54 protein-coding genes (3 of these 54 cut by a window edge) are annotated in these 55,145 nt (G+C 74.0%); 32 read left to right on the plus strand and 22 right to left on the minus strand.

The features are described from left to right. Positions 1 to 13, plus strand: the end of a protein-coding gene (locus tag P2H44_RS05515) for a replicative DNA helicase (protein WP_275762448.1). The gene continues 1,544 nt to the left of window position 1, outside the view; the window shows 13 of its 1,557 coding nt (coding positions 1,545-1,557); the start codon falls outside the window, past its left edge; its stop codon occupies positions 11 to 13. Further along, positions 1 to 1,193 carry the 3' portion of an alanine racemase gene (gene alr / locus P2H44_RS05520; protein WP_275762449.1) on the plus strand. It extends 1 nt beyond the left edge of the window, so the window shows 1,193 of its 1,194 coding nt (coding positions 2-1,194); the start codon is cut by the window's left edge — 2 of its three bases fall inside, at positions 1 to 2; the stop codon is at positions 1,191 to 1,193. The genes P2H44_RS05515 and alr overlap by 14 nt, the downstream gene beginning before the upstream one ends. A gap of 103 nt (positions 1,194 to 1,296) precedes the next feature. Beyond that, on the plus strand, positions 1,297 to 2,322 hold the full coding sequence (locus P2H44_RS05525) for a hypothetical protein (protein WP_275762450.1): 1,026 nt from the start codon (positions 1,297 to 1,299) through the stop codon (positions 2,320 to 2,322). Between the two features lie 175 nt (positions 2,323 to 2,497). Beyond that, positions 2,498 to 3,760, plus strand: coding sequence for a hypothetical protein (locus P2H44_RS05530; RefSeq protein WP_275762451.1), 1,263 nt, complete (start codon positions 2,498 to 2,500; stop codon positions 3,758 to 3,760). Further along, the gene (locus P2H44_RS05535; RefSeq protein ID WP_275762452.1) at positions 3,757 to 4,551 is read left to right on the plus strand and encodes an MlaE family ABC transporter permease; all 795 of its coding nucleotides are present in this window, start codon (positions 3,757 to 3,759) and stop codon (positions 4,549 to 4,551) included. The genes P2H44_RS05530 and P2H44_RS05535 overlap by 4 nt, the downstream gene beginning before the upstream one ends. Positions 4,552 to 4,562: 11 nt before the next feature. Beyond that, complete coding sequence (locus P2H44_RS05540) at positions 4,563 to 5,309, plus strand: ABC transporter ATP-binding protein (RefSeq protein ID WP_275762887.1); 747 nt, start codon at positions 4,563 to 4,565, stop codon at positions 5,307 to 5,309. 121 nt (positions 5,310 to 5,430) lie between these two features. After that, entirely contained in the window at positions 5,431 to 7,374 is a 1,944-nt protein-coding gene (locus P2H44_RS05545; protein WP_275762453.1) for an acyltransferase family protein, read from the plus strand. Between the two features lie 88 nt (positions 7,375 to 7,462). Here P2H44_RS05545 and P2H44_RS05550 read toward each other — a convergent pair whose 3' ends face one another. From P2H44_RS05550 to P2H44_RS05595, 10 genes are all read right to left on the minus strand, one after another. Next, positions 7,463 to 8,137, minus strand: coding sequence for an SDR family NAD(P)-dependent oxidoreductase (locus P2H44_RS05550; protein ID WP_275762454.1), 675 nt, complete (start codon positions 8,135 to 8,137; stop codon positions 7,463 to 7,465). A 4-nt stretch (positions 8,138 to 8,141) separates the two neighbouring features. Then, the gene (gene purF, locus P2H44_RS05555; protein ID WP_275762455.1) at positions 8,142 to 9,626 is read right to left on the minus strand and encodes an amidophosphoribosyltransferase; all 1,485 of its coding nucleotides are present in this window, start codon (positions 9,624 to 9,626) and stop codon (positions 8,142 to 8,144) included. 174 nt (positions 9,627 to 9,800) lie between these two features. Then, positions 9,801 to 10,385, minus strand: a complete 585-nt coding sequence (locus P2H44_RS05560) for a CvpA family protein (RefSeq protein ID WP_275762456.1) — start codon at positions 10,383 to 10,385, stop codon at positions 9,801 to 9,803. Next, positions 10,382 to 11,812: a DNA repair protein RadA gene (gene radA / locus P2H44_RS05565; RefSeq protein WP_275762457.1), complete on the minus strand. Its 1,431-nt coding sequence runs from the start codon at positions 11,810 to 11,812 to the stop codon at positions 10,382 to 10,384. The genes P2H44_RS05560 and radA overlap by 4 nt, the downstream gene beginning before the upstream one ends. A gap of 18 nt (positions 11,813 to 11,830) precedes the next feature. Beyond that, on the minus strand, positions 11,831 to 12,148 hold the full coding sequence (locus tag P2H44_RS05570; RefSeq protein WP_275762458.1) for a hypothetical protein: 318 nt from the start codon (positions 12,146 to 12,148) through the stop codon (positions 11,831 to 11,833). After that, complete coding sequence (locus P2H44_RS05575) at positions 12,145 to 12,612, minus strand: paraquat-inducible protein A (protein WP_275762459.1); 468 nt, start codon at positions 12,610 to 12,612, stop codon at positions 12,145 to 12,147. Before P2H44_RS05575 ends, P2H44_RS05570 begins: the two co-directional genes overlap by 4 nt. A gap of 115 nt (positions 12,613 to 12,727) precedes the next feature. Next, the gene (locus P2H44_RS05580; RefSeq protein WP_275762460.1) at positions 12,728 to 13,129 is read right to left on the minus strand and encodes a (R)-mandelonitrile lyase; all 402 of its coding nucleotides are present in this window, start codon (positions 13,127 to 13,129) and stop codon (positions 12,728 to 12,730) included. 472 nt (positions 13,130 to 13,601) lie between these two features. Continuing rightward, entirely contained in the window at positions 13,602 to 15,020 is a 1,419-nt protein-coding gene (der, locus tag P2H44_RS05585) for a ribosome biogenesis GTPase Der (RefSeq protein ID WP_275762461.1), read from the minus strand. 68 nt (positions 15,021 to 15,088) lie between these two features. Beyond that, positions 15,089 to 16,384, minus strand: coding sequence for an outer membrane protein assembly factor BamB family protein (locus P2H44_RS05590; RefSeq protein ID WP_275762462.1), 1,296 nt, complete (start codon positions 16,382 to 16,384; stop codon positions 15,089 to 15,091). Further along, a complete protein-coding gene (locus P2H44_RS05595; RefSeq protein ID WP_275762463.1) occupies positions 16,381 to 17,034 on the minus strand; it encodes a tetratricopeptide repeat protein in 654 nt (217 codons plus the stop codon). The genes P2H44_RS05590 and P2H44_RS05595 overlap by 4 nt, the downstream gene beginning before the upstream one ends. A gap of 333 nt (positions 17,035 to 17,367) precedes the next feature. Between P2H44_RS05595 and P2H44_RS05600 the strand changes: the two genes are divergently transcribed. Both P2H44_RS05600 and P2H44_RS05605 read left to right on the plus strand, forming a co-directional pair. After that, positions 17,368 to 18,468: an efflux RND transporter periplasmic adaptor subunit gene (locus P2H44_RS05600; RefSeq protein ID WP_275762464.1), complete on the plus strand. Its 1,101-nt coding sequence runs from the start codon at positions 17,368 to 17,370 to the stop codon at positions 18,466 to 18,468. A gap of 64 nt (positions 18,469 to 18,532) precedes the next feature. Then, positions 18,533 to 22,018, plus strand: a complete 3,486-nt coding sequence (locus P2H44_RS05605) for an efflux RND transporter permease subunit (RefSeq protein WP_275762465.1) — start codon at positions 18,533 to 18,535, stop codon at positions 22,016 to 22,018. A gap of 145 nt (positions 22,019 to 22,163) precedes the next feature. Here the strand turns inward: P2H44_RS05605 and P2H44_RS05610 are convergent, their stop codons facing one another. The 5 genes from P2H44_RS05610 to mdoH form a co-directional block, all read right to left on the minus strand. Further along, complete coding sequence (locus P2H44_RS05610) at positions 22,164 to 23,222, minus strand: endonuclease/exonuclease/phosphatase family protein (protein WP_275762466.1); 1,059 nt, start codon at positions 23,220 to 23,222, stop codon at positions 22,164 to 22,166. 273 nt (positions 23,223 to 23,495) lie between these two features. Then, a complete protein-coding gene (locus P2H44_RS05615) occupies positions 23,496 to 24,350 on the minus strand; it encodes a D-amino-acid transaminase (RefSeq protein ID WP_275762467.1) in 855 nt (284 codons plus the stop codon). A gap of 122 nt (positions 24,351 to 24,472) precedes the next feature. Continuing rightward, a complete protein-coding gene (dgcA, locus tag P2H44_RS05620; RefSeq protein ID WP_275762468.1) occupies positions 24,473 to 25,450 on the minus strand; it encodes an N-acetyl-D-Glu racemase DgcA in 978 nt (325 codons plus the stop codon). Between the two features lie 4 nt (positions 25,451 to 25,454). Next, on the minus strand, positions 25,455 to 26,453 hold the full coding sequence (gene dgcN / locus P2H44_RS05625) for an N-acetyltransferase DgcN (RefSeq protein ID WP_275762469.1): 999 nt from the start codon (positions 26,451 to 26,453) through the stop codon (positions 25,455 to 25,457). A 198-nt stretch (positions 26,454 to 26,651) separates the two neighbouring features. Continuing rightward, complete coding sequence (gene mdoH / locus P2H44_RS05630) at positions 26,652 to 28,463, minus strand: glucans biosynthesis glucosyltransferase MdoH (protein ID WP_275762470.1); 1,812 nt, start codon at positions 28,461 to 28,463, stop codon at positions 26,652 to 26,654. 74 nt (positions 28,464 to 28,537) lie between these two features. Here mdoH and P2H44_RS05635 point away from each other — a divergent pair, with 74 nt between their 5' ends. The 5 genes from P2H44_RS05635 (at position 28,538) to P2H44_RS05655 (ending at position 32,142) form a co-directional block, all read left to right on the plus strand. Next, on the plus strand, positions 28,538 to 29,563 hold the full coding sequence (locus P2H44_RS05635) for a zinc-dependent alcohol dehydrogenase (protein WP_275762471.1): 1,026 nt from the start codon (positions 28,538 to 28,540) through the stop codon (positions 29,561 to 29,563). A gap of 53 nt (positions 29,564 to 29,616) precedes the next feature. Beyond that, positions 29,617 to 29,793 (plus strand): hypothetical protein, encoded by a 177-nt coding sequence (locus P2H44_RS05640; RefSeq protein WP_275762472.1) that lies wholly within the window; start codon positions 29,617 to 29,619, stop codon positions 29,791 to 29,793. Between the two features lie 128 nt (positions 29,794 to 29,921). Beyond that, complete coding sequence (locus tag P2H44_RS05645; protein WP_275762473.1) at positions 29,922 to 30,314, plus strand: 6-pyruvoyl trahydropterin synthase family protein; 393 nt, start codon at positions 29,922 to 29,924, stop codon at positions 30,312 to 30,314. Continuing rightward, positions 30,311 to 31,384 (plus strand): glycosyltransferase, encoded by a 1,074-nt coding sequence (locus P2H44_RS05650; RefSeq protein ID WP_275762474.1) that lies wholly within the window; start codon positions 30,311 to 30,313, stop codon positions 31,382 to 31,384. The genes P2H44_RS05645 and P2H44_RS05650 overlap by 4 nt, the downstream gene beginning before the upstream one ends. After that, complete coding sequence (locus P2H44_RS05655) at positions 31,381 to 32,142, plus strand: methyltransferase domain-containing protein (protein WP_275762475.1); 762 nt, start codon at positions 31,381 to 31,383, stop codon at positions 32,140 to 32,142. Before P2H44_RS05650 ends, P2H44_RS05655 begins: the two co-directional genes overlap by 4 nt. Positions 32,143 to 32,290: 148 nt before the next feature. On the opposite strand, the gene P2H44_RS05660 is transcribed toward P2H44_RS05655, so the two are convergent. From P2H44_RS05660 to P2H44_RS05675, 4 genes are all read right to left on the minus strand, one after another. Next, on the minus strand, positions 32,291 to 32,896 hold the full coding sequence (locus P2H44_RS05660) for a cytochrome b (protein WP_275762476.1): 606 nt from the start codon (positions 32,894 to 32,896) through the stop codon (positions 32,291 to 32,293). Then, positions 32,896 to 33,594, minus strand: coding sequence for a RibD family protein (locus tag P2H44_RS05665; protein WP_275762477.1), 699 nt, complete (start codon positions 33,592 to 33,594; stop codon positions 32,896 to 32,898). Before P2H44_RS05665 ends, P2H44_RS05660 begins: the two co-directional genes overlap by 1 nt. A gap of 154 nt (positions 33,595 to 33,748) precedes the next feature. After that, positions 33,749 to 35,371, minus strand: coding sequence for an OpgC family protein (locus P2H44_RS05670; protein WP_275762478.1), 1,623 nt, complete (start codon positions 35,369 to 35,371; stop codon positions 33,749 to 33,751). 23 nt (positions 35,372 to 35,394) lie between these two features. Next, the gene (locus tag P2H44_RS05675) at positions 35,395 to 36,771 is read right to left on the minus strand and encodes a tetratricopeptide repeat protein (protein WP_275762479.1); all 1,377 of its coding nucleotides are present in this window, start codon (positions 36,769 to 36,771) and stop codon (positions 35,395 to 35,397) included. A 234-nt stretch (positions 36,772 to 37,005) separates the two neighbouring features. Here P2H44_RS05675 and P2H44_RS05680 point away from each other — a divergent pair, with 234 nt between their 5' ends. Next, the gene (locus P2H44_RS05680; RefSeq protein ID WP_275762480.1) at positions 37,006 to 38,277 is read left to right on the plus strand and encodes a YeeE/YedE family protein; all 1,272 of its coding nucleotides are present in this window, start codon (positions 37,006 to 37,008) and stop codon (positions 38,275 to 38,277) included. Between the two features lie 109 nt (positions 38,278 to 38,386). Beyond that, positions 38,387 to 38,863 (plus strand): DUF302 domain-containing protein, encoded by a 477-nt coding sequence (locus P2H44_RS05685; RefSeq protein WP_275762481.1) that lies wholly within the window; start codon positions 38,387 to 38,389, stop codon positions 38,861 to 38,863. A 117-nt stretch (positions 38,864 to 38,980) separates the two neighbouring features. On the opposite strand, the gene P2H44_RS05690 is transcribed toward P2H44_RS05685, so the two are convergent. Continuing rightward, entirely contained in the window at positions 38,981 to 39,940 is a 960-nt protein-coding gene (locus tag P2H44_RS05690) for a precorrin-2 dehydrogenase/sirohydrochlorin ferrochelatase family protein (RefSeq protein WP_275762483.1), read from the minus strand. Positions 39,941 to 40,401: 461 nt separating this feature from the next. Here P2H44_RS05690 and P2H44_RS05695 point away from each other — a divergent pair, with 461 nt between their 5' ends. Then, entirely contained in the window at positions 40,402 to 40,878 is a 477-nt protein-coding gene (locus P2H44_RS05695; RefSeq protein ID WP_275762484.1) for a GNAT family N-acetyltransferase, read from the plus strand. Positions 40,879 to 41,128: 250 nt separating this feature from the next. Here P2H44_RS05695 and phnF read toward each other — a convergent pair whose 3' ends face one another. After that, positions 41,129 to 41,932 (minus strand): phosphonate metabolism transcriptional regulator PhnF, encoded by an 804-nt coding sequence (gene phnF, locus P2H44_RS05700; protein ID WP_275762486.1) that lies wholly within the window; start codon positions 41,930 to 41,932, stop codon positions 41,129 to 41,131. A 104-nt stretch (positions 41,933 to 42,036) separates the two neighbouring features. Between phnF and phnG the strand changes: the two genes are divergently transcribed. The 14 genes from phnG to P2H44_RS05770 all read left to right on the plus strand — a co-directional run bounded on the left by phnG (position 42,037) and on the right by P2H44_RS05770 (position 53,232). Beyond that, positions 42,037 to 42,528 (plus strand): phosphonate C-P lyase system protein PhnG, encoded by a 492-nt coding sequence (gene phnG, locus P2H44_RS05705; RefSeq protein ID WP_275762487.1) that lies wholly within the window; start codon positions 42,037 to 42,039, stop codon positions 42,526 to 42,528. Next, a complete protein-coding gene (phnH, locus tag P2H44_RS05710; protein WP_275762488.1) occupies positions 42,528 to 43,127 on the plus strand; it encodes a phosphonate C-P lyase system protein PhnH in 600 nt (199 codons plus the stop codon). Before phnG ends, phnH begins: the two co-directional genes overlap by 1 nt. A 3-nt stretch (positions 43,128 to 43,130) precedes the next feature. Next, positions 43,131 to 44,255, plus strand: coding sequence for a carbon-phosphorus lyase complex subunit (locus P2H44_RS05715; RefSeq protein ID WP_275762489.1), 1,125 nt, complete (start codon positions 43,131 to 43,133; stop codon positions 44,253 to 44,255). Then, positions 44,252 to 45,199, plus strand: a complete 948-nt coding sequence (locus tag P2H44_RS05720) for an alpha-D-ribose 1-methylphosphonate 5-phosphate C-P-lyase PhnJ (protein WP_275762490.1) — start codon at positions 44,252 to 44,254, stop codon at positions 45,197 to 45,199. Before P2H44_RS05715 ends, P2H44_RS05720 begins: the two co-directional genes overlap by 4 nt. Then, positions 45,196 to 45,540, plus strand: a complete 345-nt coding sequence (locus P2H44_RS05725; RefSeq protein WP_275762491.1) for an NIPSNAP family protein — start codon at positions 45,196 to 45,198, stop codon at positions 45,538 to 45,540. The genes P2H44_RS05720 and P2H44_RS05725 overlap by 4 nt, the downstream gene beginning before the upstream one ends. Positions 45,541 to 45,542: 2 nt before the next feature. Next, positions 45,543 to 46,319, plus strand: a complete 777-nt coding sequence (gene phnK / locus P2H44_RS05730; RefSeq protein WP_462976262.1) for a phosphonate C-P lyase system protein PhnK — start codon at positions 45,543 to 45,545, stop codon at positions 46,317 to 46,319. A gap of 235 nt (positions 46,320 to 46,554) precedes the next feature. After that, positions 46,555 to 47,280, plus strand: a complete 726-nt coding sequence (gene phnL, locus P2H44_RS05735) for a phosphonate C-P lyase system protein PhnL (protein WP_275762493.1) — start codon at positions 46,555 to 46,557, stop codon at positions 47,278 to 47,280. After that, positions 47,280 to 47,891, plus strand: coding sequence for a phosphonate metabolism protein/1,5-bisphosphokinase (PRPP-forming) PhnN (phnN, locus tag P2H44_RS05740; RefSeq protein ID WP_275762494.1), 612 nt, complete (start codon positions 47,280 to 47,282; stop codon positions 47,889 to 47,891). The genes phnL and phnN overlap by 1 nt, the downstream gene beginning before the upstream one ends. Beyond that, positions 47,888 to 49,084: an alpha-D-ribose 1-methylphosphonate 5-triphosphate diphosphatase gene (locus tag P2H44_RS05745; RefSeq protein WP_275762495.1), complete on the plus strand. Its 1,197-nt coding sequence runs from the start codon at positions 47,888 to 47,890 to the stop codon at positions 49,082 to 49,084. The genes phnN and P2H44_RS05745 overlap by 4 nt, the downstream gene beginning before the upstream one ends. A 336-nt stretch (positions 49,085 to 49,420) precedes the next feature. Continuing rightward, entirely contained in the window at positions 49,421 to 50,554 is a 1,134-nt protein-coding gene (locus P2H44_RS05750) for an alpha-hydroxy acid oxidase (protein ID WP_275762496.1), read from the plus strand. After that, positions 50,551 to 51,204, plus strand: a complete 654-nt coding sequence (locus P2H44_RS05755) for a glutathione S-transferase family protein (RefSeq protein ID WP_275762497.1) — start codon at positions 50,551 to 50,553, stop codon at positions 51,202 to 51,204. Before P2H44_RS05750 ends, P2H44_RS05755 begins: the two co-directional genes overlap by 4 nt. 44 nt (positions 51,205 to 51,248) lie before the next feature. Beyond that, the gene (locus tag P2H44_RS05760) at positions 51,249 to 52,013 is read left to right on the plus strand and encodes a 2-keto-4-pentenoate hydratase (protein WP_275762498.1); all 765 of its coding nucleotides are present in this window, start codon (positions 51,249 to 51,251) and stop codon (positions 52,011 to 52,013) included. 69 nt (positions 52,014 to 52,082) lie between these two features. Next, on the plus strand, positions 52,083 to 52,445 hold the full coding sequence (locus tag P2H44_RS05765; RefSeq protein ID WP_275762499.1) for a DMT family protein: 363 nt from the start codon (positions 52,083 to 52,085) through the stop codon (positions 52,443 to 52,445). Between the two features lie 16 nt (positions 52,446 to 52,461). Next, positions 52,462 to 53,232, plus strand: coding sequence for a gamma-glutamylcyclotransferase (locus tag P2H44_RS05770; protein WP_275762500.1), 771 nt, complete (start codon positions 52,462 to 52,464; stop codon positions 53,230 to 53,232). Between the two features lie 131 nt (positions 53,233 to 53,363). On the opposite strand, the gene P2H44_RS05775 is transcribed toward P2H44_RS05770, so the two are convergent. Next, positions 53,364 to 54,062, minus strand: coding sequence for a type 1 glutamine amidotransferase (locus tag P2H44_RS05775; protein ID WP_275762501.1), 699 nt, complete (start codon positions 54,060 to 54,062; stop codon positions 53,364 to 53,366). Positions 54,063 to 54,198: 136 nt separating this feature from the next. On the opposite strand from P2H44_RS05775, the gene P2H44_RS05780 reads away from it, so the two are divergent. Then, positions 54,199 to 55,145: the 5' portion of a glutamine synthetase family protein gene (locus P2H44_RS05780; protein ID WP_275762502.1), read on the plus strand. It continues 445 nt past the right edge of the window; 947 of the gene's 1,392 nt are visible here — the first part of the coding sequence; the start codon lies at positions 54,199 to 54,201; its stop codon lies beyond the right edge, outside the window.

Genomic DNA, 55,145 nt, shown 5'->3' on the forward strand with positions numbered 1-55,145 from the left:
TGACGGCTTCTGATTCCATGGCGGCGGGGACCCTCGGGTCCGCGCCCTCCCCCGCTCTCGACGCCTCCGGCGCCTCCTCCTTCCAGCCGCCCGCGACGCCCGCCGCCTCGAAGCCCGTGCTGACGCTGGACCTGGGCGCGCTGGCGGCGAACTGGCGGGCGCTGGACGCGCTCTCGGGCAAGGCGGAGGCCGCCGCGGTGGTCAAGGCCGACGCCTACGGGCTGGGCGTGGCCCCCGCCGCGAAGGCCCTGGCGGCCGCCGGCGCGAAGACCTTCTTCGTCGCCCACGCGACCGAGGGCGCGGAGCTGCGCGAAGCGCTGGGTCCGGGCGTGCCCATCCACGTCTTCAACGGCTTCATGCCCGACGACCTCGACGCCTTCCGCGGCGCCGACCTGATCCCGGTCCTGAACTCGCCCTTCCAGATCGAGGCGTTCCGCGCGGCGCTGCCGCAGCTTTCGCCCTCCGCCGCGCCGAAGGTCGGCCTGCACATCGAATCGGGCATCAACCGGCTGGGCTTCACGCCCGCCGAGATCGACGCCCTGCGCGCCGACCCGCCCCGCGATCTCGACGTCTCGCTGGTGATGTCGCATCTCGCCTGCGCGGACGAGCCCGAGCATTCGATGAACGCCCGCCAGCGCGGCGCCTTCACCGGGCGCGCGCAGCTCCTGCACGGCCTCGCCCCCAACGCCCGCCTGTCGCTGGGCGCCACCGGCGGCGTGCTGCTGGGGCCGGAGTTCCACTTCGACCTCACCCGGCCCGGCGTCGGCCTCTACGGTGGCGAGCCGTTCATGGACGCGCGGACCGTCGTCCACCTCCACGCCCCCCTCCTGCAGGTGCGCGAGATCGCGGCGGGCGAGACGGTGGGCTACGGCGGGACCTGGACCGCGCGCCGCCCCTCGCGCATCGGCGTGCTGGGGCTGGGCTACGCGGACGGGTTCTTCCGCCTCTCCAAGGGCCTGAACCTCTACGTCGACGGCCGCGCCGTCCCGCTGATCGGGCGGGTGAGCATGGACATGATCACCGTCGACCTCACCGACCTGCCCGAGCCTGCGCCCGGCGCGATGGTCGAGGTGCTGGGCCCCAACCAGTCGGTCGACGCCCTCGCCAAGGGGATCGGCACCACCGGCTACGAGGTCCTGACCTCTCTTGGCCCGCGCTACGCCCGCCGCTATGTCGGGGGCGCCGAGGCCTGAGCGCGGATCGCCGCGCCGACCGCGCCCCGGCCCCAGCGGCCGCGGGCGCCTCGCCGCGCCCCACCGCGCCGCCGACCGAACCACACGAGGGGAGCCGGCCGACATGAGCCAGGCCGAACGCCTGATCCTTCTGCACATCGGCCTGCCCTTCACGCAGGCCGACGCGATCCAGTCCGCGCTGGCCGCCAACCGCGAGGCGCTGGCCGCCCGCGGCGTGCGCCCCGTCGCGTTCGAGCATGAAGGCTGGCCGCTGGTCTTCCTCTACGCCCGCCCCCGCAAGGCCAAGGCCGGCAAGCCGGGCAAGGGCCGCGGCAAGGCCCGCGCCACGGCCCGGCCCGCGCCCGAGGTCAAGGATCCCCGCTTCGATCGTATGGTGGGCGCCCGCCGTCGCGGCGCCGAGCCCGCCGCCGTCGCCGCCGCCGACCGCGCGCTGGAGGAGGCGCTGGCCGATCCGCTGGCGCAGACCGTGGTGATCTCCTGCGACCTGCTCTCCGAGCATCTGCGCTGGGGGGAGCTCGGCCGCCTGGCCGAGCGCCTGAAGGCCGCCGGCGAGGTGCGCGTGATCGCCTTCCTGCGCGAGCCGGGCGCCCATGCCGAGGCCGCCGCCCAGCTGCGCCTGCGCGAGGGCGTGCCCCTGCGCCAGCTCAAGCGCGTGCCGCCGCAGCCGGGGTTCCGCAAGCATCTCAAGAAGTTCATCCGCCACTTCGGCCGCGAGGCGCTGGAGCTGCGGATCTACGACCGCCGCCGCGTGCGCGCGGGCGGGCTGGTCGAGGATTTCTTCGACGCCGCGGGCCTCTCGACCGAGGGGCTGGACCTGCCCAAGGCCGGCCGGATGCGCCGGATGCCCCGCGCCGCGGTCTGGGCGATCGCCGCGCGCAACCGCGTGGTGGGCTGGCGGCGGCCGGTGCGCGCGATGCAGATCCCGCCGGGCCTGATCCTGGCGCTGGCCGACCGGCTCTCGGGCCCCGGCTACACGATCGGGCGCGACGTGCGGCGCGAGGCGCGCCGCCGCTCGCGCAAGGACGTGGTCTGGCTGGGCCGGCTGATGGGACGCGCGCCCTTCCCCTCCGGCCGCCTGCGCGACAAGCCCGTCCCCTACACGCCCCCCGCGCCGGACGAGGCGGGCTGACCTCCGCCTCCCCGGCCGCCGTCTCCCCGGCGACGCAGGGCCGCGCCCCGTCCCGCGGCCTTGGCCCGCCGCGCGCGGCCGTCTATATCGGGGGCTCGGCCGACGGGCCGGCGCCGCCCGCCGACGGAGCCGCGCGGCCGGTCGCGAGAATCGACGGGGTCGGGAAACGAGCATCATGAGCGAGGCGCCCGCACGCCGCATCTACCTGCATGTCGGCCAGCACAAGACCGGCACGACCTGGATCCAGAACGTGCTGGACCACAACCGCGCGCGCCTGGCCGAGCGCGGGGTGTGCTATCCCGACCTCGGCGCCTGCCACGGCTGGCCGCTGGTGTTCCTGTTCGCGCGCGAGGACGACATCGACCGCCTCGGCCCGATGATCGGCCAGCGGCGCCGCCACTCGAACCCGAAGCGCAAGGCCAAGAACCTCGCGATCCTCAACGCCGCGCTGGACGATCCGAAGTGGCGCAAGATCGTGATCTCGGGCGAGCAGCTCTGCGACATGCTGCGCTGGAACGAGGTCCGCGCCATGGCCGAGGCCCTCCACCGCGAGGGCACGGAGATCACCGTGATCTTCTACGCGCGCGAGCCGCTGGGCTACGCCGCCTCGATGACCCAGCAGCGCCTGAAGGCGGGCCTGACCCTCCAGGACCTGACCGACGAGCCGCCGACCCCCGACTACAAGCGCCGCCTGCAGAAATATTTCCGCTTCTTCGGCCGCAAGAACGTCGACATCCGCGTCTACGACCGCGCCCGGCTGAAGGACGGCGACGTGCTCGCCGACTTCATGGACGCGATCGGCGAGCCGGACGTCGCGCTCGACACCCCCGCTTCGCTCGCCACCAACAGCTCGATGAGCGGGCGGGCGGCGAAGCTGCTCGACCTGCGCAACGCCCTGTTCAAGCGGATCTCGCCGACCTTCGCGCGCCGGCATCCGCCGTGGATCATGCCCTCGGTCGCCCGCCTGCCCGGCCCCCGCTTCGCCCTGCCCCGCAAGGTGCGCGAGGACGTGCGCCGCCGCTCGGCCGGCGACGTGGCGTGGCTGGAGAAGAAGCTAGGCTTCGTCCCCTTCCCCTCGGCCGAGGACGCCTCGGGCCCCGCCAGGGGGGGCAAGCGCAAGGCCGCCGCCCGCCGCAGGGCCGAGGCCGCCACGGTCGACGGCCCGGGCGCCGACGCCGGCAAGCCGCGCGCCGGCCGCAAGGCGGGCGCGGGCAAGATGGGCGCGGGCAAGGCCGGCCCCGGAAAAGGCGGCCCCGGCAAGGCGGGTCCGGGCAAGGCGGGTCCGGGCAAGGCGGGTCCGGGCAAGGTCGGCCCGAACCGGGTCGGTCCCAACAAGGCGGGCCCCAACCGGGCGGGTCCCGGCAAGGCCGGCGGCGGCGGACGCGGCCGGAACAACGCGGGCGGCCGCAGGGCGGCGGCCGGAAAGGTCGCCCCATGACGCTGGTCTCCCCGATCCTCGCCTTCCTGGCCGCCATCGGCGCGGCGGTGCTGTCGCTGTGCTCGGGCGCCGGCGCGCTGATCCTGTTCGCCTCCCGCTCGGTCAGCCACGTCTTCCGCCCGCCCTGGTACCCGGTCGAGTTCGGCCGCCAGCTGATGCGCATCGGCTGGTACTCGCTGCCGGTGGTGGGGCTCACCGCGCTCTTCACCGGGGGCGCGCTGGCGCTGCAGATCTACACCGGCGGCGGCCGCTTCAACGCCGAGTCCGTCGTCCCCTCCATCGTCGCCATCGGCATGGTGCGCGAGCTCGGCCCCGTGCTCGGCGGCCTGATGGTGGCGGGGCGCGTCTCGGCCTCGATCGCGGCGGAACTGGGCACCATGCGGGTGACCGAGCAGATCGACGCGCTCACCACCCTCTCGACCAACCCGCTGAAATACCTCGTGGCCCCGCGCCTGCTGGCCGCGACCCTGGCGATGCCGTGCCTGGCCTTCATCGGCGACGTGATCGGCATCATGGGCGGCTTCGCGGTGGGCGTGGGCCGGCTGGGCTTCAACCCGTCGACCTACATCAACTCCACCTGGACCTACCTGACCAACGACGACGTCGGCTCGGGCCTGATCAAGGCGGCGGTCTTCGGCTTCATCATCGCGCTGATGGGCTGCTTCCAGGGCTACAACTCCGGGCGCGGCGCGCAGGGCGTGGGCAAGGCCACCACCAACGCGGTGGTCTCGGCCTCGATCCTGATCCTGGCCGCCAACTACATCCTGACCGAGGCGCTGTTCCCCGCATGACCGACACGCCCATGATCCGCATGTCGGGGGTCGAGAAGGCCTTCGGCCCCAAGAAGGTGCTGCGCGGCGTCGACCTCGCGGTGGCGAAGGGCGAGAGCCTGGTGATCATCGGCGGCTCGGGCACCGGCAAGTCGGTGATGCTGAAATGCGTGCTGGGCATCATCCACCCCGACGCCGGAACCATCGAGATCGGCGGCGAGCCCGCCACCCGCCGCAACCGCGAGGCGCTGCTCAGCCGCTTCGGGATGCTGTTCCAGGGCGGCGCGCTGTTCGATTCGATGACCGTGTGGGAGAACGTCGTCTTCCGCATGCGCCACGGCTCCGGCCGCCTGCCCAAGGCCCAGGCGCGCGAGGTCGCGATCGAGAAGCTGCGCCGCGTGGGCCTGACCCCCGAGACCGCCGACCTCTTCCCCGCCGAGCTGTCGGGCGGGATGCAGAAGCGCGTGGGCCTCGCCCGCGCCATCGCCACCAACCCCGAGATCATCTTCTTCGACGAGCCGACCACCGGCCTCGACCCGATCATGTCCGGCGTGATCAACGACCTGATCCGCGAGCTGGTGGTCGAGATCGGCGCGACCGCGATGACCATCACCCACGACATGACCTCGGTGCGCGCCATCGCCGACCGCGTCGCGATGATCCACGAGGGCAAGATCCGCTGGCAGGGCGACGTCGAGGAAATGGACCGGACCGACGACCCCTACGTCGACCAGTTCATCCACGGCAAGGCCGAGGGGCCCATCGCCGCGATCCGCTGACGTCGCCTCGGTCGCGGGAGGCGGGCCCCCGGCCCCTCCCCGCGATCGAGCCCGCCACTGTCCGCGTGAAGGGTCGTCGCCGGGACGACCTGCGGGCGACTCGAAGGGGGGCCGGAGCCTCATGACCAGCAGCGCGCCTCAGGGCCTGAGGTTCCGCGACGACATCCAGGGTCTGCGCGCCCTGTCCGTCCTGTTGATCCTGCTTTTCCACCTCGATTTCGCCTGGGCCGCCGGCGGCTTCATCGGCGTCGACGTGTTCATGGTGATCTCGGGCTATCTCATCACCGGGGTCCTGCTGAAGACGGCGAGCGAAGGGCTGTTCCTGTCCTTCTGGGACCGGCGCCTGCGCCGGCTGCTTCCGGCGCTGCTGGCGATGCTGGCGTTCAGCTTCGGGCTCGCGACGCTGTCGCTGCTGCCCGACGCCTTCGAGCAGTTCGCGACGACGAGCGCCTATGTCCTGGGCTATGTCGCGAACTTCAAGTTCGCGCAGAACATCGACTATTTTTCGCCGTCCAGCGCGTACAACTACCTGCTCCACACCTGGAGCCTCGCGGTCGAAGAGCAGTTCTACTTTCTCATGCCGTTCTTCGTCTTTGCGCTGCGCCGCACGCGCCGCTGGCCGGTCTGGATCGCCGCGGCGCTGGCCGCGTCGTTCGCGCTCAACGTCGCGGTGTTCGCGGCGAGCATCGGCGAGAACTACGCCTTCTACATGCTGCCGACCCGCGCCTGGGAATTCCTGATGGGCGGCCTTGCGCATGTTCTCGCCGGGCGCGCGTCGTCGCGCGGGCCGGTGGTGGAGGGCGCGGGCCTTCTGGGCCTCGCGATGATCCTGGCGGCCTTCGTCGCCTTCGACGGCGCGACCCCCTTCCCCGACGTGGCGGCCCTGCTGCCGACCGTGGGCTGCGTGCTGGTCCTCTACAGCGGAATCTCCGCGAAGGGCGCGGTGCATCGGATGCTCGGCGTCGCGCCGATGCGGGTGCTGGGCGACATCTCCTACTCGTTCTACCTGTTCCACTGGCCCGTGATCGTCTTCGCACGTCATTTCTACGGCGAGCAGCATCTGCCGGCGCGCGCCGCGCCGATCGTCGTGCTGGCGATCCTGGCGCTGTCGTGGCTGAGCTACCGTTTCATCGAGACGCCGTTCCGGAACAAGCGGATCCCCGCCGGCCGCTTCTACGCGGGAGTCGTCGCCGCCAGCCTGGCGCTGATCGGCGGCTGGACCTGGGCCTTCGTTCAGAACGGGGCCCCGCAGCGCGTGCCGGTCGCCTATCAGTCGGAGCGCACCGACGAGATGCGCAGCTTCGGCCGCAGCTTCCTGCCCTGCATCCGCGCGCTGCCTCAGGCCCGCTCGATCGACGACCTCTGCCCCTGGGGCGAGCCGGACCGCCCGGCCAGCGTCCTGATCTGGGGCGACAGCCACGCCGGCAAAATGACCCACGGTTTCCAGGCGATCCGCGCGGATCTCCCCTACGGCGGCGTCGCGGCGGTGAACGGGGCCTGCGCGCCGGTCCCCGGCTACCGGCCGGTGGCGAACCCGCGCTGCGCCGACCTCACGCAGAAGGTCCGAAGCATCGTCGAAGCGAATCCGCAGCTCGAGACCGTCATCCTCGCCGCCCGGTGGACGAACGTCTTCCACGAGCCCGCCCCGACCCGGCAACCGGGCGCGGCGCCGGAGACGCTGGACGAGCGCCGCGAGGCGCTTCGCGGGCTGCTGGAGTTCCTGCGCGATCAAGGCCGGCGCGTGGTGCTGGTCGGCCCCGTGCCCGAGGCCGGGGTGAACGCGCTCAACGCCGCCTGGGTGCAGAGCCATTTCGGCGCGGACCTGGTCCTCGACCATCCACGCGAGGCGGAAGAGGCGCGCGTCGCCGTCGCCCGAGCGGCGCTCCAGTCCTACGCGGACGACGGGCTGGCGGTGTTGATCGATCCCATGGAGGTGCTGTGCGACGCGGCGGTCTGCCCCAGCCGGCGCGACGGACGCCAACAGTTCTCCGACGACGACCACCTGTCGGTGGACGCCGCCGCCCAGGTCGCCCGCCGCGTGGCGGACGTCATCCCGCGCCATTGACGAACGCGCCGCCCGGCCGTCGCCGGGGGCGCCGCGTCTTGCCGTTTTCGGAGGGGACATCCGGCCTGCGTCGGCAGGCCGGATCCGCTCAGGCCGCTCCCAGCACCGCCGGCAGCAGCTCCGCCGCCACCTCGCGCGCGGGCGTCAGCTTCGCGCGGTCCTCTCCCGGCCGGAACCGGGCGCGCAGCGCGCTGGGCATCGGCGGGGGGGCGAGGTGAAGGATCTCCACGGGGAAGCGGGTCGTCTCCACCTCCCAGGCCGTGGTGATCGCGCGGGCGGCGGCCTTCGAGGCCGCGTAGGTCCCGTGGAAGGGGCCGGTGTTGTGCAGATCGTCGAAGAACACCGCGCGCCCGCCGCCGGGGGCGAGACGCAGGAGCGGGTCGAGGCTGCGGATCAGCCGCTGGGTGGCGCGGGCGTTCACCGCCATCGCCTTGTCCCAGTCCTTGTCCGTCGCATGCTCGGCCGGGGCCAGCGGCGGGTCGTTGACGGCGGCGTGGACCCACAGGTCCAGCTTGCCCCAGCGCCCGTGGATCGCCGCGCCCAGCCGCTCGATCGCGGGGTCGTCGGTGATGTCGAGCGGCACCAGCGTCGCCTGCGGCCCGCCGGCGGCGCGGATCGCGTCGTCCAGCTCCTCGAGCCCGCCGACGGTGCGCGCGATGGCGATCACCTCGGCCCCGCGGGCGCCCAGCATCTCGGCGAACGCGCGCCCAAGCCCGCGGCTGGCGCCGGTGACCAGCGCCGCCCTGCCCTTCAGATCGGTCATCAAACTACTCGGCGGCTTTGAGGGAGATCTTGCCGCTCTCGATCATGTCGGAGGGCTGGATGGGGTACTCGCCCGAGAAGCAGGCGTCGCAGTACTGCGGCATCGAGGGATCGCGCCCCTCGCCCTCGCCGACGGCACGGTAGAGCCCGTCGAGCGAGATGAACCGCAGGCTGTCCACGCCGATGTGGTCACGCATCTCGTACTCGGTCATGTGCGAGGCGAGGAGCTTCTCCTTGTCGGGCGTGTCGACGCCGTAGAAGCAGGGCCAGGCGGTGGGCGGCGAGGCGATGCGGAAGTGCACCTCCTTGGCGCCGGCGTCGAGGATCATCTCCTTGATCTTCAACGAGGTCGTGCCCCGCACCACCGAGTCGTCGACCAGCACCACCCGCTTGCCGCGCACCAGGGCGCGGTTGACGTTCAGCTTCAGCCGCACGCCCATGTTGCGGATCTGCTCGGTCGGCTCGATGAAGGTGCGGCCGACGTACTGGTTGCGGATGATCCCCATGGCGAAGGGGATCCCCGATTCCTGGGAATAGCCGATGGCCGCCGGCGTGCCCGAGTCGGGCACCGCGCAGACGATGTCGGCCTCCACCGGAGCCTCGCGCGCCAGCTCCACCCCGATCTGGCGGCGGCTCTCGTAGACCGAGCGCCCGCCGATCACGCTGTCGGGGCGGGAGAAATAGACATGCTCGAAGATGCAGAACCGGGGCTTCTGCGTCTCGAACGGGGCCGAGGAATGCACGCCGCGGTCGTCGATGATCACCATCTCGCCCGGCAGCACCTCGCGCACGAACTCCGCGCCCACGATGTCGAGCGCGCAGGTCTCGGACGCCAGCATCCAGCCCTCGCCCAGCCGGCCCAGCACCAGCGGGCGCACGCCCAGCGGGTCGCGGCAGCCGATCAGCTGGTGGTCGGTGATGCACAGGATCGAGAACGCCCCCTCGACCCGGCGCAGCGCCTCCTTCATGCGGTCGGCGATGGTGCGGTGGAAGCCGCGGGCCATCAGGTGCACGACCGCCTCGGTGTCGGAGGAGGAGTTGAACACCGACCCGCGCTCGATCAGCTCGCGGCGGATCGACAGCGCGTTGGTCAGGTTGCCGTTGTGCGCCAGCGCCATCGAGCCCATGGCGAGGTCGGCGAGGAACGGCTGCACGTCGCGCAGCGCCGTCGCGCCCTTGCCGCCCGCGGTCGAGTACCGCACGTGGCCGATGCCGATGCGGCCGGGCAGCTCCGCCATGCTCTCGGGCGTGGTGAAGTTGTCGCGCACGTAGCCGAGCTTCTTCGATGAGTGGAAGCCGCTCGTCGCGTCGTGGGTGACGATGCCCCCCGCCTCCTGCCCGCGATGCTGAAGCGCATGCAGGCCGAGGGCGACGAAGTTGGCCGCGTCGGCGAGGCCGAAGACGCCGAACAGGCCGCACTCCTCGCGCAGCTTGTCGCCGTCGCGGTCTTCGAAGGGGCTGGCGAGCGGCGCGAGACGGGTCTCGGGCATCTGGCGATGGCTCCCATGGTCCAGGGGGGTCGCAGAGGTCTGTATACGCGGCCCGGCTGCGCTTGTCATCGCGCCGCGTGTCATCGGGGCGTCATGTAGCGCAAGCCGCGCGGGGATGCGAGAGGCGCGCGGTCACGCCCCCGGGACCCCGCCCGGCCCCGCCGCGCCCGGCCCTCAGGCCTGGTTCGTGCCCGACAGCGCCGGCACGCCGCCGCACTCGTTCATCAGGCCGTTGATCGGGGCGATCGCCCAGTCGGGCAGCGTGGTGGGCAGCCGCTCGGAGATCAGGGTCGCGGCCTCGGAGATCATCGCGACCGAGCGCGACTGGTCGACCATCGCCAGCCGGTCCGCGGGCGGCACCACCTGGTCGTAGACGATGTAGACCACCGCCACGAGCAGCACGCCCCGCGCCACGCCGAAGACGAAGCCGAGCGCCTTGTCCACCGGCCCCAGGATGCTGTCCTGCACGGCCGAGGAGAACAGCGGCGTGAAGATCGACAGCAGGATCAGCACGATGGCGAAGGCGACCGAGAAGGCCGCCAGCTTCGACAGGGTGCAGGCGCCGGCGAGGATCTCGCCCGCCACCGGGATCTCCTGCAGCAGCGGCTCGAGGAAGGGGGCGGCGTAGAGCGCGACGATCGCCGCCACGACCCAACCGGCGATGGCCAGCGCCTCGCGCGTCAACCCGCGCGACCAGGCCAGGATTCCCGACAGCGCCAACACCGCCAGGACCACGCCGTCCACGATCGTGAAGCTCATGCCCGCTCGTCCCCTCGCCCCGTTCCGGTTCGATCTTTTCCGGACCCCGCCGCGGGGCCGTCCACTCCGAGCGCCATCTCCGCAAGGGCCGACAGATGCTCGATTCGTCGGACCGTCATGCCAGAATTCGCCCCCGGCTTCACCTGCGAAGGCGCGAACGCGACGTTGAAGCCGAGCCGCGCGGCCTCCCGCAGGCGGGTGTCCGCCTGGGGGGCGGGGCGCACGGCTCCAGATAGGCTGATCTCGCCGAAAAACACCGCCTCGGCCGGCAAGGGATCGCCCCCCGCCGCCGACAGCAGCGCCGCGGCGACGGCCAGGTCGGCCGCCGGCTCCCCCACCCGCAGGCCGCCCGCGACGTTGAGATAGATGTCGTTGCCCGACAGCGCCACGCCGCAGCGCGCCTCCAGCACCGCGAGGATCATGGCCAGCCGCGAACTGTCCCAGCCCACCACCGCCCGGCGCGGGGAGCCGGGAGGCGAGGGCGCGACCAGCGCCTGGATCTCGACCAGCACCGGGCGCGTGCCCTCGACGCCTGCGAAGACCGCGGCGCCGGGCACCTCGCGCCCCCGCTCGGACAGGAACAGGGCCGAGGGGTTGCCCACCTGCGCCAGCCCCTTGCCGGTCATCTCGAAGACGCCGATCTCGGCCGCCGGGCCGAAGCGGTTCTTCACCGCGCGCAGGATGCGGAACGGGTGGCCCCGCTCGCCTTCGAAATAGAGCACCGTGTCGACCATGTGCTCGACCACGCGGGGCCCGGCGATCTGCCCCTCCTTGGTGACGTGGCCCACCAGGATCACCGCCGCGCCGCGGCGCTTGGCGAAGGCGGTCAGCGCATGGGCCGCCGCCCGCACCTGGGAGACGGAGCCCGGCGCGCTGTCGACCGAATCGAGCCACATGGTCTGGATCGAATCGACCACCACCACCGCGGGCTTCTCGGCCTCCAGCATCGCGAGGATCGCGTTCAGGTCGGTCTCGGCCGACAGCGACACCGGCGCGTTCTGCAGGCCCAGCCGGGAGGCGCGCATGCGGATCTGCGCCGTCGCCTCCTCGCCCGAGACGTAGACGCATTTGGCCCCCTGCCGCGCGAAGGCCGCGGCGGCCTGCAGCAGCAGGGTCGACTTGCCGATCCCCGGATCGCCCCCCACCAGCACGGCCGAGGCCGGCACCAGCCCGCCGCCCAGCACGCGGTCCAGCTCCTCGACCGCGGCGGACAGGCGCGGGGGCGCCGGCTCCTCCCCCTCCAGCGAGACGAGCGTCGCCGCCCGGCCCTTGCCATGGGCGACGCCGACGGACTTGGGCAGGGAGGCGGCGACGCCCGCCTCCTCGTGGACCGCGTTCCAGGCGCCGCAGGAATCGCAGCGGCCGGCCCAGCGGGCATGCACGGCGCCGCATTCGGCGCAGACGAAGATGGGGGCGTTTCGGGCCATGACGGGGTTCTGCGCCGATCAGCGCGCCAAGAAAAGCCCCGCCAGCAGCAGGAGGCTGCCGAGGGTCTGCACGATCGCCGCCCGGCGGTCCCAGCCGCGGGCGGCGAAGGCCAGGCGCAGGGCCGCGACCAGCAGCAGCGCCGCCCCCACCAGCAGCGCCGCCGGCAGGCCCGCGCGCCCGCCGGCGAAGGCGATGGCGGCGCCGAGCGCCGCGGCCCCATGGCGCGCCCGCGTCGCGCCGGTCTCGTTCAGTGCGCGCCAGACGCTGCGCAGCGTGGTGGCGATCAGCAGCCCCACCAGCGCCGCGCCGACCCATTGCCCGAGCTCCGCCGTCATCGCTCCCCTTTCGTCGTCCGTCGCGGCGTCGCCAGCGAGATCGCGAGCGAGGCCAGCACGCAGCCCGCGAAGAGCGGCAGGCCCCAGGCGGTCTCGACCCGCCCCAGCCCCACGCCCTTGGCCACGATCACCCCCAGCGCCACCAGGAACACGTCGGCCATCGACAGCTTCCCCAGCACCTCCAGCGCCGGCATCCAGCGCACGCCGAGCCGCCCGAAATGCACCGCCGCCAGCGCCAGGGTCTTGGCGTAGGGCAGCGCGATCCCGAACAGCGCCACCAGCGCCGCCAGCCCCGGCTCGTCCTCCCACAGCGCCGCCACGCCCGAGAGGATCGAGATCCGGTCCCCGTCGAGGAAGGGGATCAGCCGCGCCTCGACCAGCGGCGCCGCCCAGGCCAGCGGAAACAGGACCAGCAGCGCGAGATTGGCCCCGGCGAGCGGCGCGGGCGCGCGCAGACCGCTCACCGGCGGTCCGCGCAGGACGCGGAGGCAGGCGCAGGGGGAGGAGAGGACATCGGCGAGGGCTCCGGCAACGCGCTCGGGCGGGGGCGCGGGCGCCCGCCCGGCGCCGCGGCCCCGCCTATTCGGGCGTCCTGAGATAGTCGGCGTCGGCCACGGGTTCCAGCCAGTCGGCGGTGCGCCCGTCGTCCTTCTCCTGCATGGCGATATGGGCCATGGGGCTGTCGGGGGCGGCGCCGTGCCAGTGCTCCTCGCCCGGCGCGAACCAGATCGCGTCGCCGGGACGGATGATGCGGACCGGCCCGCCGCGCGTGCCCACCCGCCCGAAGCCCGAGACCACGAACAGCGTCTGCCCGAAGGGATGGGTGTGCCAGTTGGTGCGCGCGCCCGGCAGGAAGGTCACCCGGATCGCGGCGACCCGCGCCGGCGCGGGGGCGCTGTTGATCGGCTCCTGCCAGACCTCGCCGGTGAAATAGTCGGGATTGGCGCGCGCCGCCGGCCGGCCTGCGGGAAACAGCTCCATCGTCGTTCCTCCCGTGATGGTTCGCCCCAGCCTCGCCCGCGCGCCTCCCGCACGCAAGCGCCGCGTCCCCCGTCGCGCCCGCCGCCGCCGCGCCCGCGGCGCCCCCCGCGTCGGCTCCCGCGGCCCCCATCTCCCGGCCCGCGGACCAGGCGCCCGGCGCAACGCGCGGAGGTCCTCGCAAAGCGCCTGTTCTTCGGAGCCGTCTCTCGCTGATGCCGAAAAGAGCGACTCGCCCGCCGGGGTCCAGGATCGCGAAGCGACCCCGCCTCTTGGCGGGGCTTGTCCTTGACCCCGGCGGGCGAGTCGCTCAGGCATCGTCAGCGAGAGACGGATCCGAAGGACAGGCGCGGCCCCTGTTCTTTGGTGAGTCAGGAGCCCGCCGGAGGCTCCCGCCCTCTGCAAAAAAGGCTCGCCCGACCCCAGAGGCCCAAGCCCGCCCGCAGGGCGCCCGTAGACCGCCCCTTTCCCCGGCTCAGCGCTTCTTGCGCTTCCCCTCGTAGGGGTTCTCGCCCTTGCGCCAGTTCAGGCGGATGGGCGTGCCTTCCATCCCGAAATGCTTGCGCAGCCCGTTGACCAGGAAGCGCTTGTAGCTGTCGGGCAGCTCCTCGGGGCGCGAGCAGAAGGCGATGAAGGTCGGCGGCCGGGTCTTGGCCTGGGTCATGTAGCGCAGCTTGATCCGCCGCCCCCCCGGCGCCGGCGGCGGGTGGGAGGAGGTCATCTCGCCCAGCCACTGGTTGAGCTTGGCGGTGGAGATCCGCATCTCCCACTTGCCGCGCGCCTTGAGGATCGCGGTCCTGAGCCGCTCCACTCCCTCGCCCGACAGGGCCGAGACGGGCACCACCGGCGCGCCCTTGAGCTGGGGCATCAGGCGGTGGAACTCGTCGGTCAGCAGCTTCAGCGCGCCCTGGCGGTCCTCGACCAGGTCCCACTTGTTGACGCCGACCACCACCGCGCGGCCCTCGCGCTCGGCGAGGTCGGCGATGCGCAGGTCCTGGGTCTCGAAGGGCTTGTCGGCGTCGACCAGCACCACCACGACCTCGGCGAACTTCACCGCGCGCAGGCCGTCGGAGACGGACATCTTCTCCAGCTTCTCCTGAATGCGCGCCTTCTTGCGCATGCCCGCGGTGTCGAAGATCCGCATCCGGGTCCCCGCCCAGTCGATCTCGACCGAGATCGCGTCGCGGGTGATGCCGGCCTCGGGGCCGGTCAGCAGGCGGTCCTCGCCCAGGATCTTGTTGATCAGCGTGGACTTGCCGGCGTTGGGGCGGCCGACCACGGCGATCTGGATCGGCTTCTCCGGCGCGCCGGGCTCGATCTCCTCGAGCTCGTCGTCGAAGTCGTCCTCCTCGCCCAGGTCCTGGGGCAGGTCCACCGCCTCGGCGGCGCGCTCGGCCTCGACCTCCTGCATCGCGGTCTGCAGCGCGGTGTAGAGATCGCCCATGCCCTCGCCATGCTCGGCCGACAGCGGGATCGGCTGGCCGAAGCCCAGGCTCCAGGCCTCCATGGCCGCGTCCGCGCCCTGGCGGCCCTCGGCCTTGTTCACGCCCAGCAGGACGCGCGCGCCCTTGCGGCGCAGGATCTCGGCGAAGGTCGCGTCCTGGGGCAGCAGGCCGGCTCGGGCGTCGACCAGGAACAGCGAGGCGTCGGCCATGTCGACCGCGCGCTCGGTCAGCGCGCGCATCCGGCCGGGGAGCGACTCGGCGTCCGCCTCCTCGAGCCCGGCGGTGTCGATCACCACGAACTGGAGGTCGCCCAGCCGCGCCTCGGCCTCGCGCAGGTCGCGCGTCACGCCGGGCTGGTCGTCGACCAGCGCCAGGCGTTTGCCCACCAGGCGGTTGAACAGCGTCGACTTGCCCACGTTGGGCCGCCCGACGATCGCGAGCTTGAACACCGCGTCACCATCCCGGCCATCCCGGCCGGTCCCAAAAGAAGTCCGGCCCGGTCCGTTCCGGAAGGGCCTCAGCGATAGGCGAGCAGGTCGCCCTCGTCGGTCAGAACATACACGGTTCCCCCGGCCACCGCCGGGCCCGTGCGCGATCCCCCGGGCATCTCGACGACCTGCCCCGGCGCGCCGGTCTGCGCGTCGAAGCTCATCAGCCGCCCGTCGGAGGAGGTGATCAGCACCCGGTCGCCCGCCAGCACCGGCCCGCCGTAGACGATGGCGGTGGTGGCGTCGTCGGGATCCTCGCGCGCCTCAAGCGGGGCGCGCCACAGGGTGCGGCCGGTCTCCATGTCCAGGCGCACCACGGCGGGCTGGGTGGTGACGGCGTAGAGCGTGTCGCCCGCCGCCCACACCGGGGTCAGCGAGCCGAAGTCCCGCTGCCACACCCGGCGCCCGTTGCGCCCGTCGAACAGCGCCAGCGCGCCGCCGGCGTTGCCCGCGATCACCCGCGGCCCCGGCGCCAGCACCGGGTCGGAGGTGATGTCGGAGAAGGCCGAGAGGCCCGAGGTCCGGCCCAGCGACACCAGCGTCGCCGTCCAAACCCGGAAGCCGGGGCCGGTGCGCACCAGCATCAGCTCGCCCGAGCCGAAGGGCAGCACCGCCACGTCGGTGGCCAGCCCCGGCGAGGCGCCGCCCAGGTTGCCCGCGTTGGGCAGCCCGGTCTCGATCTCCCATTTCTTCTCGCCGGTGGCCGCGTCGTAGCCCGTCGCCACGTCGGCGCGGTTCACCGCCACCACCATGCCGCCCCGCGCGGTGGGGGCGGCGCGGTAGGGGGCCGTGCCCTGCACGCGCCACAGCTCGTTCCCGGTCGCCGCGTCCAGCGCGGTCAGCTGGCCGAAGCCGTCGGTGACGTAGAGCTTGCCGTCGGCATAGCCCACGCCGCCGCCGTAGCCCTCTTCGCCGTCCTCGCCCTCGGGCGTCAGGTCCACCGACCATTTCGCGGCGCCGGAGGTGGTGAAGGCCTCGACCCCCGACTCGCCGTCGCGCACGAAGACCGCGCCGTCGGCGATCACCGGGCCCGCCATGGGGATGCGCTCGTCCGCGCCGGCGCCGGCCGACACGCGCCAGGCCAGCGACAGCGAGGCCGGGGCCTCCAGCCGTCCGCCGCTGCGCTGGGCGCCGCCGCCGCGATGGGTCCAGTCGGCCTGCGCCGCGACCGGCGGCAGGGGCCGCGCCTCGGGCGTGGGCAGCGTCGGGTCCGCGGAGGCGCGGATCGGGATCCGCTCGCCCGGCAGGCGCGGATCCTCGTCGTCGGAACAGGCCGAGACCGCCAGCGCGGCCATCAGAGCGGTCAGAAGAACCGGGCGGATCATCCTTCGCCTCCCCCCAGGAGTTCCTGCATCTGCCCGACCCGCTGGCGCAGCGAGGGGCTGACCATCGGATCGTTCAGCACCGCCTCGACGTCGGCGCGCGCGCCCTCGATGTCGCCGGCCTCCAGCAGCGCCGCGGCCCGGGCCTCGAGCGCCAGCATCCGGAAGGGCTCGCCTTCCTGCACGTAGGCGGCCAGCGCGTCGGCGCGCTCGGACGGGGTCAGGTCGACGGCGCGCAGGAGCGCGGCCTTGAAGCCGGCGAGCTGGCGGTAGAGCGGATCGGCGGCGCCGTCGCTCTCGATCGCGTCCAGCACCTCGATCGCGGCGGCGCGGTCGCCGGCCTCGACCAGCGCGCCCGCCTCGGTCAGCCGCGCGATCAGCGCGGGCCCGGGATCGAGGGTCTCGGCGCGGCTGGCGAAGGCCTCCGCCCGCTCGGTCGCGTCGGGGATGCTCGCGGCCTCGATCAGCGAGGCGCCGGCGGCGCGGGCCTCGGCGTTCTCCTGCTGGTCGAGCCAGGTGGCCACGCCGGCGCCGGCCACGGCCAGCACCACCACGCCCACCACCCACGGTCCCCAGCGCCGCCAGGCCGTCAGCATCCGGTCGCGGCGAAGCTCTTCCGAAACCTCGTCGATGAAGGAGTCCCTGTCGGCCACGTATCGGATCCCTTGTGGTTTCGCGGGCGTCGATTCCATGGCCCGGGAGGGCCGTCCCGACGGCAGGCGCCGTCGCGTCAGCCCCGTCCGGGCCCGTCCGCGCCTGTCCGGCCGTAGCGTCAGGGCGAGTTTTTTTCGCCGCAGAGAGACCGGATGAACGCGGTTTTGCGTATAGATGCCTGTCGGATGCGGCGCAAGGTTGCGCGAAGTTTACGTGCGCGCCATCTAGGCCGGCGACAGGCTTCGCGTTCGCGAAGCGGATCAGCATGGCCGGCGGCGCCGGCCGCGGGGCGAGGGCCGGCGCGCGCCGGCGCAAGACGAGGCGGTTCTTTTATGAGACTGGTTCCCGTTCTGATGGCGCTGGCCGTCTGCGTCGGGCTTTGGTTCTGGATCGTTCCGGCCAGCGGCCAGCAGGTCGCCGCCGCCGATCCGGCCGCCGCCCCGGCGGGCGGCTCCGTCGCCGCCGGGCAGCAGGCCTCGCCCTCCGTCAAGGTCGTGGCCTTCCGCAGCCAGGCCCGCGACGTCGACAACGCCATCGTCCTGCGCGGCCGCACCCAGGCCCACCGCCTGGTGGAGGTGAAAGCCGAGACCGCGGGCCTCGTGGTCTCCGATCCCCTGCGCGCCGGCGCCCGCGTCGAGACGGGCGACCCGGTCTGCCGGCTCGACTCCGGCTCGCGCGAAGCGCAGCTCGCCGAGGCGCAGGCGCGGCTCAGCCAGGCCGAGGCCGACGCCGAGGCCGCCGACACCCTCGCCCAGCGCGGCCTGACCGCCGAGAACACCGCCAAGGCCCGGCGCGCCGCGCTCGAGGCCGCGCGCGCCGCGACCCGCGCCATCCAGCTCGACATCGAGCGCCTGACCATCACCGCCCCCTTCTCCGGCGTGCTGGAGACGGATTCGGCCGAGATCGGCTCGCTGGTGCGCACCGGCGACGTCTGCGCCACGATCATCTCCCTCGACCCGATCGAGATCGTGGGCTACGCGCCCGAATCCGAGGTCGACCTGCTGCGCGCCGGCATGCCCGCCCACGCCCGCCTCGTCGGCGGGCGCACGATCTCGGGCCAGGTCGCCTTCGTCTCCCGCTCCGCCGACGAGACCACCCGCACCTTCCGCGTCGAGATCGAGGCCCCCAATCCCGACGCGGAGGTGCGCGACGGCATGACGGCCGAGATTCTGATCCCCGTCGCCTCCGACCGCGCCCACCTGGTCCCGCAGGCCGCGCTGACCCTCAACGACGCCGGCGTGCTGGGCGTGCGCACCGTCGGCGAGGACGGCCGCGCCAAGTTCCTGCGCGCCGGCATCCTGCGCGAGGACGAGCGCGGCATCTGGCTGACCGGCCTGCCCGAGGAGGTCGGGGTGATCTACGTGGGCCAGGAATTCGTGGCCGACGGGCGCGAGCTCGAGGTCACCTGGAAGGACTGGAAGGCCGCGCCATGATCCCGGCTCCCCGCCCCTCCCGCGCCATGCGCGCCGCACCCCCGATCCAGCAGGGAACTTCCGCATGACCGGCGTGATCGACTGGGCGGCCGCGCGGGCGCGGATGATCTTCGCCTTCATCGCGATGACCATCGCCGCCGGCGCCATGGCCTACATCGGCCTGCCCAAGGAGGGCGAGCCGGACATCGACATCCCGATGGTCTTCATCTCCGCCCCCTTCCCCGGCATCACCGCCGAGGACAGCGAGCGGCTGATGGTCAAGCCGATGGAGCAGGAGCTGCGCTCCATCGACGGGCTCGACAAGATGACCGCCTTCGCCTCCGAGGGCTACGCGGGCCTGCTGCTGCAGTTCGAGTTCGGCTGGGACAAGACCGCCACCATGGCCGCCGTGCGCGAGGCCGTGGACACCGCCAAGGTCGAGTTCCCCGCCGGCGCCGAGGAGCCCGAGGTCGACGAGTTCAACTTCTCGGAATTCCCCATCCTCGTCGTCGCCCTCTCCGGCGACGTGCCCGAGCGCACGCTGCTCAAGGTCTCCAAGGACCTCCAGACCCGCCTCGAGGGCCTGCCCGAGGTGCTGGAGGCCGGCCTCGCCGGCCACCGCGAGGAGATGCTCGAGGTGGTGATCGACCCCCTCAAGCTCGAGGCCTACGACGTCACCGGCGCCGAGCTGATCCGGGTGGTGGTGAACAACAACGCCCTCGTGGCGGCGGGCGCGGTCGAGAGCGGCTCGGGCCAGTATTCGGTGAAGCTGCCGGGATCGTTCGAGGATCCGGCCGACGTCTACGCCCTGCCGGTGAAGGTCAACGGCGACCGCATCGTCACCATGGGCGACATCGCCGACATCCGCCTGACCTTCGAGGACGCCAGGGGCACCGCCCGCTACAACGGCCACCCGACCGTCGCGCTGCAGATCGTCAAGCGCAAGGGCATGCCCGTGATCGACACCGTCGACGCGGTGAAGGCCGAGCTCGACCGCGCCCGCGCCGAGTGGCCCGAGCCCCTGCGCGAGGCCGTCTCGATCAACTACGCGATGGACGAATCCACCCAGGTCGCGGGCATGGTCGGCCAGCTCGAGGGCTCGGTCCTGACCGCCATCGCGCTGGTGATGATCGTGGTGCTGGGCTCGCTCGGCGTGCGCTCGGCGCTGCTGGTGGGCTTCTCGATCCCCACCTCGTTCCTGCTGTGCTTCTCGCTGCTGGCGATGTTCGGCATGTCGATCACCAACATCGTCATGTTCGGCCTGATCCTCGCCGTGGGCATGCTGGTCGACGGCGCCATCGTGGTCGTGGAATACGCCGACCAGCGCATCCAGGACGGCGAGGGGCCGATGCGCGCCTACACCGAGGCGGCCAAGCGCATGTTCTGGCCCATCGTCTCCTCGACCGCGACGACGCTCTGCGCCTTCCTGCCGATGCTGTTCTGGCCGGGCATCCCGGGCGAGTTCATGGGCAACCTGCCGGTCACGCTGATCTTCGTGCTCTCCGCCTCGCTGGTCGTGGCCCTGATCTACCTGCCCGTGGTGGGCGGCGTCGCGGGGCGGCTGTCGCGCACGCTCGACCGCCGCTCGGCCGCCATGCAGGCGCGCTGGTCGCGGGGCGTCCGCGCGATCCGCTTCGCGATCATGGCCGCGCTGACCGCCGGCGCGGCGCTGATGATGATCGAGGCGCCGGACACGCCCGGCCGCATCCTCGCCGCGGTCCTGCTGATCCTCTTCTGGCTGGAGCTCTCGGCCGTCGCCGGCTCCTTCCGCGAGCATGGCCTGCCGCCCCCCGCGCGCGCGGGCTACCGCCGCACGCCGTTCGGCCGGGTGATCCGCTTCCTCACCGGCAACCCGGTGATGCCGTTCGTGGCCATCGGCTCGACGCTGGCCGCGGTCTTTTTCATCATGGGCGTGTGGTATCCCGCCAACCAGCTCGGCACCGAGTTCTTCGTGAAGACCGAGCCCGAGCGCGCCGTGATCTACGTGCGCGCCCGCGGCAACCTCTCGCTGTCCGAGCGCGACCGCCTGCTGCAGGCGGTCGAGGACATCGTGCTCGACGTCGAGGGCGTGCAGTCGGTCTTCGCCTTCGCCGGCGACGGCGGCCTGAACGACCGCGGCGGCAACGCCCCCAAGGACGCCGTCGGGCGCATCCAGCTCGAGCTCGCGCCCTGGGGCACTCGCCCGCCGGGGGACGAGGTGCTGGCCGTCATCGAGAAGAAGATCGAGGCCTATCCCGGCGTGATCTCCGAGGTCGCCCAGGCCCAGGAAGGCCCCCAGCAGGGCAAGCCCGTGCAGCTGCGCCTGCAGGGCGACGACTGGCAGGACCTGCTCGACGCCGCCGCGACGGCGCGGGCGCATTTCGAGCAGATGGGCGGCCTCGCCGAGATCGAGGACACCCGCCCCCTGCCCGGCATCGACTGGGAGCTCGACGTCGACGTGGCCCAGGCCGGCCGCTTCGGCGCCGACGTCAGCCAGATCGGCCCGATGGTCTCCCTCATCACACGGGGCATCCTGCTCGACACCATGCGCCCCGACGACTCCGACGAGGAGATCGAGATCCGCGTGCGCTACCCCGAAAAGGACCGCGTGATCTCCACCCTCGACACCATGCGCATCCGCACCACCGCGGGCCTGGTGCCGCTGGAGAACTTCGTCGATCGCGAGCCCTCGCCCAAGCTGGGCGAGATCAACCGCTTCAACGGCACGCGCTTCTTCGACGTGAAGGCCGACGTGCAGGAGGGGGTGAACGCCAACGAGAAGACCGCCGAGATCGCGCAGTGGATCGAGGCCGAGAACCCCTTCCCCGCCACCGTCGATTGGTCCTTCACCGGCGACCAGGAGGAGCAGGCCGAATCCCAGGACTTCCTGATGAAGGCCTTCGCCGGCGCGCTGGGGCTGATGTTCGTGATCCTGCTCGCGCAGTTCAACTCGCTCTACAACTCCACCCTGGTGCTCTCGGCGGTGGTGATGTCGGTGGCGGGCGTGCTGGTGGGCATGGTGATCATGCAACAGCCCTTCTCGATCATCATGACCGGCACCGGCATCGTCGCGCTCGCCGGCATCGTGGTGAACAACAACATCGTGCTGATCGACACTTTCCAGGAATTCCGGCGCGAGATGCCGGAGCTCGAGGCGATCGTGCGCACGGCCGAGGCGCGCATCCGCCCCGTGCTGCTGACCACGATCACCACCATGGCCGGCCTCGCGCCGATGATGTTCGGCATCTCGGTCGACTTCTTCGGCGGCGGCTACACGATCGACGCGCCCTCGGCCCTGTGGTGGAAGCAGCTCTCGACCGCGGTGGTCTTCGGACTGGGCTCGGCCACGGTGCTGACGCTGGTGGTCACGCCCTCGGCGCTCGCCGCGCGGGTGTGGATCGGCGCGGGCCTGTCGCGGGCGCTGGCCTGGTCGAGGGACGCGCGCGAGGGGCTGCGCCTGAAGCGCGAGGCCGGGCGCATCGCCCCCGCCGACCTGCTGTGGACCGGCGCGGCCCCCGCGCCCGCCCCCGCCCAGCGCAGCCTGAACCTCTTCGAGGAGCCCGCCTCCGCGCCCCCCCGCGCGGCCGAGTGACCCCCCCGCCGCGCTCTGCGCGGCCGAGCGACCCCCGCCGCGCGGCGCACGCCGCGCGGCGAACCGGGCCTCGCCGCGTCCGGCGCGGCGAACCGATTTCTCGCCGCGTCCCGCGCGGCGGACCGGGCCCCGTCGCCCGCGCCTCTCAGCCCTTCCCGGGCTCGGCGCGGGCGGCCTCCATCGAGCGCTCCGCCTCCGCGAGGTCGTCCTCGCGCAGCACCGGCGCCGGGCGTCCGGCGGGTTCCAGGCACAGGTCCGCCTCCACCGGATAGTGGTCCGAGCCGAAGCCCTCCAGCACCCGCATCCCCGCCAGGCGCAGCCCCTCCTGGTGCAGCACCTGGTCCAGCGGCCAGGACATCCACCACGACTTCGCGTCGTAGGTCGGCAGGAACCCCGCCACCTCCCGCGGGTCGAGCAGCGCGCCGATGCGCTGGGCGCGCTCCACCGTCCGCTCCCACGGCACCGCGTTGAAATCGCCCGCCAGCACCGCGGGCGCCTGCGAGCCGCGCGCTTGCATCGCCGCCCACATCAGCTCCCCGTCCCGCCCCGTCGCCGACTGGCCGGGATGCGGCGGGCGCGGGTGCAGCCCGATGAAGCGCACCCCCTCGCCCGAGGGCAGCCGCACCGTCGCGAGGATCGCCGGCGTGTCCTGCGCCACCGGGAACACGGCCTCCGCCCCCTCCAGCGGCCGGGTCGAGAACAGGTGCATCCCGAAGTGGTCGGCGCTGATCTCCGAGACGGCGTGGGGCATGGTCGAGGACAGGGGCGAGAGCCGCTCGTCCCACCACGCGTTCGTCTCCAGCGCCAGCAGCACGTCGGGGGCCCGCGCCTCCACCAGCGCCAGCAGCGGCTCGGCGCGCCGGTTCTCCCGCTTGACGTTGGCGACCATCACCCGCAGGCGGCTCTCGGCCGGGCAACTCGCCTGCGCGTCGCCCTCGGCGGTGTAGAAATAGGGCGCGATCCGCGTCGCGTTGAAGCCCAGGGCCGCCAGCGCCAGCGCCGCGAGCCCCAGCCGCAGCCCCCGCCCCGCCGGCCGCGCCAGCGCCAGCGCGACCAGCAGCGCGACCAGGGCCAGCGCATATTGCAGGCGCGGGAAATCGGTCATCCGCACCCACCACAGGTTGGTCTCGAGCACGGAGAGGAACGTGAGGACGACGAGCCCCCCGGTCGCGAGGACCAGGAGGATCCGGAGAAGCAGGCGCATGCGGGCTCCCTTCGCTGCATCGGGTCGGGGTCGGCCCTAGACCTGTCGGTCGCGCCGCCGATGTCCACCCCGCCGCCGCGATCCGTCCCGCCTCAACGCGCGACGCCCGCCGCCCGCGCCCGTCCCCACAGGCGCCACGCCCGCCCCGCGCCGCGGGCGCAGGGCCTCCCCCGCGCGCGACGCCCGACGCGGCGCCCCCTCCGAAACGCCGACGGGCGCCCCCGTCTCCGGGGGCGCCCGTTCTCGTCCAGGCCCCGTGGGGCGCGCGTGCGTTCAGATGGCGCGGGCGCGGCTCTCGGCCAGGTAGATCTCGCGCAGGCGCTTCGCAACCGGACCGGGGGTCCCGTCGCCCAGCGCCACGCCCTCGATCTCCACCACCGGCGTCACGAAGGCGGAGGCGGAGGTGAAGAAGGCCTCGGCGGCGGTCTGCGCCTCCTCGATGGTGAAGGGGCGCTCCTCCACCTTCATCTGCGCTTCCTTGGCGTATTTCATCACCGAGGCGCGGGTGATCCCGTGCAGGATGTCCGTCGACAGGTCGCGCGTGACGATGGTCCCGTCCCTGGTCACGATCCAGGCGTTGTTCGAGGTGCCCTCGGTCACGAACCCGTCCTCGACCAGCCAGGCGTCGTCCTTGCCGCGCGCCTTCGCCTCCATCTTGCACAGCGATGGGTACAGCAGCTGCACCGTCTTGATGTCGCGACGGCCCCAGCGCAGGTCGTCCATGGCGATGACCTTGATGCCGGTCTTGCCAATCGGCGAGTGCTCGATCGACTTGGCCTGGGTGAACAGCACGATCGTCGGCTTCAGGTCCTTCGACCAGGCGAAATCGCGATCCGCCGCGCCGCGCGTCACCTGCAGGTAGACGCCGCCCTCCTTCAGGTCGTTCTTCGCGACCAGCTGGCGGTGGATCTCCAGCAGCTCCTCGTCGGTGCAGGGCGCCGGCATCTGCAGCTCGTTCAGCGAGCGGTGCAGGCGCGCGACGTGGCCCTCGAACTCCAGGATCTTGCCGTCCAGGATCGAGCAGACCTCGTAGACGGCGTCCGCCATCAGGAAGCCGCGGTCGAAGATCGAGACGGTGGCCTCCTCCTCGGGGAGGTACTCGCCGTTGACGTAGACGATGCGGGACATCGCGAAGACTCCTTGAACGTCCGGGAGGGGGACGTGGATGCCGGCGCCCATCCATGGGCGGATTTCGTTCAGGCCCGTACCCGGGCGAAACCCTCAGCCCCGCGGGGCCGAGGGCGGAAGGCTCAGCCCCACAGGGCCGGGGTCGACGGGTGCACCCCCGCCTCGTCGTAGAACAGCGGCGGGTCGCGGTCCTCGGCCAGCAGCAGCGGACCGTCGAGGTCCACGACCTCCGCCCCCTGCGCGCACAGCACCGCCGGCGCCATGGCCAGCGACGAGCCCATCATGCAGCCCACCATGACCTGGTAGCCCTCGGCCCGGGCCGCGTCGCGCAGCGCCAGCGCCTCGGTCAGGCCGCCGGTCTTGTCGAGCTTGATGTTGATCATGTCGTACTTGCCCTTCAGCCCGGGCAGCGTCGCCAGATCGTGGCAGCTCTCGTCGGCGCAGACCGGCACCAGCCGCTCCACGTCGCCCAGCGGGTCGTCCTTGCCGGCCGGCAGCGGCTGCTCGACCATCGCGACGCCCAGGCGCTGCAGGGCGGGGGCGAGCTCGGCGTATTCCGCCGCCGTCCAGCCCTCGTTCGCATCGACGATGATCTTCGACTTCGGCGCGCCGGCGCGAACGGCCTCGAGCCGCGCCATGTCGCCCTCGCCGCCCAGCTTGATCTTGAGAAGCGGGCGGAAGGCGTTCTCGGCGGCCTTCATGCGCATCTGCTCGGGCTCGGCGAGCGACAGGGTGTAGGCGGTCACGCAGGGGCCGGGCTTCTCCAGCCCCGCCAGGCGCCAGGCCTCGATGCCCGCGGCCTTCGCCTCCAGGTCCCACAGCGCGCAGTCGACGGCGTTGCGCGCCGCGCCCGCGTGCATCCGCTCGCGCAGCGTGGCGCGGGTGAGGCCCTGGGTCTCCAGGGCCTCGATCTCCGCGATCACGCCCTCGGGCGTCTCGTCGTAGCGGGGATAGGGGGTGCACTCCCCCCATCCCTTGAAGGCGCCGGCCGCGACCTCGACGGTCACCACCGCCTGCTCGGTGCGCGACCCGCGCGAGATGGTGAAGACCTCCCGCAGGCGGAAGACCTCGCGGCGGGCCGTCAGGATCGGTCCGGCCATGGGCTCAGGCCATCAGGGCGTCGACGAGGGCGCCCACGCCGGTGCGGAACGGGTCGACGGCGGGCATCTTGTACTCCGCCTCCAGCTCCTTGAGGTAGGCCAGCGCCTCGGCCTCGGGCATGCCCGAGGTGTTGACCGAGATGCCGATCACCTTGCAGTCGGGGTTGACCATCTGCGCCATGGTCAGCGCCAGGTCCGCCACCGCGCCTATGGAGGGCACCTTGTAGTCCGGCAGGCCGCGCATGTGCGGGCGGGTCGGCTCATGGCACACCACCAGCGCGTCCGGCTGGCCGCCGTGGATCAGCGCCAGCGTCACGCCCGAGTAGGAGGCGTGGAACAGCGAGCCCTGGCCCTCGATCAGGTCCCAGTGGTCGGCGTCGTTGTCGGGCGTCAGGTACTCGATCGAGCCGGCCATGAAGTCCGCGATCACGGCGTCGAGCGGCACGCCGCCCCCGGTGATCAGGATGCCGGTCTGGCCGGTGGCGCGGAACGAGGACTTGATCCCCCGCGCTTCCATCTCCTTGCCCATGGCGAGCGCGGTGTACATCTTGCCGACCGAGCAGTCGGTGCCGACCGCGAGGCAGCGCTTGCCGGTGCGCTTCACGCCCGAGGCGATGGGGTACTTGACGGTCGGGATGCGCACGTCGTGCAGGGTGCGGCCGTTGGCCTTGGCCACCGCCACCAGCTCCGGCTCGTCGCGCAGCAGGTTGTGCAGGCCGGAGGCGAGGTCGAGCCCCTTCTCCAGCGCTTCCTTCAGGACCACCTTCCAGGACTCGGAGATGATGCCGCCGCGGTTGGCGACGCCGATCACCAGCGTCTTGACGCCGGCCTCGACCGCCTCGTCGATCGACATCTCGGGCAGCTTCATGTCGGCCTTGCAGCCGGGAAGCCGGTACTGGCCGACGGCGGCGTCGGGGTTCCAGTCCTTGATGCCCTGGGCCACCTTGGCGGCCAGCGGGTCGGGCGCATCGCCGAGAAACAGCAGGTAGGGAAGCTCGATCATCGGCCACTCCATGGTCGGGCAAGCTGCGGGAAGTTGGCGATATCCGATCATTTCGCGGGGCTTGCCGTCAACATTCGTTCGCGCACCCACGAAAGTTCGCACGACCCTCCCGCGCAACCGCGTTTTCGAGCAAGGAACGTGCGCGGATGCGGGGCGCGCGGGGCGCCCCGTGCAATCCGTCGCCGCATCGCAGCAAGATCAGGCGGCGGCCACCGCCTCCCGCGCCGGCTCGGGCGGGCCCGCATCGCTCAGCGCGCGGAGCGTATCGGGCCGACTCGCCTCCTCGGGCACGGCGCACAGCCCCGCGCGCGCCATCGCCCGCCCCACGGCGGGCGAGGCCGTGAGCAGCGCGAAGGGGATCGCCAGCGTCAGCCCCGCCAGCACCGGCGCCGCCCAGGGCAGCGCCCCCGGCACGCTGAGCGCGATCAGCGCGGTCAGCCCCGCGCCGAACAGCGTCTGCGGCCACAGCCCGCGCAGCGCGTCGCCCAGGCTCAGCGCATGGGCGTCGCGCGACTGGCCGTTCCAGGTCACCGTGCGCCCCATCGCGAGGCCGATCAGGAAGATCGTCACCCGCAGCGCCGCCACGGGCGCGAGCAGGATCGAGAACACGGTCTCCACCAGCGCCCCCGCCGCGAAGCGCCCCGCGCCCCCGTAGGCGCGCAGGCCCCCCGGCGTCAGCGCCACGTCGATCCAGCCGGCCACCTTGGGGACCAGCGACATCGCGAACATCACCAGGAACATCGCCAGCCCGAAGGCCAGGTTCACGTCGTTCGCCTCCCCCAGCACGATCTTGGCCGCGGCGGCGAGCGTCATCAGCATCCAGGCCGGCGCGCCGAAATACATCATGATCGCCGCGAAGACCTGGAAGCGGCTCATCGGCCGCAGGCCCGGCAGGGCCAGCAGGCGCAGGTACTGCATGTTGCCCTGGCACCAGCGCAGGTCGCGCCGGGTGAAGTCCAGCAGCGTGGGCGGGTTGTCCTCCCAGCTCGGCCCCTCGATCGGGATCACCCGCACCTCGTAGCCCGCGCGCCGCATCAGCGCCGCCTCGACCTGGTCGTGGCTCAGGATCCAGCCGCCCAGCGGCGGGCGCCCCGGCAGCCTCGGCAGCCCGCATTTCGCCCGGAACGGCGCCACCCGCACCAGCGCGTTGTGCCCCCAGAACGGCCCGCAGTCGCCATGCCACCAGGCCGCGCCGATGGTGAAGCTGCGCATCCCGTGGCGCATCCCGAACTGGAAGATCCGCGCGAAGGCCGAGTCCGACGGCGTGCCCACCACCAGGCTCTGCAGGATGCCCAGCCGCGGGTGGCTCTGCATGATCCGGGTCATGCGCAGGATCGCCTCGCCCGCCATCAGGCTGTCGGAGTCGAGCGGCAGGAACAGGTCGTAGTCCTTGCCCCAGCGCCGCAGGAAGTCGCGGATGTTGCCCGCCTTCCAGCCGTCGTTGCGCGCGCGACGCCGATAGACCGCGCCCCCCAGCCGCGGCCGCCAGCGGCGCATCGCGGCCTCCTCCGCCTCGGCGATCGCGGGGTCGGTGGTGTCGGAGAGGACGAAGAGGTCGTAGGCATGCCCCTCCCCCGTCGCGTCGAGCGAGCGGCGGATCTCCGCCAGCCGCGCCAGCGCCCGGTCGGGGGGCTCGTTGCGCAGGGTCATCGCGACGGCGGTGCGCAGGCGGATCGGCTGGCCCTGGTCCACGTCGAGATGCGGCGCCGCGCGCGCCATCCCGTCCCGAACCCCGTGCAGCAGCCACAGCCCGATGACCGCGTTCCACGCCCCCATCAGCGTCCACGGCGCGCCCAGCGCGATGCAGGCCAGGATCACCAGGTCCGTCGCGCTCCAGCCGCCCGCGCCGAAGACCTGCGTCGCCCCCCAGATCACCGCGGCCAGCGAGGCGAGGTTCAGCGCGGTCACCAGCGCCCGGCGCCGCGTCAGCACCGCCGCGCGCTGCAGCCCCGCGGGCGTGGTCTCGAGATCGCCGCTCCTCGGCGGCAGGTCGGCGACGGTGTCGGTCATGCTTGTCCCTTGCATGCAGGACGCGAGGCGCGTCTTCTCGCATCCACCGCAGACGTAGCTGGAAACATGCGAACGTGAAGCTGAATTCCGATCACGAGGCGGCGACGAATTCGACCGCGCCCGCGCTGGTCTACACCGCCCCGGGCCGGGCCGAGATCCGCCCCGCCCCCCTGGGCGAGGGCGAGGCGCTGCTGCGCATGGAGGTCTCGGCCCTCTCCCGCGGCACCGAACGGCTGGTGTTCGAGGGCCGCGTGCCCGAGACCGAGCACGCCCGCATGCGCGCCCCCTTCCAGGAGGGCGCCTTCCCCTTCCCGGTCAAGTACGGCTACTGCGCCGTGGCCACCGTCGAGGACGGCCCCCCCGACTGGATCGGCCGCAAGGTCTTCGCGCTGCATCCCCACCAGGCCCGCTTCCGCCTCCCCCTCTCGGCGCTCTCGCCCCTGCCCGCGGGCCTGCCGCCCGCGCGCGCCGCGCTCGCCGCCAACATGGAGACGGCGCTCAACATCGTGTGGGACGCCGGCGTGGGCCCGGGCGACCGCGTGGCGGTGATCGGGGCCGGCGTCGTGGGCTGCCTGGCCGCGCGCCTCTGCGCGCGCCTGCCGGGGGCCGAGGTCATCCTGTGCGACAGGATCCCCTCCCGCCAAGCGGCGGCGGAGGCCCTGGGCGTCAAGTTCGCGTCATCGCCCGGTGAGGCGCGGGCCCCGTTCCGTGACGCCGACGGCGGCGCCTGCGACGTGGCGATCCACACCTCCGCCTCCGCCGCGGGCCTCGCCTGGGCGCTCGACCTGCTCGGCGACGAGGGCCGCGTGGTGGAGGCGAGCTGGCATGGCGCGGGCGACGTCCCGGCGCCGCTGGGGGGCGCCTTCCACTCCCGCCGCCTCTCGATCGTCTCCAGCCAGGTGGGCCGCCTGCCCCCCGCCCGCGCCCCGCGCTGGGACCATGCGCGCCGCATGGCGACCGCCCTGCGCCTGCTCGCCGAGGATCCCGCGGTCGACGCCCTGCTCTCGGTCGAGGTCCCGTTCGAGGACCTTCCCCAGCGCCTGCCCGAGCTGCTCGCCCCGGGCGCCGAGGGCGTCGCCACGCTGATCCGCTATCCCTGAGCGCCCCGAGCCCCTATGTTCTCCCGAGGGCAGTCCGAGGGAGGGAGGCGCCCATGTCGCTGCGCACCAAGCGCAAGGAGCTTCACGGCCTCGTCGGCGCGCTGGGCGTGGCGGTGCTGCTGGGCGGGCTGCTGGGCACGCTCTACCCCGCGACGTTCGCGCTGTTCGCGGCCGTCTCGATCTGGATCGTGGGCACGACGCTGGTGAACGTCTTCACCGACAAGAGCTGACCGCCGGCCGGCCCACGCCGCCGGCCCGCTCCGCCGGCCCGCTCCATCGTGACCACGCGCGCCTTGACCTGCGCGCTCGCCCGGCGATGCTGCGCGCCCAGACCCACGCCACCAGCCGGGAGGCCCCCATGTACGCCGTCGAGGTCCGAGACCACGTGATGCTGGCCCACTCCCTGCCCGGGGAGGTCTTCGGCCCCGCGCAGGGCCTGCACGGCGCGACCTACGTCGTGGACGTCGCCTTCTTCCGCACCGAGCTGGGGCCCGAGCGCATCGTGGTCGACATCGGCGCGGCGCACGAGGTGCTGAAGGCCGTCCTCAAGCCCCTCAACTACGCCAATCTGGACGAGACCTTCCCCGGCGAGCTGACCACGACCGAGTGGCTGGCGAGGCACATCCACGACCGGCTCTCGGCCGCGGCCAAGGCCGGGGAGCTGGGCGTGGGCTCGGACGGGATCGAGCGGATCCGCGTCACCCTCAACGAAAGCCACGTCGCCCGCGCGTGGTACGAGGGGGCCCCGTGACCCAGCCCCTGCGCGCCGGCTTCGCCATCCCCGGCGACCTCGGCGCCCCCACCGGCGGCTACGAATACGACCGCCGCCTGATCGAGGCCGCCCCCGCGGCCGGCCTCGAGCTGATGCACCTGCCCATGCCCGGCGGCTTCCCCGATCCCACGCTCGACGAGGCCGCGGCGGCGCGCGCGACGCTGGCCGCGGCGCTCGCCACCTCCCGCGGGCCGATCCTGGCCGACGGGCTCGCCATCGGCGTGCTCGACCCCGACCGCTGGCCCGAGGGGCTCGCCGCGCGCCTCGCCGTCCTCTGCCACCACCCGCTGGGGCACGAGACGGGCCTCCTCCCCGCCCGCGCCGCCGCGCTGCTGGAGACCGAGGGCCGGGTGCTGCGCGCCGCCGCCGCGGTCGTCGTCACCTCCCACGAGACCGCGCGCACGCTGGCGCAGGCGCTCTCGGTCGATCCCGGGCGCATCCACGTGGCCCTGCCGGGCCTGACGCCCGCCGCCCCCGCCCCGCGCCGGGGCGCGCCGCCTCTGCTGCTGGGGGTGGGCACGCTCAGCGCGCGCAAGGACTGGCCGACGCTGGTCGCGGCGCTGGCGCTCCTGAAGGACCGGCCCTGGCGCTGCGTGATCGCGGGCGACGCGAGCCGCGACCCCGAGGCCGCCGCCCGCCTCGACCGCCTGCTGGTCGACGAGGGGATCGACGACCGCGTGGCCCTTCCCGGCGCCCTGCGCCGCGCCCAGATCGACGCGCTCTACGCCGAGGCCGACGTCTTCTGCCTCCCCTCCCGCCACGAGGGCTACGGGATGGTGGTGGTCGAGGCGATGGCCCGCGGCCTGCCCGTGCTCGCCGCCGACGCGGGCGCCATCCCCGAGGCCGCCGACGGCGCCGCGCGCCTGCTGCCCCCCGGCGATCCCGCCGCCTGGGCCGAGGCGATCGCGGCGCTTCTCGACGATCCCGCCGCCCGCGACCGGCTGGCCGAGGCCTCCCTCGCCCGCGCCGCCCGCGCGCCCCGCTGGGAGGATGCGGCGCGCACCGTCGCCCGCGTCCTCGCCGCCCTGCCTTCCGGAGACCGCGCATGAGCTTCGCCTCGAGCTGGCTCGCCCTGCGCGAGCCCGCCGACGCCGCCGCCCGCGACCGCGGCCTGATCGCCGCGCTCGCCGAGTGGACCGCCGGCCGCCCCCTCGCCGCGACCGACCTCGGCTGCGGCACCGGCTCGACCGTGCGCGCGCTGGCGCCGCTGGTTCCCTCGCTGCGCTGGACGCTGGTCGACAACGACCCCGCCCTGCTGGCCGAGGCCGCCGCGCGCACCGGCGCCGCGACCCGCGCGCTCGACCTCGCCGCGGGGCCCGAGGCGGCGGTGGAGGGCGCGCAGGTGGTCGCCGCCTCCGCCCTCTTCGACCTGGTCTCCGACGCCTGGCTGCGCCGCTTCGCGGCCGCCCTCTCGCCCGAGGTCGCCGTCTACGCCGCGCTCAGCTACGACGGGCGCGAGAGCTGGTCCCCCGCCCCCCCGCACGAGGCGCAGGCGCTGGCCGCCTTCCGCCGCCACCAGACCGGCGACAAGGGCTTCGGCCCGGCGCTGGGGTCGAACGCGGGGGCGGCGCTGGCGGCGCTTCTGGCGGCGCGGGGATGGCGGGTGCGGGTGGCCGACAGCGCCTGGCGGCTGGGCCCGGGCGACGGCCCGCTGATCCGCGCCCTCGCCGACGGCTCGGCCGAGGCGGTGGCCGAGACCGGCGCCCTCGCCGGCCGCCAGCTCGCCGAATGGCGCGCGGCGAGGCGCGCCGCCCGCCAGGTGGAGATCGGCCACCTGGACCTGCTGGCCCTGCCGCCGGAGAACTGAGGGCGGGCTCGCCCGCCCCGCGGCCTCGCGCGATCCGCGGCCGCGTGGACCGCGGCGGCGGAAGAGGCCCCGGGTCAAGCCCGGGGCGCCGGAGCGCAGCGATCCCCTCCGCGCCCGGATCCAGGCGCGCACGGAGCGGCGCCCGACCTCAGGAGCCGGCGGAGCCGCGCCCGATCATCCGCCCCATCACCTCGTCGCGGTCGATGACGCGATGCTTCAGCGCGGCGAGGACATGGGCGGCGGCGAGGATCGCCAGCAGGATCGCCAGCGGCGCATGCACGTCCTGCAGCAGGAACTCCGACAGCGCCCGGTTCTCGCCCACCGGCAGCGCCAGGTCGGCGACGAACCAGAAATCCGCCGGCGCGGGATAGGCGCTGACCCCGATCCAGCCCACCACCGGCGTCGCGATCAGCAGGACGTAGAGCAGCACGTGCACCGTGCGCGAGGCGAGGCGCAGCAGCGGCGGCAGGGGGCGGACATACGCGGGCTCTCCCATCGCGGCGCGCGCCACCAACCGCAGGACCATCAGCCCCAGCACCGTCAGCCCGAAGGACTTGTGCAGCGCATAGAGCAGGTCGAACCCGCCCGGGCCCAGCGCGGCGTTGGCGGCGTCGACCGCCTCCTTCTCGTAGCCCTCGATGTAGAAGCCCAGCGGCAGCAGCGCCAGCAGGCACAGCGCCACCAGCCAGTGCAGGACCCGCTGCACCAGCGGATAGACGGGGGCCGAGACCGGCGAGGCGGCGGGCGCGGCCATCACCCCCGGCTCCAGCTGCGGCGCAGGTCGCAGGTGAACAGCACGTCGCCGTCGCCGAAGACATGCACCTTCGTCTCCGGCCGCAGCGCCTGGTCGAGGCTTTCGATCGGGTTCAAGCGGAACCCCTCCTTGCCGGAGCCCAGGATCATCGGCGCCACCAGCACGTGCAGCAGGTCCACCGCGCCGGCGTCGAGGAAGCGCGCCAGCGTGTCGGCGCCGCCCTCGATCAGGATGCGCCGCAGGCCGCGCACGCGCAACGCCTCGACGATGTCGGCGGGGGCGAAGCCGTCCTCGCCGCAGGGCAGCCGCACCGCCTCGACGCCGGGGGGAACTTCCACCCCCTCGCGCGCGATCACCAGCACCGGGGCCTCGCCGTCGCTCAGGCCCCCCCAGCTGCGCGGCAGCCGGCCCGAGGGGTCGACCACCACCCGCGCCGGATGCCGCCCGTCGCAGCGGCGCACGGTCAGGCGGGGGTCGTCGGCGGCGACGGTGCCCACCCCCACCACCACCGCGTCCACATGCGCGCGCAGGCGGTGGAGGTGATCCAGCGCCATCTCGCCGTTGATGTATTTCGAGGCGCCGGTGACCGTGGCGATGCGCCCGTCGAGCGTCTGGCCCAGCTGGGCGACCACGATGGCGCGGCCGTCCCCGCTCTCGGGCGTCAGGGGCAGGAAGGCCTCGTTGGGGGCGTAGGTCATGGGTCGCTCGTCTGGCTTGCGGCGGCCGCGGGCCGGGGGAACGGCGCGCGGCGGCGTCGGGCGGCGTTGGACTGGACGCAATCGTTTACGACGGAAACGACGTCCCGGATCATGGTAGCGCACGCGGGGCGGGATTCGAGCGGCGCCATGACGCTCATTCCGCCGGAGTCGCGGCTGCGCCGCGCTCGTTGGGAGACGCGGCCGCGCCGCGCTCGCTCGATGCCGCCGAGACGCCGCGCTCGGCGGGGCTCGCGCCCGTCCGCGCCGGGGCCGGCCGCCGCCAGGGCTGGGACTTGAAGAAGCCCGCCACGTAGGCCGTCAGGATCAGCACGCCGAAGCCGCAGGCGTTGGCGACGCCCACCGTCCAGCCGTCGCGCCCGGTCACGTCCAGCGCCGCGCCGATCGCCTGCGCCAGCACCATCGAGACCAGGAACACCGCCAGCGACTGCGTGCCCACCTTGCGCACCACCGGCACGAAGCGCTCCCAGCCCGTGGTCGCGACGAAGGCCCGCCCCCGCCGCCCCAGCGCCGCCCAGCCCAGCACGATCAGCGCGAGGAACGCCGCGAAGGAGGTCATGCCCAGCCGCTCGCCCGGGATGAACAGGTCGGTGCCCAGCGCCGCCTCGGCCCGCGGACCGAGCAGCTCCATCAGCCAGGCGTCGAGGCCCGGCGCCAGCGCCTGGATGTCCGCCGCCCAGGCCCAGGGGAAGGTCGCGACCAGCACGACGGCCGCGAGCGCGATCCAGCGGCCGCCCGGGCGCCCCGGCAGGCGCAGCGGCTCGACCAGCCGGTGACCCCGCGGGCCCACCGCCATCCAGGCGAGGTAGGCGAGCGAGATGAAATGCAGCCAGCGGAACAGGCCCATCTCGGTCTTGCGCCACAGGGGCTCGGTCGCCTCGCGCGCGGCCCAGATCCAGTCGTGCAGCCACCAGCCCTGCGGCAGCCACAGCCCGTCGTGGATGCGGAACCAGGCGAAGGGGACCGAGAGCAGCACCACCCCCAGCGCCAGCCAGGTCAGCAGGCGCGAGCGGGGCGGGACCGGAATCCAGCTCATCCCCAGGAAGAAACCCGAGAAGAAAACCAGCGCCCAGCCGAACGGGTTGAAGAACCACGGGATCTCGGGCGCCCAGGGGCGCGAGGGCAGGTTCGTCAGCCCGAACTGGGTCGCCAGCCACAACCCCGCGACCAGCGCCACGGCGGCCGGGGTCCCGCCCGCGCGATGCGCGGCCATCACCGCGGGCACGAGGGCGAGGATCACCAGGTACATCGGCAGGATGTCGAAATAGTTCGGCACCCAGGTCAGCGTGAACAGCCCCGCCAGCGCGGGCCCCGTGTCCTCGAACAGCGGCACGATGGGCACGCGGGCGATGTAGCGCATCCCCGCCTCGCCCCAGCCGTTCGCGTCGATCGTCCACAGCAGCAGCGCCACCACCAGCAGCAGCCCCACGTGGGCCCAGTAGACCTGCCAGATCCGGAACCCGATCCGCGCCGTGCCCATCGGCCAGCCGTGGTCGCGATAGGCCGCCCCGAAGGCGAGCGACGAGGCCATGCCCGAGCAGAACACGAAGATCTCGGTCGCGTCCGAGAAGCCGAACCGCGCCGGGATCCACAGCGTCCAGGGGTCGAGCGGCGTGTGCGCCAGCAGGATGATGAACATCGCCAGCCCCCGGAAGAAGTCCAGCCGCATGTCGCGGGGCTTCTTCGCGGGCGCATGACCCACGGCCGGGAAGGCCGAGGGGCGCGCGGCGGCGGGCGAGGAAGAAGGCGCGGCGGTCATGCGGTCTCCGACAGGTGGGCCGCTCATCCGGCGGCGAAGGCGGCGGCGCGCAGGGCGCCCGCACGCTCGGCGATGGCGGCGCGGCGGCGGGCGGCGTAGCCGTCCTCGGCCCCGCGGCGCGCGCAACGACGGGCGAGCGCGGCCTCGGCCGCGCGCACGTCGCCCGCGCGCAGGGCGGCGTCGATGGTCATCCGCTCGAACAGGTCGCGCTGGGCGTGGCTGCCCCCGATGCGCGCGAGCTGCGGCAGCGCCAGCGACAGCGCCCGGTGCGCCTCGCCCCAGCGCCCGGCGCGGAAGGCGTTCAGCCCCCGCGCCGCCGGCAGCCCCGCCACCGCGCAGACCTCGTGCTGGTCGTGGTCGAGCCCCTGGGCGTCGCGCGCGATCCGCGCGGTCAGGGCCGCGGCCTCGTCCTCCCGCCCGGTGCGGTTCAGCGCCAGCAGGTAGTGCAGGTCCGCGAAGACCACGCAGCCGTCCTCGGTCCGCGCGGCGCAGAGCGCGCCCAGCTCCTCCCACCGCTCGCCCACGTCCCCGCCCTCCAGCTCCAGGCGCAGCAGCAGCGAGGCGGCGTTGGCGATGTCGCGATAGTCGTCCGTCGGCTGCGGCCGCACCCGCCGGTCGTAGAGCGCCAGCGCCGCGCCGAGGTTCCCCCGGTCGAGGTGGAACAGCGCCAGGTGCCACCACACGTGGCCGCCGAAGTTGTTGCAATGCGCCCAGTGGCGCGACTTGCCCGCCAGCCAGCGCACGCCCGCCTCGGCCCGGCCGGTCATGTCCATCACGTGGGCCACCGCATGCAGCCCCCAGGCGTCGTCGGGGGCGAGCTCAAGCCCCGCGCGCCCCTCGCCCTCGGCCTCGGCGTAGTCGCCCGTCTCCTCCAGCGCGAAGGCCCGCTGGCCCAGCACGTAGCCGCGGTGGGGGTGATCCCCGCCGAAGCCCGCGTGCGGCTGCACCATCCGGTCCGCCAGCGCCCGCATCCCCGCCGCGTCCCCCAGCATGAAGCGGATCGCCTGCGCCAGCTTGGCGGCCAGCGCGTCGCCCGGATGCGTCGCCACGATCCCCTCCAGCCGCGCCGCGGCCGCGAACATGCGCCCTGCGCGCATCTCGCCCAGCGCGTCCACGAAGCCCCGCTCCCGCGCGTCCGCGCCGCCCTGCGCCTCGGCGCTCCGGGCGGCGGCCAGCGCCGCGTCGATGGCGGGGTCCAGCTCCCGCCGCCCCAGCAGCGACAGGAACAGGCCCTGCGCCGCGTGGCCCAGCGCGAAGCCCGGCGCGCGGGCCAGCGCCTCGGCCAGCAGGGCGGGGGTGGCGGCGGAATGCGCGAGGAAGGCGGCGACCACGCCGTCCCACAGGCGCGCGGCCTCGGCGTCGTCGAGCGAGAGGGGAAGGCCGGCGGCGTCATGCTGCATGGTCGTCTCCAGGCCCGGCGGCGCCGGGAAAAGGGGCGGGCCGTCCGATCCGTCCGAGCGGCCCCTTTTCCATGCTTATGTGTTGTCCGTGGGGCGCGGAGCCTTCGTTTCGCGATTTCACCCAAAGGTGAGACGGCGCGAGCGGCGCCCCCATGGCGCGCGCCCCGCCCCCGCGTCAGGCTTCCCGCAGGGTCCAGGCGCCGCCGACGCCCCCTGACCGGAGCCCCCGCCGCCATGGATCGCGCCCACCCCACGCCCCGCTCGACGCCCCTTCAGCCCGCCGCCGGATCGCCCCCCGCCGCGCCGGCGTCCGCCGAGGCCGCCCCCGCGCGCCCCCCGCAATGGGGCGTGGTCGCGGCCGCCGCCCTGCTGCTCGCGGCGCTCCTGCTCGGCGCGCGGGCGCAGGCCGGGGCGCCGGGGGCGTGGGCTGCGCTGCTGGGGGCGGCGGCGGGGATCGCCCTCTACAAGGCCGCCTTCGGCTTCGCCTCCGCCTGGCGCCGCCTGGCGCGCGAGGGCCGCTCCGCCGGCGTGCGCGCCCAGATCGTGCTGATCGGCGTCGCCTGCCTCTTCGCCTGGCCGCTGCTCGCCTGGGGGCCCTCGCTGGGGATCGAGGCGCGGGGCGTGATCCTGCCCATGGGCCTCGCCTCCGCCTTCGGCGCCTTCCTCTTCGGGCTGGGGATGCAGCTCGGCGGCGGCTGCGCCTCGGGCACGCTCTACGTGGCGGGGGGCGGCTCGCCGCGCATGATGCTGACGCTCGCGGCCTTCGTCGCGGGCTCCGTCCTCGCCACCGCCCATTGGGAGGCATGGAGCGCCCTGCCCCGCACCGACGCCGGCTTCTCGGTCCTCTCCGCCCTCGGCGCGCCGCTGGCGATGGCCGCCCTCGCCGCCCTCCTCGCCGCCGCCTGGATCCTGTCCGCGCGGATCGAGCGGCGGGCCCACGGCGCCCTCGCCCCCCTCGCCCGGCCCCGCTTCGGCTGGCGCGGCGCCTGGACCCCGCTCGCCGGGGCGCTGGCGCTCGCCGCCGTCTCGGTCGCCTGCCTGCTGGCGCTGGGGCGGCCCTGGGGGATCACCGCGGGCTTCGCGCTGTGGGGCGCCAAGGCCGCCGCGGCGCTGGGGGCCGAGCCCGCCGCCTGGCCCGGCGGGTACTGGAGCGGCTGGCGCGCCGCCCAGCTCGCCGCCCCCGTGCTGGCCGACGTCACCTCGGTGATGAACCTCGGGATCGTGCTGGGCGCGGGCGCGGCGGCGGGGCTGGCGGGCGCCTTCGCGCCGCTGCGCCGGATCTCGGCGAAGGACGCCGCCACGGCCGTGATCGGCGGCCTCGCCATGGGCTACGGCGCCCGCCTCGCCTACGGCTGCAACATCGGCGCCTATCTCGGCGGCCTCGTCTCGGGCTCGCTGCACGGGCTGTGGTGGCTGGCCTTCGCCGTGCCCGGCTCCCTGCTCGGGGGCCGTCTGCGGGCGCGGCTGGGCATGGACCCGCCCGCCTCCGCGCCGATCCGCGCCTAGGCCGGGCGCGCAATCCGCGCGCCGCCTCCGAAGACAGCCGCGCAAGCCCGCCGCCTCCCGCCCGACCCGTCCGCCGCCCCCGTCCCGTCCCACGCCAAGGAGCCCGCCCATGCGCCCCCTGCCCCTCGCCGCCCTGCTCGCGGCCCTCGCCGCCCCCGCCCTCGCCTCTCCCGACCGGGTCGAGCCGCGCGAGGGCTGGCGGGTGATCGAGACGGCGATCCCCTACGCCGACCTCCTCCCCCGCCTCCGCGAGGCCATCGCCTCCGCGAAGATGGGCCTGGTGACCGAAGCCGGCCCCACCGAGGCCGCCGCCGCCCGGGGCGAGACCATCCCCGGCAACCGGGTGCTGGGCGTGTTCCGCAACGACTACGCGGTGCGGGCGGTGCGCGCCTGCGTGCCCGCGATGATCGAGGCCCCGATCCGCTTCTACGTGACCGAGCGCCCGGACGGCGCCGCCACCCTCTCCTGGAAGCTCCCCTCGGCGCTCTTCGCCGCCTACGCCGAGACCTGCGGCCCCGCCATCGCCGAGATCGGCGCCGAGCTCGACCCGGTCTTCGAGACCATCGCCGCCGAGGCCGCCCGCTGACAGCGCCCTCCGCGCCCGAGCCCCTCGGTCGCGGCCGCGCCGGGCCCCCGGCGCGCCGCCGGACGAACCGGCAAGGTTTCGTCAACCAAGGTTAACGCGCCGCATCGCCGGGCGGCCTCAGCCCCCGGCCCCGCCCGACCGGATCACCTCCACCGGCGTGCCCAGCGCCGAGAGCGCCGCTTCCGCCGCCGCCATCTCCCCCGCCCGGGCCAGCGCCGCCACGCGGCCCCCGTCGGCCAGCGCCTCGCCCACGGCCCCGAGGTCCAGCGGATCGGCGGCGGATCGCTCCGCGTCCCGGCGCGCCAGCTCCAGCGCCGCGGCGGGGGCGTCGAGCGGGTGGGCCACCAGGTCCGCCTCCTGCATCCGGCGCACGGCGCGCAGCGGCATCAGGTCGACCTCGGGCGGCAGCTCCAGCAGGCTCAGCCGGGCGGCGACGGAGACGGGGGCGCGGCCAGCCTCGATGGCCGCGCGCACCTCGTCCAGCGCCCCCTCGACGTCGCCCGCCTCCGCCCGCAGGCGGGGGACGTCCATGATCCAGTTCCAGAAGGCCCGCGGGCTCGGCTCCAGCTCCCTCGCCATCATCCGCGGGCGCAGCTGGGCGAGGCCGGCGAGGAACGGGCCGGTGGACGACGACAGGAAGCTCTCGGCCAGCGTCTTCACCCGCTGGGCCAGCACCGGCGCCACGCCCTCGGTCCCGATGGCCACCACCAGCGGGTCGCGGTCGACGATGGCGGGCGTGATCGCGGTGCACAGGTCCGGCCGGTCGACGATGTTCACCACCCGCCCCCAGCGGCGCACCTTGCGCGCCAGCTCGGCGTCGCCGTCGGGGTCCACGTCGCTCGCCCCGATGGCGAGATAGGCGCCCGCCAGCGCCGCGCGGTCGTCGCGCACGGCCAGGTGGCGCAGCCGGCCCTGGGCGACGAGGCCCGCGAGCTCCTCGTTCAGCTCCGGCCACATCACCGTCACCTCCGCCTCGGTGCGCAGGAACAGGCGCGCCTTCTGGGCCGCCGTCTCGCCGCCGCCGCGGATCAGCACGCGCCGGCCGCGCAGGTCGAGGAACAGGGGGAAATAGCGCATCGGGATCTCTCGGGGCGGCTGGCGGGGGCGGACGAAAGGCGGGCGGCCGAGGCGGGGGCCCCTGCGCAGGCGAAGGGACCCTCCCGCGGCGCGACAATGGCGCGCCCGACGCCGGAGGCAACCCCCCGCGCGCCCGAAGCGCCCCGAACGCCAGCGCCTCCCGCCCGGCCGAGCCCCCTGCCGCGGGCCGCGCGGCGCCGAAGTCCGGGCGCCACGGAGGAGGGGCGAGGGGCGAGGGGCGAGGGGCGAGGGGCGAGGGGCGAGGGGCGAGGGGCGAGGGGCGAGGGGCGAGGGGCGAGGGGCGAGGGGCGAGGGGCGAGGGGCGAGGGGCGAGGGGCGAGGATGCCGGCTCGCCCCGGAGTTGACAGCTGTCAACTCGCCGCGCCGCCCTCTCTCTTGACCGGCGCGGGGCGGGCGGGGCTGATGGGGTCTCCCCGTCCCAGCGCCGTTCCGGAGCCGCCATGACCCTCGCCGAACCCTCGCCCGCCGTCGACGTCCGCCTCGTCCCCGTCGACTCGCCCGAGGCGCTGGAGCTGATCGCGGGGAGCGAGGAGGAGCTCGCCTCGATCTACCCGCCCGAGGTGCGCTTCGCCTTCTCGCCCCGGCAGCTGATCGACGCGCAGGTGCATTTCGTGGTGGCGCGGGTGGACGGCGTGCCCGCGGCCTGCGGGGGCTTCGCGCCGCTCGCGGGCTATGGCGAGCTGAAGCGGATGTTCACCCGCAAGGACTTCCGGGGCCGACGGCTGGCGGGCGCGATCCTCGAGGCGCTGGAGGCCGAGGCCCGCGCCCGCGGCCTGCCCCTGATGCGGCTCGAGACCGGCGAGGCGAGCCCCGAGGCGATCCGCGCCTACGAACGCGCCGGCTACGCCCGCCGCGGGCCTTTCGGGGACTACGAGGAGAACGGCTCGAGCGTCTTCATGGAGAAGCGTCTGGCCTGACCCGGAGGGGGGGCGCCGCGTCGCCCCGCGCGCCCGGCCCAGCCGCGCGCCCGCGGCGCAAGGCGGGCCGGTCGCCCGGGACGCCGGGGGCCCGGGGGCCCGGGGGCGGCCGCCGGCGCACACCGGCGGCGGAGGCTCCCCGGCCCGCCGCCCGCGGCCCGTCCCCCAAGCGCGACGGCCGCGAGGCGCCGCGGGTGGGACGGCCGACAGGGGCGCGCGGGTCGACGCGGCGCCCGGGGAGGCGGCGGGCTCAGGCGGGGCTCTGCTCGGGGGCGGCGCCGGGCTCGGCGATCAGCAGGGGCATGCGGTCGGTGCAGAACCAGGTGAGGCCGTATTCCACCGGGCGGCCGGTCGAATCCACGCTCAGGCTCTCGGCCCGCAGCAGGGGCGTGGTCTCGGGGATCATCAGGTGGCGCGCGATCAGCACGCCGGGGCGGCAGGCGGTCAGCCGGGTCCAGCGGCGGGTGTAGTCCGCGACCCCGCAGGCGGCCAGCGCGGCGGTGATCGAGCCGCTGTCCGCCAGCGCCCGGGGCAGCTCCGGGAAGGGCGCGGCGGGAAACACCGTGCGGGCGTAGGCCATGGGCACGCCGTCGGCGAGCGTCATCCCCTCGTAGACATGCACGGGCGCGCCGCGCTCGATCTCCAGCGCCTCGGCCTCGGGGCGGGAGGCGGCCTGGACGTCGAGGGCGAGGATGCGCCGCTCGGGCCGCCGGCCGGCGTTGCGCAGGTTCTCGGAGAAGCGGGTGCGGCGCGAGATCGGGTAGTCCGTCGTCGCATGGGTCACCGTCGCCCCCGCCCCGCGGCGGACGTGAACGAGGCCCGCCTCGGCCAGCGCCGCGGTCGCCCGGCGCAGGGTGTGGCGGTTCACCCCGAAGCGGGCGGCGAGCGCGGTCTCGGAGGGCAGACGCTCCCCCGTCGCCCAGCGGCCCTCGCGGATCTCGTCGGCGAGGGCGTCGCGGATGCGCGCCCACAGGGGGCCGGCCCCGTCGGCGAGCGCCCCCGCGCCGCCCTGCTCCGCCGCGTCCTGCGGCCGTCGATGCGGCGTCTGCGGCATCCTCTCCCTCCGCCCGTCATCCAGATGTCACCAAACGCGCGTTGCGTTCGCGCTCCGAGTCGGCCATACCATACTTGTGCAGTTGTCGAGTTGGCTAGACAGAAATGCAATCAGTCCCCCAGACCTCCCCTCCCGATCCCGCCCCCGATCCTGACGCCGCCCGCAAGGGCTGGATGAGCCTGCTCGCCAAGGCGCCCGCCGCGCGGCTGGCGGCGTTGTGGGAGGGCTCGGGCCTCGCGGACGAGACGGCGGGGCACGAATGGCTGCGCCGGCCGGAATGCGGCGCGGTGATGCTGCGCGGCCGGGCGGGCGCGGTGGGCGCGCCCTTCAACCTGGGCGAGATGACCGTCACCCGCGGCTCGCTGCGGCTGGCCTCGGGCGAGGTCGGCCATGCCTGGGTGCAGGGGCGCGACAAGCGCAAGGCGACCGTGGCGGCGCTGGCGGATGCGCTGATGCAGACGGGCGCGGCGGCGCGGGTCGAGGCCGCGATCCTCGAGCCCCTGCGCGAAGAGGCCGAGGCCCGCGCCACGGCCCGCGCGGCCCGCGCCGCGGCCACCAAGGTCGAGTTCTTCACGCTGGTGAGAGGAGAGGACTGATGGCCCCGCTCGCCGCCCAGGCCCTGGAGGGCGCCTTCGCCGACGCCCCCGCCGAGGCCGCCCGCGCCTTCCGCGCCGCGCTCGACGCCCTGTCGCGCCCGGGCACGGTGCAGGAGATGGCGGGCGCCCGCCCGCCCGCGCCGCTGCCCCCCGCCGCCGGCGCGCTGGCGCTGGCGCTGGTCGACGCCGAGACGCCGGTCTGGCTCGCGCCCGAACTGCGCGGCGGGCCTGTCGAGGACTGGCTGCGCTTCCACTGCAACGCCCCGCTCGACGCGTCCCCCGAGGCCGCGGCCTTCGCCTTCGCCTCGCCGGCCGCGCTGCGCGCGGAGCGCGACCGCTTCGCGATCGGGACGCCGGAATATCCCGACCGATCGGCCACGCTGGTGGCGCTGATCGAGGGGTTCGAGGGCGAGGCCCTGGCGCTGACCGGCCCCGGCGTGCGGGGGGAGGCGCGGCTCGCGCTCGGATCCGCGCGCGCCGACGTGCTGGCGCTGGCCGCGCCCAACGCAGCGCTCTTCCCCCAGGGGCGCGACCTGTTCCTCGCGGCGGGAGGGCGCCTGGCCGCCCTGCCCCGCTCCACCCGTCTGCGGGAGGTCTGAGCGATGTATGTGGCCGTGAAGGGCGGCGAGCGGGCGATCGACAACGCCCACGCCTGGCTGGCGGAGGCGCGCCGCGGCGACGTCTCGGTGCCCGAGCTCACGATCCCCCAGATCCGCGAGCAGATGACTCTGGCGGTGAACCGGGTGATGGCCGAGGGCTCGCTGCACGATCCCGACCTGGCGGCGCTGGCGATCAAGCAGGCGCGGGGCGACCTGATCGAGGCGATCTTCCTGATCCGGGCCTACCGCACCACGCTGCCGCGCTTCGGCGCCTCGGTCCCGCTGGAGACCTCGGCCATGGCGGTCTCGCGCAGGGTCTCGGCGACCTTCAAGGACGCGCCGGGGGGGCAGGTGCTGGGGCCGACCTTCGACTACACCCACCGGCTGATCGATTTCGCGCTGGCGGCGGAAGGCGAGGCGGCGGAGGGCGCGGCGCCGCAGGCCCCGCAGGCCGAGCCGCTGGCCGGGCGCACGCCCCATATCGCGGAGTTCCTGGACGCCGAGGGCCTGCTGCAGTCCGAGCCCGGGGGCGAGGCCGCGCCCCCGGACCTGACCCGCCAGCCGCTGGCCTTCCCCGCCGACCGGGCGTTGCGGCTGCAGGCGCTGGCGCGGGCGGACGAGGGGTTCACGCTGTCGCTCGCCTACTCGACCCAGCGCGGCTACGGGCGCAACCACCCCTTCGTGGGGGAGCTTCGGGTGGGCGTGGTCGCGGTGGAGGCGGAGATCCCGGAGCTCGGCTTCGCCGTGGAGATCGGCGAGGTGGAGCTGACGGAATGCGAGACGGTGAACCAGTTCACCGGCTCGCGCACCGAGCCCGCGCAGTTCACCCGCGGCTACGGCCTGACGCTGGGCCATTGCGAGCGCAAGGCGATCTCGATGGCGCTGGTGGACCGGGCGATGCGCTGGAAGGAGCTGGGCGAGGACGACGTGGGCGCGCCTGCGCAGGACGAGGAATTCGTGCTCAGCCACTGCGACAACATCCAGGCGACGGGGTTCCTCGAGCACATCAAGCTGCCCCACTACGTGGATTTCCAGGCCGAGCTGGAGCTGATCCGGACGCTGAGGCGGGAGGCGGCCGGGGCGGCCGCCGAGGCCGAGGCGCAAGCCGCGAAGGAGGCTGCGGAATGAGCGGGCCCGCGACGATCCCCGCCCGGTCAGGCGGCGCCCATGCGACGCCGGCGCAGGCCTACGATCCCGACTACAACTTCGCCTATCTCGACGAGCAGACCAAGCGGATGATCCGCCGGGCGCTGCTGAAGGCGGTGTCGATCCCGGGCTACCAGGTGCCCTTCGCCAGCCGCGAGATGCCGATGCCCTACGGCTGGGGCACCGGGGGCGTGCAGGTGACGGCGGCGACGCTGACGCCCGAGGACGTGCTGAAGGTCATCGACCAGGGCGCCGACGACACCACCAACGCCGTCTCCATCCGCAAGTTCTTCCAGCGGGTGGCGGGGGTGGCGACGAGCGAGGCGACGGCCGAGGCCACCGTCATCCAGACCCGCCACCGGATCCCCGAGACGCCGCTGACCGAGGGCCAGGTGCTGGTCTACCAGGTGCCGATCCCCGAGCCGCTGCGCTTCCTGGAGCCGCGGGAGACCGAGACGCGCAAGATGCATGCGCTCGAGGAATACGGGCTGATGCATGTGAAGCTCTACGAGGACATCGCGCGCCACGGGCATATCGCGACCGCCTACGCCTATCCGGCGAAGGTGGAGGGGCGCTACGTGATGGACCCCTCGCCGATCCCGAAGTTCGACAATCCGAAGCTGTCGAACTCGCCGGCCCTGCAGCTCTTCGGCGCGGGGCGGGAGCAGCGGATCTACGCGATCCCGCCGTGGACGGAGGTGGTCAGCCTCGATTTCGAGGACCATCCCTTCGATCCGGGCGGGGCGAAGGAGGTCTGCGCGCTGTGCGACGCCGCGGGCGTCTATCTCGACGAGGTGATCGTGGACGACGCGGGCGGGCGCATGTTCGTGTGCTCGGACACCGACCATTGCCGCACGCGGCGCGAGGCGGGCCATGTCGGCGCGCAGGGCGCGCCTGCCTCCGCGCCCGAGGGAGAGCCCGCATGATCAACCAGCTGCGCGTCTACCGCATCGACCCGCAGGCCCGCGAGGCCTTCCACGCGCGCTTTCGCGACCACGCCGCCCGGCTGATGCGCGCGCAGGGGTTCCGGATCCTGGCGATGTGGGAGGAGGACCGCCGCCCCCGCGGCGAGGACGAGCTGAACTTCGTCTACCTGCTCGCCTGGGAGGACGAGGCGGAGATGGATGCGAAATGGGCGGCGTTCATGGCGCTCGAGGAATGGGCGGAGATCAAGAGACGCACCTCGGCCGAGCATGGGCCGATGGTGCTGGGCAATTTCGACCGGACGCTGGTTCCGGTCGAATATTCCGCCGCGCTGGAGCGATGACCATGTCCGACGCCCCCCTGTTCTCGGTCGAGGGCCTGACCCGGCGCTACGGCGCGCGGATCGGCTGCGCCGACGTCTCCTTCGACCTGTGGCCCGGCGAGGTGCTGGGGATCGTGGGCGAGAGCGGCAGCGGGAAATCCACCCTGCTGTCGTGCATCTCGGGCCACCTGGAGCCGGACGAGGGCCGGGTGCGCTACGCGACCCGCGACCTCGGCCCGGTGGACGTGCGCGAGCTGTCGGAGCCGCGGCGGCGGATGCTGATGCGCACCGACTGGGCCTTCGTCCACCAGAACCCCCGCGACGGGCTGCGCATGACCGTCTCGGCCGGCGCCAACGTGGGCGAGCGGCTGATGGCCGTGGGCGCGCGGAACTACGGCGCGATCCGCGAGAGCGCGACGGACTGGCTGGGCAAGGTCGAGATCGCGGCCGAGCGGATCGACGACCGCCCCGCCGCCTTCTCGGGCGGGATGCAGCAGCGCCTGCAGATCGCGCGCAACCTGGTGACCGGGCCGCGGCTGGTGTTCATGGACGAGCCGACGGGGGGCCTCGACGTCTCGGTGCAGGCGCGGCTGCTGGACCTGATCCGGGGGCTGGTGCGCGAGCTGGGCCTGTCGGCGATCATCGTCACCCACGACCTCGCGGTGGTGCGCCTGCTGGCGGACCGGCTGATGGTGATGAAGGGGGGGCGGGTGGTCGAGACCGGGCTGACGGACCAGGTCCTGGACGATCCGCAGCACGCCTACACGCAGCTCCTGGTCAGCTCGGTGCTCCAGGCATGAGCGGTATCGAAAACATAGCGCCCTGCGCCGGCAGGGATTTTCCGCAAGGCGGGGGCCGGCGGGACGGCGCTTGCCGGGCGCTGCGCGCCGGCGCCGCCCGCCCGCCGACCCCGCCGCCGGCGGCCCCGCCCGCCGCCGCCTGTCCCGCCCGCGCCCCGCGACGGGGTCGGCGGGCGGGCGAGAGGCGGGCGCAGCCCGGCGCGAGCGCCGTCCCGACCGACCCGAGGACCCGGACATGATCGAGCTGACCGACGTCTCCAAGACCTTCACCCTCCACGTCCAGGGCGGCCAGGTGCTGCCGGTGATCGAGCATGCGAGCTTCCGGGTCGCGCCCGGCGAATGCGTGGCGCTGGCCGGCCCCTCGGGCGCGGGCAAGTCGACGCTGCTGCGCATGGTCTGGGGCAACTACCTCGCGGCCTCCGGCTCGATCCGGGTCGGCGGCCTCGACGTCGCGGCCGCGAGCCCGCGCGAGATCCTGGCCCTGCGCCGGGGCACGCTGGGCTACGTCTCCCAGTTCCTGCGGGTGGTCCCGCGGGTGCCGACGCTGGAGGTCGTGGCCGAGCCGCTGCTCGCCCAGGGCCGCCCCCGCGCGGAGGCCGAGGCGCGGGCGGCCGAGCTGCTGGCGCGCCTGAACGTGCCGGAGCGGCTATGGAGCCTCTCGCCCATGACCTTCTCGGGCGGGGAGCAGCAGCGGGTGAACATCGCCCGCGGCTTCGCCCGCCCCTGCCCGGCGCTGCTGCTCGACGAGCCCACCGCCTCGCTCGACCCGGTGAACCGGGGCGTGGTGCTGGACCTGATCCGCGAGGCGAAGGCGGGCGGCGCGGCGATCCTGGGCATCTTCCACGACGCCGCCGCGCGCGCCGAGGTCTGCGACCGGGAGGTCGACGTCTCGGCCTTCGCGCCGCGCGGGCCCGAGCCGCGGCCCGAACGCCGGTCCGATCCTTGGTCGGAGGCCGCGTGATGCGCGGGACCCTGCACCTGGTGGTCGGCCCCTCGGGCGTGGGCAAGGACACGCTGATCGACGCGGCCCGCGCCGCGCGCCCGGACCTGATGTTCCCCACCCGCGTGGTCACCCGCCCCGCGGGGCCGGGGGAGGACCACGAGCCCGTCTCGGCGATGGAGTTCGCGCGGCGGGATTCGCTGGGCGAGTTCGCGCTGAGCTGGCGCGCCCACGGGCTGAGCTACGGCATCCCCGCCGCGGTCGAGACGGCGCTGGCCGCGGGCCGGGGCGTGGTGGTCAACGTCTCCCGCGCGGTGGTGGCCGAGGCGCGCAACCGCTACGCCCCCCTGCGGGTGCTGGCGCTGACCGCGGCGCCCGAGGTGCGCGCCCGCCGCATGGCCGGGCGCGGCCGCGAGACCGAGGCCGAGATCGCCGCCCGCCTGCGCCGCGCCCCGCCCGCCCTGCCGGAGGGGGCGGACGTGCACGTGATCGACAACGGCGGCGCGCTGGCCCCCGCCCGCGACGCCTTCCTGGCCGCGCTGGCGCCCGCGCCGGCGCCCGCCCGTTCCTCCGACGCCCGCCTTTCCTCCGCCGGACCGTCCGACGCCCCCCTCAGCCGGAGCCCCGCATGACCCTCGCCGACGCCCCCGCCCAAGCCGCTCCCGACCCCTCCGCCGCCGCCCGGCCGGGCGCGGCCGAGACCGTGCTGACCAACGCCCGCCTGGTGCTGGCGGACGAGGTCGTCGCGGGCTCGGTCCTGATCCGCGACGGGCGCATCGCCGCCATCGAGCCCGGCCCCGCCCGCGCGGGCGAGGACATGGGGGGCGACCTGCTCGTCCCCGGGCTGATCGAGCTGCACACCGACAACCTCGAGCGGCACTGCCAGCCCCGCCCCGGCGTGCACTGGCCGCGGGAGGCGGCGGTGATCGCCCATGACGCCGAGCTCGCCTCGACCGGCATCGCCACCGTCTTCGACGCGATCCGCGTGGGCTCGGTCGCCAGCTTCGACAAGGCCGCCTTCGGGGCCTATGCGCGCGAGGCGACGGACGCGATCAAGACGCTGAAGGGGCGCGGCGCGCTGAAGATCACCCACCTGCTGCACCTGCGCGCCGAGATCTGCTCGGAGACGCTGGCGCAGGAGCTGGCGGAGTTCGGGCCCGAGGACGGGGTGCGGATCGTGTCGCTGATGGACCACACGCCGGGCTTCCGGCAGTTCCGCGACATCGACCAGCTGAAGAAGTACCACATGGGCAAGCATGGCCGGACCCAGGCCGAGTTCGACGAGTACATGCAGTTCCTGGGCGAGCTGAGCCTGCGCGTCTCGTCGAGCCACGAGGCCGAGGCGGTGGCGGCCGCCCGCGCCTGGGGGGCGACGCTGGCGAGCCACGACGACACCGACGTGGCGCATGTCGAGGCCTCGGCCGCCCATGGCGCGCGCATCGCCGAGTTCCCCACCACCCTCGAGGCCGCGCGCGCCTGCCGCGCGCACGGGATCGCGGTGATGATGGGGGCGCCGAACCTGCTTCGCGGCGGCTCGCATTCGGGGAACGTGGCGGCGGCGGACCTGGCGGCGGAGGGGCTGCTGGACATCCTGAGCTCGGACTACGTGCCGAGCTCGCTGCTGATGGCGGCGGCGAAGCTGGGGGAGATGACGGGGGACATGGCGAAGGGCTTCGCCACGGTCACCCGCGCGCCCGCCCGCGCCACGGGGCTCGACGACCGGGGCGAGATCGCGCCGGGCCTGCGCGCCGACCTGGTGCGGGTCTGCGTCGACCATGCCGCGCCGGTGGTGCGGGGGATGTGGGTGGAGGGGCGCCGGGTCTGAGGACCGGCGCCCGAGCCTCCTGGGGCCGGACCCCGGGCCGGGGCCAGGTCCCCGCGGCGCGGCGCCGACGCCGGCGGCCGATCCGACCTTCGGGCGGCGCCTGGGGGCGATGGGGCGGCGGTCGGGCTTCGCCGGCCCGGTCTGCGCGGGTCCGGGGTCGCGTGATCGGGGCCTCGTGCCTCCTCGCGGGCCGGAGGATCCCGGGGCGGCGAGGCGGCGCTCGGGGCCGTCCGCGTTGCGGCGGCTCCCCTTGCCGGCGGTCGGGGGCGAGGGTTCCGTTCGGGCGACCTTGACCGCTCCTGCGCGGCGGGGCTTGCTGCGCGCGGGAGGAAGACCATGACCGACACCGACAGACTGGTCTCGATGGAAGACCTGCGCCGCCGCGCGCGCCGACGGATGCCCCGCGTGGCGTGGGAGTTCCTGGACAGCGGCACCGGCGCCGAGACCGCGCTGAAGCGCAACCGCGAGCGGATGGACGCGGTGGTCATGGTGCCGCGCATGATGCGCGGCGCCCGCCACCCCAGCACCGCCGCGCCCCTGCTGGGCCGCGAGTGGACCGCGCCCTTCGGCGTGGCGCCCGTGGGGCTGCAGAGCCTGATGTGGCCGGGGATCGAGAAGGCGCTGGCCGCCATGGCCCGCGACAGGGGCATCCCCTACTGCCTGTCCACCGTCGCGGGCGAGAGCCTGGAGGACATCGCCAAGGTCAATCCCGACTTCTGGTTCCAGCTCTACCCCCCCACCCATGCCGACGCCCGGCGCGAGCTGATCAAGCGGGCCGAGGACGCGGGCGCGAAGGCGCTGGTGCTGACGCTCGACATTCCGCGCTCGTCGCGGCGCGAGCGGCAGCGGCGCGCGGGGGTGGGGATGCCGCCGAAGACCACGCCGCGGCTGATCGCCGACGTGCTGAGCCGGCCTGCCTGGGCGCTGGCGACCTGGAAGCGGGGCGTGCCGACGATGCGCACGCTCGCGCCCTACGTGCCGTCGGGCGACATGACCAAGATGGCGGAGTTCACCGCCAAGAACCTCGCCTTCGACCTGACGCCCGAGGGCGTGGCCGAGATCCGCGACCTGTGGCCCGGCACCTTCATCGTGAAGGGCGTGATGCATCCCGAGGACGCCGAGCGGCTGGTCGAGATTGGGGCGGACGCGATCTGGGTCTCGAACCACGGGGGGCGGCAGCTCGACATCGGGGCGGCCTCGATCGACGCGCTGCCGGGCATCGCCGAGGCGGTGGGCTCGCGGGCCGAGATCATCTTCGACTCGGGCATCAACTCGGGCGCCGACGTCGCCCGCGCGGTGGCCCTGGGGGCGAAGATGTGCTTTCTCGGCCGGGGCTTCGTGTGGGGCGTCGCCGCGATGGGCGCGCCGGGCGCCGCCCATGCCGAGGCGATCCTGCGCGACGAGCTGGAGAACGTCATGGCCCAGCTCGGCTGCCATCGCCTCGACGAACTCAGGGAACGGCTGGCGTGAACATCACCCTCTACGGCATCGGCGTCTCGGCCTTCGTGGCGAAGGTTCGCATCGTGCTGGACATGAAGGGCCTGGCGTTCGAGGAGGTTCCCCCGCCCGGCGGCTACGGGTCGGAGGCGTACCGCAAGCTGGTCCCCGCGGGCTCGGTGCCGGGGATGGTGATCGACGGCACGCCGTTCCACGATTCCAACGCGATGATGGAGCTGCTGGACGAGATCGCCCCCGAGCCGCGCCTGATGCCCGCCGAGCCCTTCGCCCGCGCCCGGGTGCGGGCGCTGCTGGGGTTCCACGACACCCGCGTCGAGGCCTCGGTCCGCGCGCTGTTCCCGCTGGTCAAGCGCGACTGGCGGGCGGAGCGCGAGGCCGTCGAGGCCGCCTGCGCGGGGATCGAGGCGGCGCTGGAGCGGCTCGACCAGCTCGACGCGCCCGCGGCGGTGCTGGCGGGGGAGGCCCCGACGCTCGCCGATCTCGCCTATCCCTGCACGCTGCAGATGGGCGCGATGCTGGGTGCGGAGATGGAGCGCCCCCTGCGCCCGCCCCCGCGGATCGAGGACTGGTGCGCCCAGGTCTCGACCCTGCCCGCCGTGGCCCGATCCCTCGCCCTTCACCGCGAGGCGATGGAGGGCTGGATGGCCGGGTTCCGCGCCTGACCCCCTCTCGCACGCCCCCTGCATCCCCGACCGGAGGACCCCGGATGACCGATCAAGCCGCCCGCATCGCCGACGCGATCATGGCCCGCGCGCCCTTCGACGACCTGGGCGCCTCGGCCCCGCAGAGCCTGGTCGAGGCCTACGCCCTGCAGGCGCAGGTGGTCGAGCGTCTCGCCGCCGCCCATGGCGGGATCGGCGGGCGCAAGATCGCCTGGAACACCGCCGCCCAGATGGACGCGATGGGGCTGAGCGAGCCGGGCGCCGCCTGCATCTGCGCCGACCTGGTGCGCCGCTCCCCCGCGACTCTCTCGGCCTCCGATTTCCACACCTTCGCCATCGAGCCCGAGATCTGCGCGATCCTGAAGGCCGACCTCGCCCCGCGCGAGCATGGGCACGACCGCGCCTCGGTGATCGAGGCGGTCGAGCGGCTGGCGCCGGCGTTCGAGCTGCTGGACACCCGCGGCATGGCGAAGGCCGCGCCGTTCTCGATCCTGGCGCAGAACATCAACAACCGGGGGATCGTGATCGGGGGGCCGGGGCTTGCGCCCCACGACGTCGATCCGTCGGCGCTGCGCTCGGTCGTCACCTGCAACGGAGAGGTGATGCTGGACAAGGCCGGGGCCGCGCCGATGGACCCGCTGACCTCGGTCGCGTTCCTCGCCAACCGCTTCAACGCGCTGGGGATCACGCCGAAGGCGGGCGAGGTGCTGCTGCTGGGCGCGCATCTGCCGCCCACGCCGATCCCCGCCCCTGCGACGATGCGTTTCGAACTCGGCGCCATGGGCGCGGTGGAATTCACGATAGCCTGACGCCCTCCCCGCCGCGCGGGCGCGGCGCGCGCGGCGGGGGATCGCCCCCCTCGCCGCCGGACGTCCCCGATGCTCGCCGCCTCTCCCTCTCTCTGGGCCTGGGTGCTGCCGCCGCTGATGCTGGTGGCCTCCAACGTGTTCATGACCTTCGCCTGGTACGGGCACCTGAAGTTCCCGACCGCGCCGCTGTGGGGCGTGGTGCTGATCAGCTGGGGGATCGCCTTCTTCGAATACTGCATCGCGGTGCCGGCGAACCGGCTGGGGCACGCGGTCTATTCGGCCGCCCAGCTCAAGACGATGCAGGAGGTGATCACCTTCTCGGTGTTCGTGGTGTTCTCGGCCACCTATCTCAAGGAGGGGCTGGCGCCCTCGCAGCTCTTGGGCTTCGCGCTGATCGCGGGGGGCGCGGCGCTTGTCTTCCTCAAGCCGTGAAGGCAGGGTCCGGCCGATGAACGATCCCGCAGACGCGCCCTCGCCCGCCATTCCCGATCACGCCTACCGCCACATGCCCGCCCTGCGCGGGCGGGTGCAGGATCCGCTGACCTCCCGCTTCCGGCGGATGGAGGAATGGATCCACGAGCTGGACGCGGCCGAGGCCGAAGCGGGGCGCGAGCCGACCGCCTGGCGCTGGACGGAAGCCGAGCGGGAGGCGAGCCGGCGCGACCTGCTGCGCGGGCGCGAGGGCGAGGACCTGTGGGTGTTCGGCTACGGCTCGCTGATCTGGGACCCGGCGGTGCGGGTGGCGGAGTTCCGCCGCGGCCGGCTGGAGGGGTTCCGGCGCAGCTTCTGCATGCATCTCGAAGGCGGCCGCGGCAGCCCGGAATGCCCCGGGCTGATGGCCGCGCTCGACGCCGACCCCGGCCATGGCTGCGAGGGGGTGGCGATGCGCCTGCCCGGCGAGGTCGCCGACGAGGAGACGCGCATCATGTGGATGCGCGAGATGATCACCGGCGCCTACATCCCCGCCTTCCTGCCGGTGCAGACCCCGCAGGGCGAGGTCGAGGCGATCTGCTTCCTGGCCGACCGCGCCAACGACCGCTTCGTGTTCCTGCCCCGCGCCGAGCGGGCGAAGCGGATCGCCACCGCCGAGGGGCGGCTGGGCACCAACCGGGAATACCTCGAGAACCTGCTCGACAGCCTCCACGCCCTGGGGATCGAGGATCCCGAGATGATGGAGCTGCTGGCGATGGTGCGCGCCGCGGCCGGGGAAACCGCGTAGGGCGCATCTCGATGCGCCGTCCCCCGTCCAAGGCGGGCGCGACGGCGGGGACGGGGCGCGTGACGGCGCATTGAAATGCGCCCTACGGGGGCGCGCCCCGGCGCCGTGCGATGCGCCCGGCCGCGGGCGCCTCAGGCTTCGACCTTGGCGCTTTCCTTGAAGAACCGGGCGATGCGCCGGCCGAGCGCGGGGGAGGTCAGCGTCTCGCCCATCCGCGCCAGCGCCGCGTCGGCGAGCGCGTCGTCGTAGGTCACGCCGCGGCGCATCTCGATCAGCTGGGTCGTGAAGGCGGGGCTCATCTCCGGGTGCGGCTGCCAGGAGATCGCCGGGATCTCCTGCCAGGCGAGGCCGGCGAAGGGGCAGTGGTCGGTCTCGGCGATCACCGTGGTGGCGGGGGGCTGCCTGACCACCTGGTCCTGGTGGACGGCGATGATCTTCATCGGCTCGCCGGTCTCGAGGTCGCGGTAGTCGACGGGGCCGAGGCCCCAGCCGCGGTCGGATTTCTCGACATGGCCGCCCAGCGCCTGGGCCATCAGCTGGTGGCCGAAGCAGATGCCGACCATCGGAACCTTCGCCGCCGCGATCTCGCGCACCAGCTCCAGCGAGCGGGCGATCCAGGGCTCGTCCTCGTAGACGCCGAAGCGCGAGCCGGTGATCAGCCAGCCGTCCGCGTCGTGGGGGCCCTCGGGGAAGACGTCCTTCAGGACGGGATACGCCTTGAACTCGAATCCGTGGCCCGCCAGCAGCTTCGCGAACATGTCGGGATAGGTCCCGTGGGCCTCCTGCAGCTCGCGCGGCGGGAAGCCGGTCTCGAGGATGCCGATGCGCATGGGTGCTCCTGTCCGCTTTCCTTCGTCGTCAAGGCGGGCAATATAGGGGTTCGTCGCGCCTGCGAAAGCCCCGGACGAACCGGGGGACGTCATGGGCGCCGCCTTCACGCGGACCCGAACCCTCGGACCGGATTTCATGACCAAGCTCACGCCCGAGATCTCGCTCTCGGTCTCGCCCGACCTCGCCTCGCCGGATCTCGAATCCCTGCGCGACTGGATCCGCGCCCACCGGGTCGACGAGATCGAGTGCGTCACCCCCGACTTCGCCGGCATCGCCCGCGGCAAGGTGATGCCCGCCGCCAAGTTCCTGCGCGAAAGCGAGATTCGCCTGCCCGTCTCGATCTATTTCGCGGGCATCACCGGCGAGTACGCCGACGTCGACCACCCCGAGCTCTACTCGGACGGCGACATCACCCTGACGCCGGACCTCACCACCGCCCGCGCCGTGCCCTGGGCGGGCGACCCCAGCCTGCAGATCATCCACGACGTGGTCGACCGCCACGGCGTGCCGATCCCCTTCGCGCCCCGCGAGGTGCTGCGCCGGGTGCTGCGCGCCTACGAGGCGAAGGGCTGGACGCCGGTGGTGGCGCCGGAGCTGGAGTTCTACCTCACCAAGCCAAACACCGACCCCGATTACCCGCTGGAGCCGCCCGTGGGCCGCTCGGGCCGCCAGTCGACCGGCTCCCAGGCGTTCTCGCTGTCGGCGGTGGACGAGTACGACTCGGTCATCGAGCACATCTACGACTACGCCGAGGCGCAGGGGCTGGAGATCGACACGATCATCCAGGAGGCCGGCGCCGCCCAGCTCGAGGTGAACATGATGCACGGGGACGCGATGAAGCTCGCGGACCAGGTGTTCCTGTTCAAGCGGCTGATCCGCGAGGCGGCGCTGCGCTGCGGCTCCTACGCGACGTTCATGGCCAAGCCGATGGCGCGCCAGCCGGGATCGGCGATGCACGTGCACCAGTCGGTCCTGGACCGCGAGGGGCGCAACATCTTCACCGCCGAGGACGGGGAGCCCTCGCCCCTGTTCGGGCATTTCATCGGCGGGCAGCAGAAGTACCTGCCGGCCTGCTCGGCCCT

The sequence above is a fragment of the Albimonas marina genome (assembly GCF_029223255.1).
Lineage (GTDB): Bacteria > Pseudomonadota > Alphaproteobacteria > Rhodobacterales > Rhodobacteraceae > Albimonas.

Excerpts from the sequence above, each read along its gene's own strand:
- P2H44_RS05525 (WP_275762450.1), top strand. The coding sequence starts at position 1,297 with ATGAGCCAGGCCGAACGCCTGATCCTTCTGCACATCGGCCTGCCCTTC.
- P2H44_RS05530 (WP_275762451.1), top strand. The coding sequence starts at position 2,498 with ATGAGCGAGGCGCCCGCACGCCGCATCTACCTGCATGTCGGCCAGCAC.
- P2H44_RS05535 (WP_275762452.1), top strand. The coding sequence starts at position 3,757 with ATGACGCTGGTCTCCCCGATCCTCGCCTTCCTGGCCGCCATCGGCGCG.
- P2H44_RS05540 (WP_275762887.1), top strand. The coding sequence starts at position 4,563 with ATGATCCGCATGTCGGGGGTCGAGAAGGCCTTCGGCCCCAAGAAGGTG.
- P2H44_RS05545 (WP_275762453.1), top strand. The coding sequence starts at position 5,431 with ATGACCAGCAGCGCGCCTCAGGGCCTGAGGTTCCGCGACGACATCCAG.
- P2H44_RS05550 (WP_275762454.1), bottom strand. The coding sequence starts at position 8,137 with ATGACCGATCTGAAGGGCAGGGCGGCGCTGGTCACCGGCGCCAGCCGC.
- purF (WP_275762455.1), bottom strand. The coding sequence starts at position 9,626 with ATGCCCGAGACCCGTCTCGCGCCGCTCGCCAGCCCCTTCGAAGACCGC.
- P2H44_RS05560 (WP_275762456.1), bottom strand. The coding sequence starts at position 10,385 with ATGAGCTTCACGATCGTGGACGGCGTGGTCCTGGCGGTGTTGGCGCTG.
- radA (WP_275762457.1), bottom strand. The coding sequence starts at position 11,812 with ATGGCCCGAAACGCCCCCATCTTCGTCTGCGCCGAATGCGGCGCCGTG.
- P2H44_RS05570 (WP_275762458.1), bottom strand. The coding sequence starts at position 12,148 with ATGACGGCGGAGCTCGGGCAATGGGTCGGCGCGGCGCTGGTGGGGCTG.
- P2H44_RS05580 (WP_275762460.1), bottom strand. The coding sequence starts at position 13,129 with ATGGAGCTGTTTCCCGCAGGCCGGCCGGCGGCGCGCGCCAATCCCGAC.
- P2H44_RS05590 (WP_275762462.1), bottom strand. The coding sequence starts at position 16,384 with ATGATCCGCCCGGTTCTTCTGACCGCTCTGATGGCCGCGCTGGCGGTC.
- P2H44_RS05600 (WP_275762464.1), top strand. The coding sequence starts at position 17,368 with ATGAGACTGGTTCCCGTTCTGATGGCGCTGGCCGTCTGCGTCGGGCTT.
- P2H44_RS05605 (WP_275762465.1), top strand. The coding sequence starts at position 18,533 with ATGACCGGCGTGATCGACTGGGCGGCCGCGCGGGCGCGGATGATCTTC.
- P2H44_RS05610 (WP_275762466.1), bottom strand. The coding sequence starts at position 23,222 with ATGCGCCTGCTTCTCCGGATCCTCCTGGTCCTCGCGACCGGGGGGCTC.
- P2H44_RS05615 (WP_275762467.1), bottom strand. The coding sequence starts at position 24,350 with ATGTCCCGCATCGTCTACGTCAACGGCGAGTACCTCCCCGAGGAGGAG.
- dgcA (WP_275762468.1), bottom strand. The coding sequence starts at position 25,450 with ATGGCCGGACCGATCCTGACGGCCCGCCGCGAGGTCTTCCGCCTGCGG.
- dgcN (WP_275762469.1), bottom strand. The coding sequence starts at position 26,453 with ATGATCGAGCTTCCCTACCTGCTGTTTCTCGGCGATGCGCCCGACCCG.
- mdoH (WP_275762470.1), bottom strand. The coding sequence starts at position 28,463 with ATGACCGACACCGTCGCCGACCTGCCGCCGAGGAGCGGCGATCTCGAG.
- P2H44_RS05640 (WP_275762472.1), top strand. The coding sequence starts at position 29,617 with ATGTCGCTGCGCACCAAGCGCAAGGAGCTTCACGGCCTCGTCGGCGCG.
- P2H44_RS05645 (WP_275762473.1), top strand. The coding sequence starts at position 29,922 with ATGTACGCCGTCGAGGTCCGAGACCACGTGATGCTGGCCCACTCCCTG.
- P2H44_RS05655 (WP_275762475.1), top strand. The coding sequence starts at position 31,381 with ATGAGCTTCGCCTCGAGCTGGCTCGCCCTGCGCGAGCCCGCCGACGCC.
- P2H44_RS05660 (WP_275762476.1), bottom strand. The coding sequence starts at position 32,896 with ATGGCCGCGCCCGCCGCCTCGCCGGTCTCGGCCCCCGTCTATCCGCTG.
- P2H44_RS05665 (WP_275762477.1), bottom strand. The coding sequence starts at position 33,594 with ATGACCTACGCCCCCAACGAGGCCTTCCTGCCCCTGACGCCCGAGAGC.
- P2H44_RS05670 (WP_275762478.1), bottom strand. The coding sequence starts at position 35,371 with ATGACCGCCGCGCCTTCTTCCTCGCCCGCCGCCGCGCGCCCCTCGGCC.
- P2H44_RS05675 (WP_275762479.1), bottom strand. The coding sequence starts at position 36,771 with ATGCAGCATGACGCCGCCGGCCTTCCCCTCTCGCTCGACGACGCCGAG.
- P2H44_RS05680 (WP_275762480.1), top strand. The coding sequence starts at position 37,006 with ATGGATCGCGCCCACCCCACGCCCCGCTCGACGCCCCTTCAGCCCGCC.
- P2H44_RS05685 (WP_275762481.1), top strand. The coding sequence starts at position 38,387 with ATGCGCCCCCTGCCCCTCGCCGCCCTGCTCGCGGCCCTCGCCGCCCCC.
- P2H44_RS05690 (WP_275762483.1), bottom strand. The coding sequence starts at position 39,940 with ATGCGCTATTTCCCCCTGTTCCTCGACCTGCGCGGCCGGCGCGTGCTG.
- P2H44_RS05695 (WP_275762484.1), top strand. The coding sequence starts at position 40,402 with ATGACCCTCGCCGAACCCTCGCCCGCCGTCGACGTCCGCCTCGTCCCC.
- phnF (WP_275762486.1), bottom strand. The coding sequence starts at position 41,932 with ATGCCGCAGACGCCGCATCGACGGCCGCAGGACGCGGCGGAGCAGGGC.
- phnG (WP_275762487.1), top strand. The coding sequence starts at position 42,037 with ATGCAATCAGTCCCCCAGACCTCCCCTCCCGATCCCGCCCCCGATCCT.
- phnH (WP_275762488.1), top strand. The coding sequence starts at position 42,528 with ATGGCCCCGCTCGCCGCCCAGGCCCTGGAGGGCGCCTTCGCCGACGCC.
- P2H44_RS05715 (WP_275762489.1), top strand. The coding sequence starts at position 43,131 with ATGTATGTGGCCGTGAAGGGCGGCGAGCGGGCGATCGACAACGCCCAC.
- P2H44_RS05720 (WP_275762490.1), top strand. The coding sequence starts at position 44,252 with ATGAGCGGGCCCGCGACGATCCCCGCCCGGTCAGGCGGCGCCCATGCG.
- P2H44_RS05725 (WP_275762491.1), top strand. The coding sequence starts at position 45,196 with ATGATCAACCAGCTGCGCGTCTACCGCATCGACCCGCAGGCCCGCGAG.
- phnK (WP_462976262.1), top strand. The coding sequence starts at position 45,543 with ATGTCCGACGCCCCCCTGTTCTCGGTCGAGGGCCTGACCCGGCGCTAC.
- phnL (WP_275762493.1), top strand. The coding sequence starts at position 46,555 with ATGATCGAGCTGACCGACGTCTCCAAGACCTTCACCCTCCACGTCCAG.
- phnN (WP_275762494.1), top strand. The coding sequence starts at position 47,280 with ATGCGCGGGACCCTGCACCTGGTGGTCGGCCCCTCGGGCGTGGGCAAG.
- P2H44_RS05745 (WP_275762495.1), top strand. The coding sequence starts at position 47,888 with ATGACCCTCGCCGACGCCCCCGCCCAAGCCGCTCCCGACCCCTCCGCC.
- P2H44_RS05750 (WP_275762496.1), top strand. The coding sequence starts at position 49,421 with ATGACCGACACCGACAGACTGGTCTCGATGGAAGACCTGCGCCGCCGC.
- P2H44_RS05760 (WP_275762498.1), top strand. The coding sequence starts at position 51,249 with ATGACCGATCAAGCCGCCCGCATCGCCGACGCGATCATGGCCCGCGCG.
- P2H44_RS05765 (WP_275762499.1), top strand. The coding sequence starts at position 52,083 with ATGCTCGCCGCCTCTCCCTCTCTCTGGGCCTGGGTGCTGCCGCCGCTG.
- P2H44_RS05770 (WP_275762500.1), top strand. The coding sequence starts at position 52,462 with ATGAACGATCCCGCAGACGCGCCCTCGCCCGCCATTCCCGATCACGCC.
- P2H44_RS05775 (WP_275762501.1), bottom strand. The coding sequence starts at position 54,062 with ATGCGCATCGGCATCCTCGAGACCGGCTTCCCGCCGCGCGAGCTGCAG.